Source organism: Cobetia sp. UCD-24C (assembly GCF_001306765.1).
GTDB lineage: Bacteria > Pseudomonadota > Gammaproteobacteria > Pseudomonadales > Halomonadaceae > Cobetia > Cobetia amphilecti.
On sequence record NZ_LJTD01000004.1, the window covers coordinates 460,109 to 517,779 of the forward strand.

The 57,671-nt window shown below is 62.6% G+C and carries 47 protein-coding genes (2 of these 47 running past the window's edge); 17 read left to right on the forward strand and 30 right to left on the reverse strand.

What is annotated here, in order from left to right; translation table 11 throughout:
* The 10 genes from AOG28_RS08380 to gloB all read right to left on the reverse strand — a co-directional run.
* A protein-coding gene (locus tag AOG28_RS08380) for a DUF1513 domain-containing protein (protein ID WP_160317860.1) crosses the window boundary here: on the reverse strand, nt 1-388 show its start. 779 nt of this gene lie to the left of the window's left edge; 388 of the gene's 1,167 nt are visible here — the first part of the coding sequence; the start codon lies at nt 386-388; its stop codon lies beyond the left edge, outside the window.
* A gap of 56 nt (nt 389-444) precedes the next feature.
* Entirely contained in the window at nt 445-1,620 is a 1,176-nt protein-coding gene (locus AOG28_RS08385) for an imelysin family protein (RefSeq protein ID WP_054556043.1), read from the reverse strand.
* A gap of 16 nt (nt 1,621-1,636) precedes the next feature.
* The gene (locus AOG28_RS08390; protein WP_235506996.1) at nt 1,637-3,139 is read right to left on the reverse strand and encodes a di-heme oxidoreductase family protein; all 1,503 of its coding nucleotides are present in this window, start codon (nt 3,137-3,139) and stop codon (nt 1,637-1,639) included.
* Nucleotides 3,140-3,341: 202 nt separating this feature from the next.
* Nucleotides 3,342-4,652 carry an imelysin family protein gene (locus AOG28_RS08395; RefSeq protein WP_054556044.1) on the reverse strand — a complete coding sequence of 437 codons (1,311 nt, stop codon included), beginning with the start codon at nt 4,650-4,652 and terminating at the stop codon, nt 3,342-3,344.
* Nucleotides 4,653-4,951: 299 nt separating this feature from the next.
* Nucleotides 4,952-6,589, reverse strand: coding sequence for an ABC transporter ATP-binding protein (locus tag AOG28_RS08400; protein WP_054556045.1), 1,638 nt, complete (start codon nt 6,587-6,589; stop codon nt 4,952-4,954).
* Nucleotides 6,586-7,725 carry an ABC transporter permease gene (locus AOG28_RS08405; protein ID WP_082388525.1) on the reverse strand — a complete coding sequence of 380 codons (1,140 nt, stop codon included), beginning with the start codon at nt 7,723-7,725 and terminating at the stop codon, nt 6,586-6,588. Before AOG28_RS08405 ends, AOG28_RS08400 begins: the two co-directional genes overlap by 4 nt.
* Nucleotide 7,726: 1 nt before the next feature.
* Nucleotides 7,727-8,815 carry a microcin C ABC transporter permease YejB gene (locus AOG28_RS08410; protein ID WP_082388527.1) on the reverse strand — a complete coding sequence of 363 codons (1,089 nt, stop codon included), beginning with the start codon at nt 8,813-8,815 and terminating at the stop codon, nt 7,727-7,729.
* Between the two features lie 198 nt (nt 8,816-9,013).
* Nucleotides 9,014-10,999, reverse strand: a complete 1,986-nt coding sequence (locus AOG28_RS08415; protein WP_235506997.1) for an extracellular solute-binding protein — start codon at nt 10,997-10,999, stop codon at nt 9,014-9,016.
* A 401-nt stretch (nt 11,000-11,400) separates the two neighbouring features.
* Nucleotides 11,401-12,807, reverse strand: a complete 1,407-nt coding sequence (locus AOG28_RS08420) for a LysM peptidoglycan-binding domain-containing protein (protein ID WP_235506998.1) — start codon at nt 12,805-12,807, stop codon at nt 11,401-11,403.
* A 208-nt stretch (nt 12,808-13,015) separates the two neighbouring features.
* The gene (gloB, locus tag AOG28_RS08425; protein ID WP_054556046.1) at nt 13,016-13,804 is read right to left on the reverse strand and encodes a hydroxyacylglutathione hydrolase; all 789 of its coding nucleotides are present in this window, start codon (nt 13,802-13,804) and stop codon (nt 13,016-13,018) included.
* A 748-nt stretch (nt 13,805-14,552) separates the two neighbouring features.
* Between gloB and AOG28_RS08430 the strand changes: the two genes are divergently transcribed.
* The 4 genes from AOG28_RS08430 to nudC all read left to right on the forward strand — a co-directional run bounded on the left by AOG28_RS08430 (nt 14,553) and on the right by nudC (nt 17,943).
* Nucleotides 14,553-15,419: a class I SAM-dependent methyltransferase gene (locus AOG28_RS08430; protein ID WP_160317861.1), complete on the forward strand. Its 867-nt coding sequence runs from the start codon at nt 14,553-14,555 to the stop codon at nt 15,417-15,419.
* 359 nt (nt 15,420-15,778) lie between these two features.
* Nucleotides 15,779-16,213: a ribonuclease HI gene (rnhA, locus tag AOG28_RS08435; protein ID WP_054556047.1), complete on the forward strand. Its 435-nt coding sequence runs from the start codon at nt 15,779-15,781 to the stop codon at nt 16,211-16,213.
* A gap of 150 nt (nt 16,214-16,363) precedes the next feature.
* Nucleotides 16,364-17,170: a DNA polymerase III subunit epsilon gene (dnaQ, locus tag AOG28_RS08440; protein ID WP_082388531.1), complete on the forward strand. Its 807-nt coding sequence runs from the start codon at nt 16,364-16,366 to the stop codon at nt 17,168-17,170.
* On the forward strand, nt 17,170-17,943 hold the full coding sequence (nudC, locus tag AOG28_RS08445; RefSeq protein WP_054556048.1) for an NAD(+) diphosphatase: 774 nt from the start codon (nt 17,170-17,172) through the stop codon (nt 17,941-17,943). Before dnaQ ends, nudC begins: the two co-directional genes overlap by 1 nt.
* Nucleotides 17,944-18,066: 123 nt before the next feature.
* Here the strand turns inward: nudC and AOG28_RS08450 are convergent, their stop codons facing one another.
* Nucleotides 18,067-18,384 carry an SCP2 sterol-binding domain-containing protein gene (locus AOG28_RS08450; RefSeq protein WP_043332726.1) on the reverse strand — a complete coding sequence of 106 codons (318 nt, stop codon included), beginning with the start codon at nt 18,382-18,384 and terminating at the stop codon, nt 18,067-18,069.
* 533 nt (nt 18,385-18,917) lie between these two features.
* Between AOG28_RS08450 and sohB the strand changes: the two genes are divergently transcribed.
* Nucleotides 18,918-20,021, forward strand: a complete 1,104-nt coding sequence (gene sohB, locus AOG28_RS08455; protein WP_054556049.1) for a protease SohB — start codon at nt 18,918-18,920, stop codon at nt 20,019-20,021.
* A 167-nt stretch (nt 20,022-20,188) separates the two neighbouring features.
* On the opposite strand, the gene AOG28_RS08460 is transcribed toward sohB, so the two are convergent.
* Complete coding sequence (locus tag AOG28_RS08460) at nt 20,189-20,503, reverse strand: ArsR/SmtB family transcription factor (RefSeq protein ID WP_054556050.1); 315 nt, start codon at nt 20,501-20,503, stop codon at nt 20,189-20,191.
* 567 nt (nt 20,504-21,070) lie between these two features.
* Between AOG28_RS08460 and AOG28_RS08465 the strand changes: the two genes are divergently transcribed.
* Entirely contained in the window at nt 21,071-23,041 is a 1,971-nt protein-coding gene (locus tag AOG28_RS08465; RefSeq protein WP_054556051.1) for an AMP-binding protein, read from the forward strand.
* Between the two features lie 128 nt (nt 23,042-23,169).
* On the opposite strand, the gene AOG28_RS08470 is transcribed toward AOG28_RS08465, so the two are convergent.
* Nucleotides 23,170-24,771, reverse strand: a complete 1,602-nt coding sequence (locus tag AOG28_RS08470; RefSeq protein WP_054556052.1) for a Na+/H+ antiporter NhaC family protein — start codon at nt 24,769-24,771, stop codon at nt 23,170-23,172.
* Between the two features lie 507 nt (nt 24,772-25,278).
* On the opposite strand from AOG28_RS08470, the gene AOG28_RS08475 reads away from it, so the two are divergent.
* The 3 genes from AOG28_RS08475 (at nt 25,279) to AOG28_RS08485 (ending at nt 28,878) form a co-directional block, all read left to right on the forward strand.
* Nucleotides 25,279-26,730, forward strand: a complete 1,452-nt coding sequence (locus AOG28_RS08475; RefSeq protein WP_054556053.1) for an alanine/glycine:cation symporter family protein — start codon at nt 25,279-25,281, stop codon at nt 26,728-26,730.
* A 365-nt stretch (nt 26,731-27,095) separates the two neighbouring features.
* The gene (locus AOG28_RS08480; RefSeq protein WP_043332715.1) at nt 27,096-27,761 is read left to right on the forward strand and encodes a 7-cyano-7-deazaguanine/7-aminomethyl-7-deazaguanine transporter; all 666 of its coding nucleotides are present in this window, start codon (nt 27,096-27,098) and stop codon (nt 27,759-27,761) included.
* Between the two features lie 103 nt (nt 27,762-27,864).
* Nucleotides 27,865-28,878 (forward strand): ParA family protein, encoded by a 1,014-nt coding sequence (locus AOG28_RS08485; protein ID WP_082388532.1) that lies wholly within the window; start codon nt 27,865-27,867, stop codon nt 28,876-28,878.
* A 133-nt stretch (nt 28,879-29,011) separates the two neighbouring features.
* On the opposite strand, the gene AOG28_RS08490 is transcribed toward AOG28_RS08485, so the two are convergent.
* Complete coding sequence (locus tag AOG28_RS08490; protein WP_054556054.1) at nt 29,012-29,836, reverse strand: inositol monophosphatase family protein; 825 nt, start codon at nt 29,834-29,836, stop codon at nt 29,012-29,014.
* Between the two features lie 471 nt (nt 29,837-30,307).
* On the opposite strand from AOG28_RS08490, the gene AOG28_RS08495 reads away from it, so the two are divergent.
* Both AOG28_RS08495 and AOG28_RS08500 read left to right on the forward strand, forming a co-directional pair.
* Nucleotides 30,308-31,591 carry a pyridoxal-phosphate-dependent aminotransferase family protein gene (locus tag AOG28_RS08495; RefSeq protein WP_235506999.1) on the forward strand — a complete coding sequence of 428 codons (1,284 nt, stop codon included), beginning with the start codon at nt 30,308-30,310 and terminating at the stop codon, nt 31,589-31,591.
* Nucleotides 31,588-32,925: an allantoate amidohydrolase gene (locus AOG28_RS08500; RefSeq protein WP_054556055.1), complete on the forward strand. Its 1,338-nt coding sequence runs from the start codon at nt 31,588-31,590 to the stop codon at nt 32,923-32,925. Before AOG28_RS08495 ends, AOG28_RS08500 begins: the two co-directional genes overlap by 4 nt.
* 64 nt (nt 32,926-32,989) lie before the next feature.
* Here AOG28_RS08500 and uraD read toward each other — a convergent pair whose 3' ends face one another.
* Entirely contained in the window at nt 32,990-33,523 is a 534-nt protein-coding gene (gene uraD / locus AOG28_RS08505; RefSeq protein ID WP_054556056.1) for a 2-oxo-4-hydroxy-4-carboxy-5-ureidoimidazoline decarboxylase, read from the reverse strand.
* 412 nt (nt 33,524-33,935) lie between these two features.
* On the opposite strand from uraD, the gene uraH reads away from it, so the two are divergent.
* From uraH to AOG28_RS08520, 3 genes are all read left to right on the forward strand, one after another.
* Nucleotides 33,936-34,289 carry a hydroxyisourate hydrolase gene (gene uraH / locus AOG28_RS08510; protein ID WP_054556057.1) on the forward strand — a complete coding sequence of 118 codons (354 nt, stop codon included), beginning with the start codon at nt 33,936-33,938 and terminating at the stop codon, nt 34,287-34,289.
* Between the two features lie 9 nt (nt 34,290-34,298).
* The gene (locus AOG28_RS08515) at nt 34,299-35,546 is read left to right on the forward strand and encodes a urate hydroxylase PuuD (protein ID WP_054556058.1); all 1,248 of its coding nucleotides are present in this window, start codon (nt 34,299-34,301) and stop codon (nt 35,544-35,546) included.
* Between the two features lie 213 nt (nt 35,547-35,759).
* Nucleotides 35,760-37,874: a methyl-accepting chemotaxis protein gene (locus AOG28_RS08520; RefSeq protein WP_054556059.1), complete on the forward strand. Its 2,115-nt coding sequence runs from the start codon at nt 35,760-35,762 to the stop codon at nt 37,872-37,874.
* Nucleotides 37,875-38,011: 137 nt separating this feature from the next.
* Here AOG28_RS08520 and AOG28_RS08525 read toward each other — a convergent pair whose 3' ends face one another.
* On the reverse strand, nt 38,012-38,656 hold the full coding sequence (locus AOG28_RS08525) for a TetR/AcrR family transcriptional regulator (RefSeq protein ID WP_054556060.1): 645 nt from the start codon (nt 38,654-38,656) through the stop codon (nt 38,012-38,014).
* Between the two features lie 230 nt (nt 38,657-38,886).
* On the opposite strand from AOG28_RS08525, the gene AOG28_RS08530 reads away from it, so the two are divergent.
* Entirely contained in the window at nt 38,887-40,983 is a 2,097-nt protein-coding gene (locus AOG28_RS08530) for an NADH:flavin oxidoreductase (RefSeq protein WP_054556061.1), read from the forward strand.
* A 77-nt stretch (nt 40,984-41,060) separates the two neighbouring features.
* Here the strand turns inward: AOG28_RS08530 and sodX are convergent, their stop codons facing one another.
* The 5 genes from sodX to AOG28_RS08555 form a co-directional block, all read right to left on the reverse strand.
* Nucleotides 41,061-41,357, reverse strand: a complete 297-nt coding sequence (sodX, locus tag AOG28_RS08535; RefSeq protein ID WP_054556062.1) for a nickel-type superoxide dismutase maturation protease — start codon at nt 41,355-41,357, stop codon at nt 41,061-41,063.
* Between the two features lie 58 nt (nt 41,358-41,415).
* Nucleotides 41,416-41,916, reverse strand: coding sequence for a superoxide dismutase, Ni (gene sodN / locus AOG28_RS08540; protein WP_054556063.1), 501 nt, complete (start codon nt 41,914-41,916; stop codon nt 41,416-41,418).
* A gap of 2 nt (nt 41,917-41,918) precedes the next feature.
* Nucleotides 41,919-42,128 carry a hypothetical protein gene (locus AOG28_RS08545; RefSeq protein ID WP_054556064.1) on the reverse strand — a complete coding sequence of 70 codons (210 nt, stop codon included), beginning with the start codon at nt 42,126-42,128 and terminating at the stop codon, nt 41,919-41,921.
* Between the two features lie 25 nt (nt 42,129-42,153).
* Complete coding sequence (locus AOG28_RS08550; RefSeq protein WP_054556065.1) at nt 42,154-42,573, reverse strand: tetratricopeptide repeat protein; 420 nt, start codon at nt 42,571-42,573, stop codon at nt 42,154-42,156.
* A gap of 217 nt (nt 42,574-42,790) precedes the next feature.
* Nucleotides 42,791-43,489 carry a hypothetical protein gene (locus AOG28_RS08555; protein WP_054556066.1) on the reverse strand — a complete coding sequence of 233 codons (699 nt, stop codon included), beginning with the start codon at nt 43,487-43,489 and terminating at the stop codon, nt 42,791-42,793.
* Between the two features lie 729 nt (nt 43,490-44,218).
* On the opposite strand from AOG28_RS08555, the gene AOG28_RS08565 reads away from it, so the two are divergent.
* On the forward strand, nt 44,219-44,878 hold the full coding sequence (locus tag AOG28_RS08565) for an NADPH-dependent FMN reductase (protein ID WP_200906759.1): 660 nt from the start codon (nt 44,219-44,221) through the stop codon (nt 44,876-44,878).
* Nucleotides 44,879-44,995: 117 nt separating this feature from the next.
* On the opposite strand, the gene AOG28_RS08570 is transcribed toward AOG28_RS08565, so the two are convergent.
* From AOG28_RS08570 to AOG28_RS08595, 6 genes are all read right to left on the reverse strand, one after another.
* On the reverse strand, nt 44,996-46,036 hold the full coding sequence (locus AOG28_RS08570; RefSeq protein WP_082388535.1) for a type II asparaginase: 1,041 nt from the start codon (nt 46,034-46,036) through the stop codon (nt 44,996-44,998).
* Between the two features lie 249 nt (nt 46,037-46,285).
* Nucleotides 46,286-48,001 (reverse strand): gamma-glutamyltransferase family protein, encoded by a 1,716-nt coding sequence (locus tag AOG28_RS08575; protein ID WP_054556069.1) that lies wholly within the window; start codon nt 47,999-48,001, stop codon nt 46,286-46,288.
* A gap of 51 nt (nt 48,002-48,052) precedes the next feature.
* Complete coding sequence (locus AOG28_RS08580) at nt 48,053-48,892, reverse strand: sulfite exporter TauE/SafE family protein (RefSeq protein ID WP_054556070.1); 840 nt, start codon at nt 48,890-48,892, stop codon at nt 48,053-48,055.
* A 239-nt stretch (nt 48,893-49,131) separates the two neighbouring features.
* Complete coding sequence (locus AOG28_RS08585; protein ID WP_054556071.1) at nt 49,132-50,460, reverse strand: TRAP transporter large permease; 1,329 nt, start codon at nt 50,458-50,460, stop codon at nt 49,132-49,134.
* Nucleotides 50,457-50,987, reverse strand: a complete 531-nt coding sequence (locus tag AOG28_RS08590) for a TRAP transporter small permease subunit (RefSeq protein WP_054556072.1) — start codon at nt 50,985-50,987, stop codon at nt 50,457-50,459. The genes AOG28_RS08585 and AOG28_RS08590 overlap by 4 nt, the downstream gene beginning before the upstream one ends.
* A 202-nt stretch (nt 50,988-51,189) precedes the next feature.
* Nucleotides 51,190-52,281, reverse strand: a complete 1,092-nt coding sequence (locus AOG28_RS08595) for a TRAP transporter substrate-binding protein (RefSeq protein ID WP_043332696.1) — start codon at nt 52,279-52,281, stop codon at nt 51,190-51,192.
* 672 nt (nt 52,282-52,953) lie between these two features.
* On the opposite strand from AOG28_RS08595, the gene AOG28_RS08600 reads away from it, so the two are divergent.
* Nucleotides 52,954-53,901 (forward strand): hypothetical protein, encoded by a 948-nt coding sequence (locus tag AOG28_RS08600; protein WP_054556073.1) that lies wholly within the window; start codon nt 52,954-52,956, stop codon nt 53,899-53,901.
* Between the two features lie 110 nt (nt 53,902-54,011).
* Here AOG28_RS08600 and AOG28_RS08605 read toward each other — a convergent pair whose 3' ends face one another.
* The 3 genes from AOG28_RS08605 to AOG28_RS08615 all read right to left on the reverse strand — a co-directional run.
* Nucleotides 54,012-54,464 carry an Lrp/AsnC family transcriptional regulator gene (locus AOG28_RS08605; protein ID WP_043332694.1) on the reverse strand — a complete coding sequence of 151 codons (453 nt, stop codon included), beginning with the start codon at nt 54,462-54,464 and terminating at the stop codon, nt 54,012-54,014.
* Between the two features lie 178 nt (nt 54,465-54,642).
* Entirely contained in the window at nt 54,643-56,358 is a 1,716-nt protein-coding gene (gene ushA, locus AOG28_RS08610; protein WP_326998957.1) for a bifunctional UDP-sugar hydrolase/5'-nucleotidase UshA, read from the reverse strand.
* 278 nt (nt 56,359-56,636) lie between these two features.
* Nucleotides 56,637-57,671, reverse strand: partial view of a uracil-xanthine permease family protein gene (locus AOG28_RS08615; protein WP_063124266.1) — the 3' portion only. 396 nt of this gene lie beyond the right edge of the window; only the last 1,035 of its 1,431 coding nucleotides appear in the window; its start codon lies beyond the right edge, outside the window — the gene reads right to left on this strand; its stop codon occupies nt 56,637-56,639.

The window sequence follows — 57,671 nt, forward strand, 5'->3', positions numbered from 1 at the left end:
CATAGAAGTGACGGTCCGGTGCGGCTTCGATGCGTGCGATCCGCTCGCCACTGTCGAGGTCGAAGACATTGATTTCCGTCCCCGGACGCCGTGAGAAGATCAGCGCCCACGGCTTGTGAGGATGTCGGGTGGCGCCGTGGGCGCGCTGGCGTATCGGCTGGCGCCAGCGCTCCACTCCCTGATAACTGGTGCAGCTGGCAAAGTGCTGCCCCGTGTCATCATCACATGCCGAGATGGCCACCCCGAGTGGCTCGCGCCCCTGGGCGCTGGCGGCGTTGTTGCCGCCCGCCACGGCCATGCCGCCGGGCAGCCCCATCAGTGGCGTGCAGGCCAACGCCTTGAGCAGCCGACGTCGCTGGCGGGCGTCGGCTGCGTGTGTGTCTGTCAAGCCGTGAGGCATCTCGCCTGGCCTCTTGTCAGTTGTCATTCGCCGCTCTCAATTCCTCAGTCGCCATCGGTGCTGTTGAAGCCCAGTGACAGGCCCAGTGCCGGGTTGAGCGTGTCGGCAAAGCCGGCCTGCAGGGTCTCGACATGGATCATGGCCTGCTGCAGCTCGCCATTGCGCGGGTCATCGCGCAGTATGCCGGCGAGGTCATCCGGCAGGGCGGCGAAGGCCTGGCGCGCATCGACGAAATCGCTTGTGGTAGAGGCCACCATGCGCGGGTCGACCTGGCCATTCAGGTAGCCTTGAATGCCTGCGACCTCGTCATTGCCAAGCCAGAGGCGTTCCATCATCGCGAGAGTCGCCGCGATGTTGGCAAGCCCCATGCCGCCGCGCCAGGACTCAGCCGCATAGGGGTTGGCGGTGCCGCCGTTGTCGAGGCCGATCGGCCGGCGCAGTTTGCGGTCCTTGATGGCTTCCAGCTGCACGGTCAGCGCGCGAACCAGAGACAGCACGGCGTCACGCGAATCGCTGAAGGCGCCAGTGCCTTCGGCCAGTTGCGGCGCGAACTGCTGCCACTCATCACGCAGCGTCTTGCCGGTATTGGCGGCGTAGGCGGTGTTGGCCGTCATCAACTCGCAGCGGCGCGAGTCGGCCGTCAGGGGCGAGTCGGCATAGCGGGCATCGAACAGCTGATACTCCACGCTGCCCAGCCCCTGCATGACGATGGATTGCTCCGCCAGACTCTCGACCGTGATCGGGGCATCACCGGCGAGCAGGGCGCGGGTCTTGCGCGCGACCAGGTCCTTCTTGTCCGGCCAGAAATACAGCTGCCATTGACGCGAGTTCTGCAGTATCGGGCCCATTTCCAACCAGTTGACCTGATTCAGCCCCAGCATGGCGCTGCGCCAGTCCTGCTTGAGGGTGTCGAGGGTCACGTCACCCTCGGCGGAGCAGAACGCTTGAGTATGCTGCGCGAGCTGTTGCAGGCGGCTGGCAAGTTGCTGGTGCGCCTCGCTCAGCGTGTCAGCGGCAAACTGGCTGACGGCCGCTGCGCTGTTGGTGTCTGTGGCGGCGTCTGTGTTGGCGGCAGAAGAGTCCGTCGCCGCCAGTGTGCTCGTAGGCAATAGCGCGGCGCCCATCAGTGTCATGCCACAGGCCATCAGGGCCAGGGGCGAGGTCTTGCGCTGGGCAGGTTTCATCGGGGTGGCGGCAGGGGTGAAGGTGTCGCGGGGCATGAACGGGTATTCCTTGTCAGAGGGTCTCGAGGAAGCGCAACAGGGCTTCACGCTGGTCAGTCGGCAGGGCCACGACGGCATCGCGGCTGGGCTGGGCTTCGCCGCCATGCCAGAGCACGGCCTCGAGCAGGGTGCGTGCACGGCCATCATGCAAGAAGCCCGTGGCAGGGTTGACCGTCTGGGCCAGGCCGATGCCCCATAGGGGCGGCGTGCGCCATTCCTGGCCGCTGGCGTCGAATTCGCGGCGATCATCTGCCAGTCCTTCGCCCATGTCATGCAGCAGCATGTCGCTGTAGGGCCAGATCGTCTGCTCGGCCAGTTGTTCCGCCACGCCGCCGGACTGGGTGGTCAGGCGAGGGCGGTGGCAGCTGGCGCATTCAAGCTCGCGGAACAGTTGCTCGCCCTGGCGCACCGTCGGGTCATCGATGGCACGCCGGGTGGGCACGGCCAGATTTCGCGAGTAGAAGGCCACGTTGTCCATCACGTTGTCGTCGACCTCAATCTCTCCCCCATTGGGCAATGCCTCGCACTTCTGGAGCGGGGTGCAGTCGGTGGAGCTGACCAGATTGGAAGTCAGCCCCATGTCACCGGCGAAGGCCTTGGCGCTCTGCTGTCGCACATCGGGCTGGCCGGCCTTCCAGCCGAAACGCCCCATGACCTCGCGTTGCTCGGCGAGTGACCAGACAGTATTGGCGCGCCCGCTGATGCCGTCGCCATCCGCATCCTGTGGGTCGGCCCACTCGAGCAAGGTCTCGTCGCTGACCGCCTCGAGCAGCCCCAGCCCCACCATGCCGGGGGCGAGACGCGGGGAAAGCGCGATGGCGCCCGGGTCACCGAAGCCGGGTTCGACGATGGAATAGTGCGGCTTGCGCAACGCGATCACTTCCCCGTCCGCCAGGGTCACCGTCACTTGCTCGTAATCCACCTGCATGCGGCCCTCGCGCTCGATGCCGGGCACGGCGGCATTCTGCAGCTGGGTGCCGTAGACAGGATGCGGCATCACCCCGGCGATACGCCGGAATTCACGCTCCTCATCGCTCCAGCTGTCCTCGTGACTGTCCGGCAGGCCCAGGCGCAGGAAAAGGCCTACCGAGGGATCGCCCTCAGCCGGCAGGCTGCCGCGGCCATCCTTGACGTGGCAGTTCTGGCAGGCGTTGGTGTTGAACAGCGGGCCGAGGCCATCGCGCGCAGTGGTGCTGGCGGGCGCGATCACCCAGGGGCTCTTGAAGAAGCTGTTGCCGACACTGAAGGACAGGCGCTGATCGAAGCTCAGGTTCTTGGCCGGCAGTGAATAGGCATTGGTGTCGTGCTTGGGCACGCTGCCGTCGCCACCGCTTCTGTCGGTGTCCTGCAATGGCAGGGAAGACAGATAGCTCATCACTGTCATCGCGGAATCTGCCGTGGACTTGGGATGATCTGCCGATGCCGACTGAGCAGGCAGGCACGCCAGGGCGATAGCAAGTGGCAGGGAGCGGGTCAGGGAGGGACGCAGCATCATGTCGTGGTGCAATATTGGCATACAGGGTTTTCCCGGCTTGCGCGGTCAGGCTGCTCGAAGAGTCGCCTCTCAGGACTCTATCGGCAGACGCGCATGAAAAGCTGGCGCAAGAACCATCAACGCCCGAACCTGTCGTGAGAGAGGTTCGGGCGAGGATATCAGCGCGACGCGAGGCAGCTTGGGGTCTTCAGCCAACTCACGCTTGGCAATGTAGAGCAGTTGATCAGAATTCGTGATCTGCCGTGTCGGCTTCCAGGCCATCGATACCGACGGTGCCGGCAATCTCTTCGATCAGACGGGTCTGGGCGACCAGATCCTGAATGCTGGCATTGATGATCTCGGCGCCTTCGGCATTGCCCGGGGCGATCATCTGGTCAAACTTCATGCCGCCGTCGGCTTCTGCCGTGTCGACCATCACCTGCAGCTGGCCCATGGTGGTGTCCAGTGCCTCGTGCATCTTCTCGGCCAGTTCCGGGTCATTCTGGGCGACGAGTGCATGCAGTGACGGGCCTTCGAAGGTGCGGCCGTCCAGGGTCACGTACTTGCCTTCGTAGACGTTCTGGATGCCCTTGGCATTGTAGAAGTGCGAGTAGTGGGTGTTGTCGGAGAAGCAGTCGTGCTCGTCTTCATAGGAGTTGGCTTCCAGCGCGACCTTCATGCGCTCACCGGCCAGCTCACCCAGTGACAGGGAGCCCATGCCGAACAGCATCTTCTCGAGGCCTTCCCCGGCCGGCAATGAAGTCAGTTCCGCGCGGTAGTTGTCCTTCTCGCCCTGTGCCCACTGGCCGACCATGTATTCCAGGTCGCTGATCAGCAGGTCGTTGGCGGCCAGCAGGTAGGCGCCACGACGGTCACAGTTGTCGGCGGTACAGGCATCGCCCTTGGCGAAGTCGGACGCCGGGCGCTCGCCGGCACCGGCCTCAAAGCCGTGCATGTCCTGACCCCAGAGCAGGAATTCGATGGCATGGTAGCCGCTGGCCACGTTGGCCTCGAAACCGCCCAGCTCGTTGAGGGACGCCAGCAGCTCCGGTGTGATCTCGGTGGTGTCGATCTTGTCGGCACCGATCTGCACGCTGTCGCTGGCGATGATGTTGGCGCTGGCACCCGGGTTGCCCAGCTCTGCCTGATAGCCGTTGCCTTCGACGTAATCGATCAGCCCTTCATCCAGCGGCCAGGCGTTGAGCTGACCTTCCCAGTCATCGACGATGGCATTGCCGAAGCGGAACACTTCACTCTGCTGATACGCCACGCGCGCCTGCTTCCAGGCGGCACGTGCCGCGGCCAGCGTCTCTTCGGACGGCGACTCGATCAGTGCGGCATTGGCGGCGCGCAGGGCATTGGCACTGGCCAGGGCATCGCTATAGGTGGCATGCGCGACGTTGGCGTACTGGGCGACGACAGCGTCGGCCGTCAGCGCCTTGTCATGCGCGTCGCCATGATGCTCTGCCAGAGCGGCACCGGTGAACATGGAGGCTGACAATGCGATGGCAGCTGCCAGCGGCTTGCGTAAGGCAAAACGGAAAGAGGCAGTCATGTGGATCCCTTGATCGGTCTGTTGTTATGCAGTGCGCGCAGAACGGCAGTGCGTGGGGCCGCTCGAGAGAGGGCGGGAAGTCATTACACGATCTCTCGATGGTCGGCCCGCATCTCACTGGATCATATTGAGAACCTTTATTATTTGCAATCGACAAAACGTGCGTCCTGCAACGCAGGGGTGCACTGACTGCAATGCGCCAACGCCCTGCTCATCATCTGTGGCTGCCCGAGCAGGGCGATCGGCATGCTATGGCAGAGCAGAGCAGAGCAGAGCAGAGCAGAGCAGAGCAGAGCCTGTCAGGCCAGACCCGCGGCCTGTATCAGGGCGCGCGTATAGTCTTCGCGGGGATTGCCGAGCACTTCTGCCGTCGTGCCCGTCTCCACCAGGCGTCCTTCACGCAACACCATCACTCGATGGGATAGCGCGCGCACCACCGCCAGGTCATGACTGATGAACAGATAGCTCAGGCCTCGGCGTGTCTGGAGTTCACGCAGCAGGGCAATCAGCTGTTTCTGCACACTGCGATCCAGTGCCGAGGTGGGCTCATCCAGCACCAGCAGTCTGGGCTCGAGGATCAGGGCGCGTGCCAGGGCAATCCGCTGACGTTGGCCGCCGGAGAACTCGTGGGGATAACGATCGGCACACGCCGAGGGCAGTTCGACTTCCTCCAGCACCTGCGCCACACGCAGGCGAACCTCGTCTTCGCTGAGCGTTGGATGATGAAAGCGCAGCCCTTCACTGATGATGTCCGCCACCGGCATGCGTGGCGACAGTGAGCCGTAGGGGTCCTGGAAGACGATCTGCATCTGACGGCGACGCAGGCGCAGCGTATTGCGATCCAGCGTATCGATGCGTTCGTTCTCGAGGTGGATCTCGCCCTTGGCGGCCTGCAGCTTCAAGAGCGCCAGGGCGAGTGTCGTCTTGCCGGACCCCGATTCCCCGACCACGCCGAGCGTCTCGCCGCGCGCCAGTGTCAGATCCAGCGGATGAACGGCGACGAAGTCCGCGGGGCGCTTCTGGAACAGCTTCTTGCTGCGAGCGAAGCGCACCTCCAGCTTGCGCGCGGCGAGAACCGGTGTCGCGGCGTCCTCGGCACTCAAGTCGCTGGCGAGGCCTTCGGGTTCGGCAGCCAGCAGCTCGCGGGTGTAATCGGCCTGCGGCGCATCGAATACCTCGTCGACGCGTCCTTGCTCGATGCATTCCCCGTCGCGCATCACGATCACGCGGTCGGCGTGACGGCGCACCAGATTGAGGTCATGGCTGATCAGGACCATCGCCATGCCCTGGTCGCGGCGCAGGCGATCCAGCAGCTGGAGTATCTCCTGCTGCACGGTGACATCCAGCGCCGTGGTCGGCTCATCGGCGATCAACAGCGGTGGCTGATTGGCCATCGCCATGGCGATCATCACGCGCTGGCGTTGGCCGCCGGAGAGCTGGTGTGGCCAGGCATCGATCAATTCCTCGGGACGCGGCAGCTGCACCTGGCAGAGCAGTTCCAGCACGCGCTGGCGGGCGGCATTGCCGCGCAGCCCCTGCTGGAGGCGCAGGCTTTCACTGATCTGTTCGCCGACACGCGTCAGCGGATTGAGCGAGGTCATCGGCTCCTGGAACACGAAGCCGATCTGGCCGCCGCGCACCCGCTGCCACTGGCGTGGCGTCAGGGCAGCGAGATCCAGCGTCTTGCCGTCAGGCCGCGTGAATTCGCGCTGCCCGGTGACATGGGCATGCCCCGGCAGCAGGCCGAGACTCGCCAACAGGCTGACGGACTTGCCCGACCCGGACTCGCCGACGATGGCCAGACATTCCCCCCGTCGGACCTCAAGGGAGAGATGCCTGACGACGGGTGTCTGACCGAATCGGATGCAGAGGTCGTCGAGTCTCAGCACGCTGGCAGCGGTGCCGGTGTTGTCCGCAGGTGAAGTGGGATGACTCATGCGTTCTGCTCCCGGGCACTGATATGACGTGGGTCGAAGGCATCGCGCAGCCCTTCGCCGATGAAGACCAACAGCGTCAGCATGATGCCGAGGCTCAGGAAGGCGGTCATGCCCAGCCACGGTGCCTGCAGGTTGTTCTTGCCCTGGGCGACCAGCTCGCCCAGTGAGGGTGAGCCGGCCGGCAGGCCGAAGCCGAGGAAATCCAGCGCGGTCAGGGTGGTGATGGCGCCGGTGAACAGGAAGGGGATGAAGGTCAGGGTGGCGACCATCGCGTTGGGCAGCACATGACGCCACATGATCAGGCGCGAGGGCAGACCCATGGCCCGGGCGGCGCGCACGTATTCCAGATTGCGCGCGCGCAGGAATTCGGCGCGCACGATATCGACGATGCCCAGCCACGAGAACAGCAACATGATGCCAGTCAGCCACCACAGGTTCGGCTCGACGATGCTGGCGAGAATGATCAGCAGGAACAGCACCGGCAGGCCGGACCATACCTCGATCAGACGCTGGCCGATCAGGTCGACCTTGCCGCCGAAGTAGCCCTGCACGCCACCGATCACCACCCCCAGCACCAGCGAGCCGGCTGTCAGTACCAGCGCGAAGATCACCGACAGCCGGAAGCCATAGATGACGCGCGCCAGCACGTCACGGCCCTGATCATCGGTGCCCAGCCAATGGCGGCCATTTGGGGCCGACGGCGCCGGAGAGCCCAGATTCAGATCCAGGGTGTCGTAGGAGTAGGGAATCAAGGTGTTGAGCATGAAGCCCTGCGCCTCGATGGCCTCGATCACATAGGGGTCGCGATAGTCGGTGGCGGTGGGCAGGAAGCCGCCGAAGGTGGTCTCCGGATACTCGTGCAGCATCGGCAGGTAGGTCTCGCCCTGATACTCGACCAGCAGCGGACGGTCATTGGCGATCAGCTCGGCCCCCAGCGAGAGCACGAACAGCACGCCGAAGATCAGCAGCGACCACCAGGCGCGACGGTTGTCACGAAAGGCCGCCATGCGCCGTCGGGTGATGGGCGACAGGCGTGAGGTGCGCGGGCGTTGCTTCGCTTGCTGGCTTTCGTCGCTCACGTCGTGAGCGGGTGTTTCGTGATTTGATGTTCTGTGAACCGTTGTCTCGTGGCGCATGTCAGGCCTCCCGTGTCGCGAAGTCGATGCGCGGGTCGATCCACACATACATCAGATCAGAGACCAGCTTCAGGATCAGACCGATCAGGGTATAGAGATACAGGGTGCCGAAGATCAGCGGGTAGTCGCGTTGCAGGACAGCCTCGAAGCCGAGCAGTCCCAGGCCGTCGAGGGAGAAGATCACCTCGATCAGCAGCGAGCCGGTGAAGAAGATGCCGACCAGCGCCGCGGGCAGTCCGGCGATGATGATCAGCATGGCGTTGCGGAAGACATGCCCGTAGAGGATGCGGTTCTCGCTGGCGCCCTTGGCGCGCGCCGTCAGGACGTATTGCTTGTGGATCTCGTCCAGGAAACTGTTCTTGGTCAGCATCGTCAGGGTCGCGAAGCTGCCGATGGCGGAGGCCAGCACGGGCAGGGCGATGTGATGGAAGTAGTCCAGAATCTTGCCGGCGGTGGACAGCTCCTCGAAGTCCGGCGAGGTCAGCCCCCTGAGCGGGAACCAGTCCAGATAACTGCCGCCGGCGAATACCACGATCAACAGGATCGCGAACAGGAAGCCCGGGATGGCGTAGCCGACGATGACGACGCCGGAGGTCCAGATATCGAAGCGCGAGCCATGCACCAGTGCCTTGCGGATACCCAGCGGGATCGAGACCAGATAGACCAGCAGCGTGGTCCATAGCCCCAGCGAAATGGAGACCGGCAGCCGCTCCAGCATCAGGTCGATCACCGGGCGATCACGGAAGAAGCTGTCGCCGAAATCGAACTGCGCGTAGTCGATGACCATGTCGGTGAAGCGCTCCCAGACCGGCTTGTCGAAGCCGAACTGCTGCTCCAGCTCCTCGATCAAGGCCGGGTCGACCCCTGAGGCGCCGCGATAGGTCGAGGAGCCCCCGCCACCGCTGGTGACGCCATCACCGCCGCCACTGTTGAGACGGGTGCTGGCACCGGCACTCATGCCGTCCAGACGTGACATCAGTTGTTCGATCGGGCCACCGGGGGCGGCCTGTACGATCAGAAAATTCAGCAACAGGATTCCGAGCAGCGTCGGAATCATCAACAGAATCCGGCGCAGAATATAGGCACCCAATGGCAATCTCCCTGCGTGCCCCTCATCGCCGGCATCTGATGTGCGGTGCAAGGGGCATCGGTTATTGGTGTCGTGAACGCATCAGCAAGGCGACAGTCGCGCCAGGCGTCTATGCCTGGCATATGCGCCGAGCGTGTTCTTCAGGCTTGTTGACCCGGCTTATTCGCTCGGCTCATTCACCTGGCCCATTCTCCCGGCTTATTCACCTAGCTCCAGCGAGGCATCCTTGTCGGGCTCGATCCACCAGCTGTCCAGGCTCAGCTGGTATTCCGGGAAGGGCTGCGGATAGCCGAACTTGTTCCAGAGCGCGATGCGCGTCGCCGCCAGGTGCCACTGGGGCACGACATGGAAGCCCCAGCGCAGTACGCGGTCGAGCGCCCGTGTCGCGCTTAGCAGGTCTTCGCGGGTCTGCGCCTGAATCAGGGCATCGGTGAGCGCGTCCACCACCGGGCTCTTCAGCCCGATCAGATTGCGTGAGCCGGCCACGTCGGCATAGTCGCTGGTCCAGTATTCACGCTGCTCGCTGCCGGGGCTGTTGGACTGCGGATAACTGCCGACCACCACGTCGAAGTCGAAGCTGCGACGGCGGTTGATGTACTGATTGACGTCGACGGTGCGAATCCGTGCCTTGATGCCGATGCGCGCCAGATTGCGAATCCACGGCTGGATGATGCGCTCGAACTGGGTGTCGTAGTTGAGCACCTCAAGCGTCAGCGGCTTGCCGCTGCTGCGGCTGACCAGCTGGCCCTTGACCACTTCATAACCCGCTTCGCGCAGCAGCCCCAACGCCTTGCGCAGGCGAGGGCGCAATTCCTGTGGCTCATCGATCGGCAGGGGCTTGTCGAAGACCGCGCTGGGCAGCTCATCCTTGAAGGGCTCAAGCAGCGCGAGTTCCTTGCCGGTGGGCATGCCATCCGCGGCCATGTCCGAATTCTCGAAATAGCTGTGGGTCTGCTGGTAGGCGCCGTAGAAAAGGTTGCGGTTGATCCAGTCGAAGTCGAAGACCAGCGCCAGTGCCTCACGGACTCTCGGGTCCTGGAAGCGCTCGCGGCGCTCGTTGAGCACGAAGCCCTGCATGCCCGCCGGGTTGCTGTCCGGGACTTCCAGCTTCTTCAGGCGGCCCTCGTGCAGCGCGGGAGTGTCGTAGGCGGTCGCCCAGTTCTTGGCGCTGCTTTCGACGTGCAGATCGATGCTGCCGGCCTTGAAGGCTTCCAGCGACACGGTCTGGTCCCGGTAGTAGTCGTAGACCAGTGTCTGGATGTTGTGGCGGCCCTTGTTGACCGGCAGGTCCTTGCCCCAGTAATCGTCGACACGCTCATAGCGAACCTGGCGGCCGGCATCCAGAGACGCCATGCGATAGGGGCCGGAACCCAGCGGGAGTTCCAGGGTGGCGCGCGTGAAGTCGCGGCTCTTCCAGTAGTGCTCCGGCAACACCGGCAGCTGGCCGATGATCAGCGGCAATTCGCGCGCGGCGCCTGGCGCCATCTCGAAGCGCACGGTGTCGGCATCGATCACGCTGACGCCGGTGACATCGTGGTAGTAGCTCTTGAAGAACGGCAGGCCTTCATCCTTGAGCAGGCGATAGGTGAAGACGACATCTTCGGCAGTCACCGCCACGCCATCGTGAAAGCGCGCCCGAGGGTCGATATCGAATTCGATGGCGCTGCGGTCCTCGGCCAGGCGGACGCCACTGGCCAGCAATCCGTATTCGGTGAAGGGCTCATCGGCGGAGGGGATCATCAGGGTGTCGTAGATCAGTCCGCCGAAGTAGTTGAGTCCCGCCACCGAATTGCCCTTGAGGATGAAGGGATTGGTGGAGTCGAAACTGCCGATGGCGGCGCGCGTCATGCGCCCGCCGACCGGCGCCTCTGGATTGACGTAAGGGAAGTGCGTGAAGCCGGGCTTGTGGGCGGGCTCGCCGTAGATGGCCAGGCCATGTACGGTCGGGACGTCCAGCGGCGTCTGCACGTTCGAGGTGGGGATACTGGTTGCCTGCGTGCCCGACGCCATGTCGGCGCTGGGGCGTGAATCGGCAGATTGCTCGCTATTCGCATTGGGCCCGGCTGCATTGGGCTCAGCCGTGTTGGCCGTGGCTGTGAACGAGCCGCTCACCATCAGCGCCCCCAGGCATAGCGCACGCAGCGCGGCCCAGCGACGGTGGGTGAGTGAAGAAACACGCTGCATCGAAGACTTCCTTGACTGAATGACCCGGGCCTCGCGGCCGTGATGAAATGACCGGCATCTGGGCAGCGGCTGGTTTGCGCCTGACTCGCCCTCAACTTCGCTGCCTTGGGTCTCCTCAGCGGTTGTCGACAAGAGTGTCGACACCGCTGTCGACACACTATCGTGAGCTGCCGTGAGCTGAAGAAGAACCGCAGGAGAACTGCAGAAGCGGTGCAGAAGGTCTACGCCACGCGCCGGGCTGCGGCCGGTCTCCTTGCATCGACCCCGCCAAGAGTAACGAAGTTCCCTGTCAGCGGCCATGCTGCGGCGTTTGAATCGCAAACGCCCCCACCATCACGGATGGCAGGGGCGTTGAGGAATCGCCTATCAAGCGTCGTGCAACGACGCGTGAATCGACTGACTCAGTTGGCGCTGTAAAGGGTCAGCATCTGACCGGGGCGCAGGTAGTCCGCAGATGACAGCTTGTTCCAGCGCGCGAGCTGGCGAGTGCTGACATTGTGGCGTGCGGCGATCAATGACAGGGAATCGCCACTCTTCACACGCACCTTCTTCTCGCCGTTGGCCGAGGCCAGCTGGGTGGCCACCGAGGCGCCGCGGTCTGGCACCATCAGTGCCTGGCCGATGCGGATGGTGTTGCCCGAGAGGCGGTTCTTCTGCTTCAGCTCGGAGAGCGTCAGGCCATTGCGGCGCGCGATGACGGACAGGGTGTCGCCGCGCTTGACGCGATAGCTGGCCCAGCTCTGGCGCGCTTTTTCAGGCAGCGTGGCCAGCTGGCTGAGGAAGGTGTCGCGGGCGGTGGCGGGAATCACCAGCGAGCTGTCACCGGGCGTGGTGGCCCAGCGCTTGTAGGCCGGGTTCAGGGCGCGCAGCTCATCTTCACTGATGCCGGCCAGCTTGGCGGCGGTGGACAGGTCCAGTTGTCCGCCCGTCTCGACGGCCGCGATTTCCGGCTTGTCGTCAATCTTCGGCAACGACAGCCCATATTCCTCAGGGTCGCGAATCACCGCGGCCAGTGCCAGAAGCTTCGGCACGTATTCCATGGTCTCGTTGGGCAGCTTGATGTTCCAGTAATCCTCATCGCCACCGGCGCGGCGGCGTGCACGGTTCACGGTGCCGGCACCGGCATTGTAGGCGGCCAGCGCCAGCTCCCAATCGCCGTCATACCAGCGCTCGCCCTGAGTCTCCAGGTAATCCAGCGCGGCGTCCGTGGACAGCAACACGTCCTTGCGACCGTCATACCAGCGGTTGCGCGTCAGCCCCATGGCGTCACCGGTGCGCGGCATGAACTGCCACATGCCGGTCGCACCGCCCGGATGCGCGGCATCCGGATCGTAGGCGCTCTCGATGAAGGGCAGCAGTGCCAGCTCTGCCGGCAGGCCGCGTGCTTCGGTGCGCAGTGTCACGTAGCGAATCCAGGGGCGGGCCTGTTCCGCGATACGCTCCACGTGGTGGGGGTGCTCCTGATACCAGCTGATCCATTTGCGCACGCGAGGGCGACCGGTGTCCTGCTGCAGCTGATAGCCGGCGCGCAGGCGCTCCCAGACGTCGTCGTAGTGCGCGGGAATGGCGTCGACGGCCTCCATGAAGTTCAGCGGGGCGCGCTGATATTCACTGGTGGGCGAGACCCCGGACACCATCGCTGAATTGGCGCTGGCGGTCAGCGGCATCAGGCACAGGGTGGCACCCAGAGAGGCGAGGCGAATCAGGTGACGCAGTCGAGCCGGACGGAAGGGGGCCTGGGTCGGAGTGAGACGACACGGCGTGTCGGCGGCCATCTGGCCGTCGGTACGGAGGTCTTGCTGATGCATTGACGAAATACTCTCTGGCGAGCCGCGGCTGGATGGGGCAGCAGCGGCTCGGCTGGCCGGTCATGCCGGCACGAATCAGTGACTGCGGGGGCTGATCGAGATCAGGAATGTTCTCGACCCGCTGTCACGCGAAATGCCATTCACGCCGCGCTCCAACCGCTCACCTGAGTGGCGTCAAAACGGGGGCAATGGCACGCGGGCAGCAGGGCTAGAAGTTGTCCTTCCACTGACGCAGTGCCGTGAAGGCCGCCAGTGGAGAATCTTCCTGACCCGAAGGTGCCGAGAGGCGTCCTTCCTGCTCGAGGTGGCGTTGCAGCGCGACCTCATCACTGCGCAGGAACGGATTGATCTGCTTTTCTCGGCCGATGAGGGTGGGCAGCGTGGGGCGGCCCAGTGAACGCAGCTGTTCACATTCTGCGTTGAGGGTGTCCCGCGCCGGGTTGTTCGGCTCGGCGGTACTGGCGAAGGCTAGGTTGGCCAGCGTGTATTCGTGTGCCGGGAAGACGAGCGTCTCCTCCGGCAGGGCGGCCAGGCACGACAAGGAGTGATGCATCTGTTCTGGCGTGCCCTCAAACAGGCGACCGCAACCGCCACTGAACAGGGTGTCGCCGCAGAACAGCAGTCCCGGCATGCCGGAGCTGACAAAGGCGATGTGATCCAGCGTATGGCCCGGCACTTCCATCACTTCAAAGAGGCGGCCCTGCAGGCGGAAGCTGTCGCCATCGCCGACACGCTCGTCGATACCGTGGATGGCCGGATTGTGCGGGCCAACCACGCGAGGTTGATAGCGTTCGATCAGCTCTGGCAGGCCGCCGGTGTGATCCTGGTGGTGATGGGTGATGAGGATGGTATCGAGGGTCAGGCCTCTGGACTCCAGGGCCTCCATCACCGGGCGTGCATCACCGGGGTCGACGACCGCCACGCGGGGGTTGGCGTCGCTCTGTATCAACCAGATGTAGTTGTCCTGAAAGGCCGCTATGGGCGTTACGCTCATCATGGTGGTCAGGTGCTCTTGATGTCTTGCAGTCGTCGATCGAAACAATGACAGGCCAGTGACGCGAAAAGGGGCTTCATACGTCCTCGCCGAGGGTTCGGCCAGGCTGAAGCAGATGAACATGGCATGTCATCATCGCCTGCAATGCTGATGGGCAGGCGGTTCCATCGACTCCTTACTGAGAGTTAGTTGTCGAAAGCGGCATAAGATCATGCTCAGAGACGGCTCAGGACGGTCGTGCTCCTAGCCGCTCCCCTGGCCGCGTATGTGGGCGGGAGGGGCAATCCATATGCTCTATCATCGACAACGCATATTTATGGGTCATTCGCAGGATGTTGGGCAACACCCTGCTTCACTCTATCCTGAGTGTCGGGCCGAGCGTGTCGAGACGCTCGATGCCCGCAGTCCTGTTCAAGACTCGCTTGTTGGGATTTCGTTCCCGGTCAGACTCGCCGTGTGCAATCAGGCGCCGAGTGGCTGACGCAGAGCCCATCAAGAAGAGTCCCGCTTGAAAAGTCACGACTGGCCGCCGGTGCCAAAGTCCATGAGCGCCATCAATCGCAAGGCCAATAGCCAGCACGATGATGCCCAGTGGATTGATTCGTGGCGGGAATCTGAATTTTCCGGATAACAAGCCTGACGAGCCAGCAGGTAAGTGTCAAACCTCTTATGGTGTGAGAATGTAGACAAGTGTCAAAGCCTGTCTATGCCGTGGGGAGTGTCTCCCCGCCTGAAGCCCGGGAGATGCAAGATGTGGAAAGGCCCCTTTGGTGTGAATGACTCCGGTGCGGACAAGGCCAGCGCGACCCTGACCGCCGAGGAGCGCCAGCGCCAGCATGCGCGCCAATTGAGTGCCCATGTGCGCGCCATGCGTGCCTTTTTCGAGGGCCCGGATGGGCAGGACATCCTGACGGCGGAGCGCGAGATGCTGTCGCCGCTGTTCGAGCGTTGCTTCGGTTTTCACAGCCTGAACCTGGGCCCGGGCGGCAATGACCTCCTGTCGCTCTCCGCCATCCGCCATGCCATCCAATGGAGCCCCGAGGCGGCGCTTGCCGAGTCGCCTTCCACCTTGATCTGCCCGCTGACCCAGCTGGCATTGCCGGACGAGAGTATGGATCTGGTGATGCTTCACCATCTGCTGGAGGTCGCGCCGGAGCCACACCGTCTGCTGCGCGAGGCGGCCCGAGTCCTGCGCTCCAGTGGCTGTCTGGTCATCGTCGCCTGGCAGCCGTTATCTGGCGAGGGGCTGCTGCGTCTGGACCCGCGCCGTCGCCGCATCACTCCCTGGGAGGGAAGCTGGCGAACGCCGGCGGCCCTGCGCGATTGGCTGGCCTTCGTGGATTTCGAGATCGAGCGTATCGACTATGCCGGCTTCCACCTGCCGGGGTTACGCCTGCGACACGGTTGGCTTGAACGCATGGGGCGCCGCTACAACCTGCCGCTGGGCAGCCTGATGTTGATACGGGCGCGGCGCAATGTCGGGTACGTGCAACCCTTGAATGCCAAGCGACCGCGTGTCGCCATCCCCGGTGTCTCCATCGGCCAGGCCACGCGGGTGCATTCCCGGGAGGGGCATGTGAAGCGTGAGTCGCACAGAGACCTGTCCGAGCGCGGCTAGCTCGGCGGCTCGCTGCAGGGCTCCCTTTTCTTCAAGGCTTCAGTTCAGCCTGGCGGAAAGCTGTAAAAAAACACAGGGACTTTGGCCATGCTGCATGCGAGTGGGTAGAATGACACTCATTGTGGCGAGGCCTGCTGTTGCCGCGGGAGGGCTATCGGAGAGTGATTGTCAGGGGGCGGTTTCCAAGCCCCGCCTCTGCGAGCCAGGCTTGCCCCTGTCGTGACAGCCAGAGCCGTCGCACTTGCCCGTCTTCGTTTCCTTTGTCGAGAGTGCCGTTTGTGAGCCAGAGTGCATCCACGTCCGAACCCCAGAATCCCTCCGCCGCTGCGACGTCCGAATCCAAGGCTGCGCCGACTCGCGTGGTCATCCACACCGATGGTGCCTGTCGTGGCAACCCGGGCCCGGGTGGCTGGGGCGCGATTCTGGTCAGTGGCAAGCATCGCAAGGAACTCAATGGCAGCGAGGCCCAGACGACCAACAATCGGATGGAGATGATGGCGGCGGTCGAGGCGCTCACGGCGCTCACCAAGCGCTGTCAGGTGGTGCTGTGGACCGACTCCGAATACGTCAAGAACGGCATCACCAAGTGGGTGCACGGCTGGGTCAAGCGCGGCTGGAAGACGGCAGCCAAGCAGCCGGTCAAGAATGAAGATCTGTGGAAGGCACTGCTGGCCCAGAGTGAGCGTCATGATATCGAGTGGCGCTGGGTCAAGGGTCATAGCGGCGATGAGGGCAACGAGCGCGCCGATGCGCTGGCCAACGAGGCCATCGACGAGATGCAGCGCCGCCGCTGAGTGCCTCGTTGGCAGGCACGCCGAGCGCGATGGCCAGCCGTGTTTGAGCACGGACATGCAGGATCCGATATTGAGGCACCCTGATGCGCGGCCCGAAGGTGAGGGCAGATGCCGATCAGGGAGCTGTCACTGTTTACCAAGAGGTCTGAGATGCGTCAGATTATTCTCGATACCGAAACGACAGGTATCGATCCGAAGGAAGGCCATCGCCTGATCGAGATCGGCGCGGTGGAGATGATCAACCGCCGCCTGACCGGACGCACCTACCATCAGTACGTCAATCCTGAGCGCTTGATCGATGCAGAGGCGATCGGGGTACACGGCATCACCGATGAGCGAGTCGCCAACGAGCCGGTCTTCGCCGAGATTGCCGATGCCTTCTGGGACTTCATCAAGGGTGCCCAGCTGGTCATCCACAATGCGCCCTTCGATGTGGGCTTCATCGATCACGAATTCGGGCTGATCAATCCCGGGCGTGCCAACCCGTTGGGCCCGGTCGCCGATCACTGCGCCATTCTCGATACGCTGAAGCTGGCCCGAGAGAAGCACCCCGGACAGCGCAACAACCTGGATGCGCTGTGCAAGCGCTACGATATCGACAACGGGCATCGTGTGCTGCACGGCGCCTTGCTGGATGCTGAGATTCTCGGCGACGTCTATCTGGCGATGACCGGTGGCCAGACGGCGCTGGGCCTGGACGTGATAGAGGAAGGCGATGGCGAGGAGGGCGGTATCGTCGGAGTTCGTCGCCTGCGTGCCGATCGCCCACGTCTGGCCACACCCGGGCTTTCCGCGCTGGAGCTTGAGCGTCACTCGGCCTGGTGTGAAGAGATTCGTGGCAAGGCCGATGAGTGCCTGTTCGATCGCCTCTCGATCAATGCACTGGGCAGTATTGATAGTGCCAGTCTTGATGGCGCCAGTCTGGACAGCCGAGGCAACCGCGGAGACGACGCCTGATGTTGATTCGTGATCTCTCGCGTGTGACCCAGCGCCATGGTTATCTGATTCGCGTGGGGCGTGATGGCGTGGCGCCTGCGCCGGATGGCGGCATCATCCAGCCCATCGCGGACTGGCCCAGCGGCGCCGTGGCCCTCGGGGAATGGCAGGGCGCGCCGATTGCGGTGTTCGGTGAGAATGGCAGTGCCGATTGGCCCGCCGCGCGTCAGTGGCTGCATACGCTGCCACGTGATCAGTTTCCGCTGCTTTCCAGTGCGTTGCAGGTGCTCAAATGGCTGCGAGACCATCGATTCTGTGGCCGTTGTGGCAAGCGCATGAAGCGTCTGGAGCATGAATTCGCCATGCACTGCACCGGCTGTCAGCATCGCAGCTACCCGCGTATCTCGCCGTGCATCATCACGCTGATCACCCGGGGCCGCGAGATGTTGCTGGCGCGCAGTCCGCGCTTCGGGCCGGGCATGTATTCGACCTTGGCGGGCTTCATCGAAGCCGGTGAAAGTGCAGAGGAAGCCGTGCGGCGTGAGGTGCACGAGGAAGTCGGTGTCGAGGTCGGGCCAGTCAGCTATTTCCAGAGTCAGTCGTGGCCGTTCCCGCACTCGTTCATGCTGGGCTACTACGCGGAATATGCCGGTGGCGACATCATCATCGATGGTATCGAGATTGAGGATGCCCAGTGGTTCACGCCGGAAGACTTGCCGGGGCTGCCCCCAAAGTTCTCGATCTCGCATGCCTTGATCGACAACTTCCTGCGCTCGGTCGCGACGGGCCGCTGATATTGCAAGCCTCTTCTCAAAGAAAACGCCCCGGCCATCGGCCGGGGCGTTTTCTTTGGCTGGTGCATCGCGTGACCCTTCCATCGGGCTTGTTCGCAGCGATGCACCTGCTCAAGCAGACGTTTACTTGTTCGGGAACAGAGACGTCAGCTTGGTGGCCAGCATGATGTTGCCGGTGGCTTTCAGGCGGCCTGTCATGAAGGCCTGCATGCCGTCGACTTCGCCCTTCATCACGCCCTTGAGGGTGTCGCTGTCGGTGCTCAGGGTCACGGACGGATCATCGTGCTCACCTTCGCCGACGTCCAGAGTGCCGTCCTTGACGACCATGTAGTAGTCATCGCTGTCGGTGATGTTGAATTGAAAGACCTCATCCATGCCCTTGGCGGCTTCGGGGTTGAAACGGCTCTTGAGCATGTCGATGACGGCGTTGGCGTCGGCCATGGTGATATTCCTTGTCAGTGCTAGCGGTGGAGAAAGGCCAATGATCACGGGGAAAGATGACGTGCATGGCGAGGGGTGGGGTGTCGTTCATCACCTTGCTCACCATGAAGTGATCACGCTGCTGACCTTCAAGACTGACATCAGACTATTTCAAACGAGCGTTCCAATCAAGTCGTGTGATCGATCTGCCGTTTTCCGCGCTCCAGCGCCCAGTTTTGAACGTACAGAGATAACGTACGGATGGCGTCCAGGCCACCTGGAGAACTCGCACAGGCGGTACGCCAGTCCCATGACAATGCGAGTAGTGTGAAATCTGACCAGGCGCCAGCCAGCCTTGCAGGTGGGCAAGTTTGCCCCCATATCGAGTACCATCCCGCACCGGCCCTTTAGCCGGTGATTTCGTTATGGGGTCCTGGTCGTGTGGCAGATGCCTTGACCTTCTGCCCGGCAGCCATGCACTTGAGAGCGAGCGTTTGTCGCTCATGTGCTGGCGAGAGATCAGACACCTTCTTCAATGTTTCAGGAGCAAGTGCATGCAATGGATTTCACAGTACGGCCTCTTTCTGGCCCAGGCGATCACCGTAGTGGTCGCGATCGCGGCCATCGTGCTCATCATTGCACGTGCACGACAGGGGGAAGCGGGAGAGCGCCAGGCCAAGCTGAAGATTCGCCCCTGGCATGAGCGCATCAAGGGCTATCAACGCGAATTGAGCCACGCCGGCCTGGAAGAGGCCGAGTACGCCGCCAAGGAGAAGGCGCGGGCCAAGAAGCACAAGCAGGAAGCCAAGGCGCTCAAGAAATCGCTCAAGGCCAAGGCGAAAGCCAACAAGGGCGGCAATGCGGACAAGGACGATGCGCCGGCCAGTACGCGTGGGCGCCGGGTCTTCGTGCTCGACTTCGTCGGCGACATCAAGGCCAGCGGTGTGGAAAGCCTGGCGGAGCAGATCACGGCGCTGGAAGGCGTGCTGGGTGAGCAGGATGAGGTCGTGCTGCGACTGGAGTCCGGTGGTGGCCTGGTGCATGCCTATGGCCTGGCCGCGGCACAGCTGGACCGCCTGCGTGCCAGTGGCGCGCGCCTGACGATCACGGTCGACAAGGTCGCGGCCAGTGGCGGCTACATGATGGCCTGTGCGGCGGACCACGTGGTGGCAGCGCCCTTTGCGGTCATCGGCTCGATCGGTGTCGTGGCTCAGGTGCCTAATGTGCACCGTCTGCTCAAGAAGCATGATGTGGATGTCGAGATTCTGACGGCGGGGCGTTACAAGCGCACCTTGACCATGCTCGGCGAGAACAGTGAAGAAGGGCGTGAGAAGTTCCTGTCGGACCTGGCGCGCACCCATGAGCTGTTCAAGCAGCATGTCGGCAGCCGTCGTCCGCAATTGGACGTCGAGGCAGTGTCCCAGGGCGATATCTGGTATGGCAGTGAAGCCATCGATATCGGTCTGATCGACGAGGTCGGTACCAGTCAGGCGTTGCTGGCACGCTATCTGAAGGAAGAGGTCAAGATCTTCGAGGTGAGTCTCGAGAAGCCGCGTCGCGTGATGGACCGTTTCGGCAAGGGCGTGACATCGAGTCTGGATCGTGTGCTGGACCGCGTGCTGGAGCGCAATGCGGAGTCGCGCTGGCATCAGCAATAAGCGACAGATTGCCGTCGCGGGCGAAGAGAAGAGGCTTGGAAGGCCATTCCGTGGCCTGCCCGATCTTGTTGGAGTCGGCGAGTGATACAGATGTCTAGCGGGTCACAATCAGCGTGACTCAGCGACATTCCCCTCAAAGGGCGTCAGTCACCGGCTGGCGCCCTTTTTCAGTTATAGAGGTCCTGCAGGGCACGAATGACACCTGCGGCGTTGGGGCCTTGCAGCGAATAGTAGATGGTCTGCGAAGCGCGGCGCGTCCGCACCATGCCTTCACGACGCAGAATCGCCAGATGCTGCGACAGGGCGGATTGTGACAGTTCCAGGCGCGAGTTGAGCTCGCTCACCGACATTTCGCTGTCGCTGAGCAGGCACAGGATGCGCAGACGATTCTCGTTGCCCATCGCCTTGAGCAGGGCAGTGGCTTCTTCGATGACGCGGTCACCGGCCTGGTGCAGGGTGATGGCATCGCTGGACACTGGCATGGGGTTATTCCTTGCAGCTGTAGAAAGTGTTGCGTTCATGCGGTCTCTCCCGGTCGGTCTATCTTGGTGCATCCCGAGGGACGCAATGGGCCATTGGCATGTTGTTATGACCTAACCTTGTTTTAGTGAATGATCAATAACTCCGCGTGCTACGTCCAAGACAATCTTAAACGATAAATCATCGACTTTGTCACTCTCAGGCTTTGACTTTTTGTCGCATCTGCTGTGAGACCGCGTTCAAGCGTATGTTTTATTGCGCGAATGACGCCTTTCACGCTGTCAGGTCGTCTGCGACCAAGGACTGAGTATAAGACCATCAGACGCTGAAAACGGTGAGCCGAGCACGTTTGAAGGGCGATTTTTGGCCTAAGGTTTCAACGTAACTATCGGTTCAGGCATCTCTGTCCTGCCTGTCCTTCCTCCATCGTCGTCTGTCGCATCGCCGTTGGCGAGCGACGTCAATGAGGACATGAAAAGAGGTCCGGTCAACGGGCCCCGGTGACAAGGCCTTGCGTCAGGACAGGCAAGAGATGCCCATAACGACATTCGTGGATCACGAGGTACGCCATGCCCGACGCCAATCACTCCTGTGCACGCGAGCGTTATCTAGCCCTGACGGCGAGAGCCAACGAGACGCCAGAAGACTTCTGGGCTGAGCAGGCGCAACGCATCGCCTGGTTTCGCCCGCCGCAGACCATTCTGGCCTGGGATGAGCAACAACATGCGCGCTGGTTCATCGATGGCGAGATGAACATCTGCCATGCCGCGCTGGATCATCACGTCGCCAATGGGCGCGCGGATCAGGTCGCGTTGTATTGGGATTCGCCGGTCACCCAGAGCAAGCGGCAGTACACGTTTCGTGAGCTGCGTGATGAGGTGGCCCTGCTGGCGGGAGCGCTGCGCAATCTCGGGGTGGAGAAGGGCGACCGTGTCGTGCTCTACATGCCGATGGTCGCCGAGGCCATGATGGCGATGCTGGCCTGTGCACGCCTCGGGGCGGTGCATTCGGTGGTCTTCGGCGGCTTTTCCCCCAAGGAGCTGGCGGTACGTATCGATGACGCCGCGCCCAAGGTGATCATGGCGGCGTCCTGTGGGGTGGAAGTTGATCGCATCATTCCCTACAAGCCCTGGCTGGATGAAGCCATCGAGCTTGCCGAACATAACCCGCAAGCCTGTCTGATCCTGCAGCGTGAACAGCAGCGGGCGACACTCGGGCCGCGTGATCATGACTGGCATGAATGTCTGGCCAGCGCCCAGGCCACCGAAGCGGTCAGCATGCTTGGCAGCGAACCTCTCTATGTCCTCTATACCTCCGGCACCACCGGCAAGCCCAAGGGTGTGGTGCGTGATCACGCCGGTTACGCCGTGGCGCTGCATTATTCAATGGAGCTTCTCTATGCGACCCGCCCCGGGGATACCTTCATGGCGGCCTCGGACATCGGCTGGGTCGTCGGTCACTCCTATATCGTCTATGGCCCGCTGCTGATGGGGGCCAGTACCGTCATGTATGAAGGCAAGCCGGTCAAGACACCGGATGCCGGAGCCTTCTGGCGCTTGATCGAGGAATACCGCATCAACTGCTTCTTCACTGCGCCGACGGCGTTTCGTGCCATGAAGAAGGAAGACCCGGAAGCCAGTCATATGGCCAATTACGACCTTTCCAGCCTGTGCAGTCTGTTCCTGGCTGGAGAGCGACTGGATCCGCCGACCTATCACTGGCTCGCCGATCTCCTGCCGGTGCCGGTCGTCGATCACTGGTGGCAGACCGAAACCGGCTGGCCCATCGCCGGCAACCTGCTGGGCCTCGACATGTTCACCGAAGGTAGCCGCGAGGTGAAGGCACCGGTCGAGGCGCGTGCCGGTAGCGCCACCTGGCCGTTGCCGGGCTTCAATGTACAGATTCTCGATGGCATGGGGGATGAGGTGCCCACGGGAGAGCAGGGCAATGTCGTGTTGCGCCAACCGCTGCCGCCGGGCTGCCTGACCGGACTCTATCAGGACCCCGGGCGCTTCCATTCTGCCTATCTTGCCGCCTACCCCGGCTATTACCTGTCCGGTGATGGCGGCTACTTCGATGAGCAGGGCTATCTGTTCGTGATGGGACGCATTGACGATGTCATCAACGTGGCGGGGCACCGCCTGTCGACGGGCGAGATGGAGCAGGTGCTCGGTGCACACGCCGCGATCGCGGAATGTGCGGTGATCGGCATCGAGGATTCGCTCAAGGGCGAGATGCCGTTGGGACTGGTGATTCTCAAGGATGGCTGGCAGGGGGATGAAGCCAGCCTGTGCGCCGAGCTTGCCCAGCGGATACGCCAGGAAATCGGGGCCTTTGCCTCGCTCAAGGAGGTGCTGATCGTCGAGCGTCTACCCAAGACGCGCTCCGGCAAGATACTGCGCAAGATGATCCGTCAGATCGCCGCCGGTGAGCAATACCAGGTGCCCTCGACGATAGATGACCCCTCAAGCCTGGAAGATGTGCGTGAGGCGCTGAGCGAGGCCGGCGTCGGTCAGGCGAGTGAGGCACGCAGCGCATGAACCGAAGCGCGTGAGTCGAAGACGTGACATTGCGGACGCATGACGCGGCTCGCGCTGCTCCAATAATGAAAAAGCCCCCGCCATGAGACATGGCGGGGGCTTTTTTTAGCAAGGCAGCATTTATTGCATCACGCGCGTGCCACGACCGGATTGGCCATCTCGCGGCGTGCAAGCCAGGCAATGCTGATGACCAGCAGACCCGCCAGGCTCAACCAGCCGAACAGGGTACTGTCGGTCAGGCCCATCACCAGGTAGGCGATCAGCGAGATCGCAGCACCCAGCAGGGCGTAGGGCAGCTGGGTCATGACGTGATCGATGTGATGGCAGCTGGCACCCGTCGAGGACAGGATGGTGGTGTCGGAAATCGGCGAGCAGTGATCCCCGAACACGGAGCCGGCCAGCACCGCGCCCATCATCGGCAACATCATGGCGAGCTCGGTGGCGGCCGCCATGTCACCGGCAATGGGCAGCATGATGCCGAAGGTGCCCCAGCTGGTGCCGGTGGCAAAGGCCATCAGGCCGGAGAGCACGAACAGCAGCATCGGCAGCCAGGTCGGAGACACGACGCCCTCGACCAGCGTGGCCAGGTACTGTCCGGTCCCCAGAGAGCCGATGATGCCGGTCAGCAACCAGGCGAAGACGAGGATATAGACGGCCGGCAGCATGGAGCTGGCGCCCTGGGCGATGGCGCTCAGGCTGCGCCCAGCGCCCATGCGATGACGCAGCAGCATCACTACCGCGGCCAGCAGGCCGATGGCGCCGCCGATGATCAGCGACTTGGCGACATCCGTCAGCTCGAAGGCGCGAATCAGGCCGAAGGCCTCACCCTCGGCGGCCAGTGCGCTGGCGCCGGTCTGCACGATCATGAAGAAGGTCGCGATGACCAGCACGATGATCGGGATCAGCAGGTCCATGGGGCGGCCACGCTCGGACTCTTCCACGTGGGTGTTGCCCGGCGGATTGCCGCGCTTGGCATCGAAAAGCTCACCGTCGCGCGCCGCGATGGCATGACGGCGCATGGCACCGAAGTTGATGTCGAACCAGGCCGAGGCGATCACCAGTACCAGCGCCGCAATCGCGTAGTAGTTGAGGGCGGAGAGCTCGAGGAAGGCACCGAACGGACTCACATCCGTGATCTGGTGGGTCGCCAAGATACCGGCGATCAGGCTGATGATGTAGGCACCCCAGCTGGAGATCGGCGTCAGCACGCAGACGGGCGCGGCAGTGGAGTCGATCAGATAGGCCAGGCGCGCGCGCGACAGCCCCTGACGGTCGGTCAGCGGACGACAGATGTTGCCCACGGCCAGGCTATTGAAATAATCATCGATGAAGATGAATACCCCCAGCAGCACGGTCATCAGCTGCGAGCCACGGCGGGTCGTGACACGAGCCCGCGCCCAGTTGCCGAAGGCACGGGTGCCGCCTGCCAGCGTGATCACGCCGACCATGGCACCCAGTGCCAGCAGGAACAGCAGGATATAGACATTCCAGCTGTTGAGGCTGGCATCGGCAAGCTGACCGCTGTCCGGCATCTCGATGAAGACGGCAACCAGCTGCTGCCAGAGATAGTGCAGCGTGACGAGCGGCGAGAAATCATTCAGCAGCAGGGCGCCTGACACGATACCCAGCCCGAGGGAGAGCATGACACGACGTGTCAGTATTGCGAGACCGATGGCTATGATCGGGGCGAGCAGCGAAAGCGGGGACGCCGCGTAGCTGGTCAGTTCCATGTATCACCTGTAATCAAAGGCAGGCGCCGGGACAAAGCGCGCTACCGGGTGCCGTTATGGCGGTTATGGTGCGTGGGTGTCAGGGAGTTGCACCGCCTGATCGCAGCGCACACTCGCGGGATCGCCGTTGCGCAACGGCAATCGATGAGTCGCGAGCCTGCGCCCGACAAGTCCTGGGCCGCCACTGGCAGGCGGCGACTTCCGGAAGGGGGCGCATTATGCCCGAGCCAAACAAGACGTGAAACATTACCGTGTTCACCTAAAGTCTAGGTCGCAGTGAAAAACACCGCCATTGCGCTATTTTTCCCCTAGAATTCGGGCGTAGAAGACCGCTTTACAGTGGGCTCTTCTTGCTTATCCCCGTGGGATATGAAGAATGGCGCTCACCAAAGCATGTCGAGCAACCCCATCGTAGTGGTTGCTCGCTGTCAGTCGCAGGAAAGTCATGGGCTTTCCGTTGCCCTGGCAGCGTCGACAAGACCAAAAACCCGCCAAAGCGAGACCGACATGTCGGAAACAACGTCCATCATTCCAGCGCCGATTCTGGCGCTGATCGATGCAGGCAATGGCCTGCTGTGGGGCAGTGTATTGATTTACCTGCTCATCGGAGCGGGTCTCTTCTTCACGGTCATGACCAAGGGTATCCAGTTCCGCTATTTCGGACACATGTGGAAGCTGCTGGCCACGTCTCGTCAGGGCAGCGAAGGCGGCATCTCTTCCTTCCAGGCACTGGCCACCTCTCTGGCGGCGCGCGTCGGTACCGGTAACCTCGCCGGTGTCGCCGTGGCGATTTCCCTGGGTGGCCCGGGCGCCATCTTCTGGATGTGGATGACGGCGCTGGTCGGCATGTCCACCAGCTTCATCGAGTCCACCCTGGCGCAGGCCTACAAGGTCTCCCACGATGACAACACCTTCCGTGGTGGTCCGGCCTACTACATCGAGAAGGGCCTCGGTCAGCGCTGGATGGCGATCCTGTTCTCCGTGTGTCTGATCATCGCCTTCGGCCTGGCCTTCAACTCCGTGCAGTCCAATTCCATCGCACTGGCCATGGAGCAGGCCTTCAGCGTGCCTCCGTGGATCATGGGCGTTGTGCTGGTCGTGGTCATGGTGCCGATCATCTTCGGCGGCATGAAGCGCATCACGCGTACCGCCGAGCTGATCGTGCCGATCATGGCGCTGCTCTATCTGCTGCTGGCCATCTTCGTCGTGGCCATCAACATCACCGAGCTGCCGGCGGCGCTGGGCACCATCTTCCGCAGTGCCTTCGGCCTTGAGCAGGCCGCAGGTGGCGCGCTGGGTTACACCATCGCCCAGGCAATGATGAACGGCATCAAGCGGGGTCTGTTCTCCAACGAAGCGGGTATGGGTTCCGCCCCGAACGCCGCCGCGATGGCGACCACCAAGCACCCGGCGTCCCAGGGCTTCGTCCAGATGCTGGGCGTGTTCATCGACACCCTGGTCATCTGCACCGCGACCGCGGCCATCATCATCATGAGCGGCACCCTGGGCAACGATGGCGGCAATGACGGCATCCAGATCACCCAGGCGGCGCTGTCCTCACAGGTCGGCAGCTGGGGTGGCGGCTTCGTGGCCATCGCCATTCTGCTGTTCGCCTTCACCTCGCTGGTGGCGAACTACTCCTATGGCGAGTCCAACATCGAGTACATCGCCGGCAAGAAGAACGCCAAGGCCGTCATCATGGTCTATCGCTTCGCCGTGCTCGGCATGGTCATGCTCGGTGCTGTCGCCAGCCTGAAGAACATCTGGAACTTCGCTGATCTGTCGATGGGCGCGATGGCCTTGATCAACCTGATCGCCATCCTGCTGCTGTCGCCGTTGGCCTTCCGTATCTTCAAGGATTACGACCGTCAGCATAAGGCCGGCAAGGAGCCGACCTTTGATCCGGAGCAGTTCCCGGAGCTCAAGGGCAAGGTCGATGCCAGCATCTGGAAGAAATGACTCTGTCACTCGCTTTCATTGCATGGATTTCATTGCATCGCTTTCTTTGCAACGTAAGGGGCGCCGGGGGAGACTGACGGCCTGACCATCTGGCCAGATTTTCCCCGCAGGCACCTGTCAATGGCCGCGCATCGTGATACGATGCGCGGCCATTTTGCGTTCTGACGACGTGCAAGCCTCGCGGCGGTTGTCAGTGAAGCATGTCGGCTGACGCATGCCTGCAGCGCTCAATCGCTGCGACAAGGCGTCAAGGCCGATGTCAGGCCATGGCAGCTGATGTCAGAATCGACGACGCAAACCTCAACACGCTCGTGACAGGGTTCCCTCACCCCTGGACGACGGCTTGGATTCAAAAAGGACCTGCAATGCTACTCCTCTCGTCTGCTCAGACGCAGCGCGCACTCGTCGCTCTGGCCCTGTTTCACATCCTCATCATCACCGCCAGCAATTATCTGGTGCAGTTGCCGATGACTCTGTTCGGCTTCCATACCACCTGGGGCGCCTTTAGTTTCCCGTTCATCTTCCTGGCAACGGATCTGACGGTGCGTCTGTTCGGCAAGCATCAGGCGCGACGCATCATTGCGCTGGTCATGCTGCCGGCGCTGTTGGTCAGCTACATGGTGTCGGTGATGTTTCAGGCGGGCAGTTTTGCCGGGGTAGAGGCACTGGCTGACTTCAACCTGTTCGTGGCCCGTATCGCGCTGGCAAGCTTCATTGCCTACGTGATCGGTCAGTTGCTCGACATTCAGGTGTTCGATCGTCTGCGTCGCAATGCCCACTGGTGGATCGCGCCGCTGGCGTCGACCTTATTCGGCAATCTTGCTGACACCTTTGCCTTCTTCTCGGTAGCGTTCCGCAATGGGCCCGATGCTTTCATGGCGGCTCACTGGATCGAGATTGCCTGGGTGGATTACGCGATCAAGCTTGCCATCTCGATATTGCTGTTCCTGCCGATGTACGGATTGTTGCTCAATCGCCTCACTAACCAGTTGCTCAAGCGCGGCCTGGTCGATGAGCGAGAGCCTGTCTGACATAAAAATGTCATATCATTTTCTCCTCTTTCACCGTTGTCAGTCAGGGACATGGCACCGGATTGTGCTAACGTTGCACAAACTGGAATGACGGGAGGGAGCCATGAAAATTGCTGCGGTGTACAGCATCAAAGGGGGCGTGGGCAAGACCGCTTCTGCCATCAATCTGGCGCACTGTGCCGCCAACAGTGGCCTGCGTGTATTGCTGTGGGATCTTGATCCGCAGGCCGCTGCGACCTTTTATGTGCGTACCAAGCCCAAGCTCAAGGGGGGGGTCGAGAAACTGATCAGCGGTAAGCAGGACATGTCCCGCGTCATCCGTTCCACGGATTATCAGAACCTGGATGTCCTGCCGGCGGAATTCTCCTACCGCAACCTCGACCACATTCTTGAGGAAGAGAAGCGTACCCGACTGCGCAAGGTCCTCAAGCCGGTTCGCGATGACTATGATCTCGTCATCCTCGATTGCCCGCCGAGCATTTCCAGTCTTTCCGAGCAGGTCTTCGCCTCTGCCGATACCCTGCTGGTGCCGATCATTCCCACGGTTCTGTCGCTGCGTACCCTGGAGCAATTGAACGCCTATCTGGCCGAGATCGATCTCGATGTACCCGTCTGGCCGTTCTTCACTCTGGTGGATCGACGCAAGACATTGCACAAGAATGTGATGGAATCACTCAAGCAGGATTATCCGCTGCAGCTCAGTGGCTATATCCCGTATTCCAGCGTGGTAGAGCGCATGGGAATCGAGCGCAAACCCATCGGGACTTTCTCGCGCAACAGCTCACCGGCTGTCAGCTATCGCAGCCTGTGGCAGGAAATCGGTCAACGCCTGAGCCTGCTCAAGGAGCCGACGGTGGCGTCGGCGCAAGTCGCCGCCAAGGCCGCTGAGACTGGATCAACCGACATTTCCACTGCCGCCCCTCAAGGTGCTGCCACCGGCAAGGCCAGTGCCAAAGGGAAAGCGGCCAGCAAGCCATCAGCCAAGTCTGCCAGCAAGAAAGCGGCCGGCGCTGACAAGAAGGCGGCGAGCAAGGACTCAGCCAGCAAGAATTCCAGCAAAGACACCAGCAAGTCGGCCGCCAAGGGCAAGAAGAAGGGCGGCAATCTGGGCGATTGATGCCGAGAGCATGCCAGCCAGAAACACAAGAACCCCGCCAATTGGCGGGGTTCTTGTGTATCGAAGCGGTAGTCTGTCATTAAAGTCAGGTCATCACAGCCGCGTCACTACAGTCCTGTATTTGAGTTCTTCACTACAGCCCCGGCAGCCCTGAACTGGCATCGGCCTCTTCCAGCAGGCGCTTGAGCGGAGCATGCAAGGCCGGTGAGGCCACCACGATATTCTCGCCATAAAGCTCATCGGGAATGCCGTCCGGACAGCGATACAGGTGACCCGTGCGTGCGCCGGCTTCACGCGCGATCAGAAGACCCGCCGCAAAGTCCCAGGGGGAGACGCTTTCGTAATAGGCATCCAGACGTCCGCACGCCACATCACAGAGATCCAGCGCGGCACTGCCGTTGCGGCGCACATCCTGACAGACCAGCAGCATGGCCGAAAGGCGCTTGAGCAGCGGCGGACGGCTGTCACGGTTGTAGGGGAAGCCGGTCGCGACCAGTGCGCGGCTCATCTCATCGGTCTCGCTGACCGAGATGCTCTCGCCGTTGAGCCAGGCCCCCTTGCCGCGGATGGCGGTGAAGGTCTCGCGGAGGAAGGGCGCATGCACGACCCCCATCTGGATCTTGCCGCGCTCGCACCAGGCGATGGACACGGCGACATGGCGCAGGCCATGTGCAAAATTGACGGTACCATCAATGGGGTCGATCACCCACAGGCCGCCCTTGGTACCGATCACGTCCCGCTCAGGCGACAGCTCTTCGGTAAGGCGCGCATCCTCGGGAAATTCGGCTTCGAGCGCTTCCGCCAGGAAGGTATCGATCGCCACGTCGATGTCGGTGACCAGCTCATCGCCTTTCTTGTAATGGTGCGCGAAACCCTGTTCCTCGCGCGCTTGCACCATGCGTTCACCAGCCTGTCTGGCCAGTTCCGTTGCTCGTTCCAGGCGTTGTTCCAGCGTCATGTGGCTCTCCGGCAGCGATGATCAGGTCGGATGAGGCAACCCTCACTCATCCGATGCCTCCTTGTATAACAGACTCATGTGGCGAGTTCAGCCTCGGGCACTGAGCGCCGGCGCATGAAACAGGTAATGAAAGCGTCGATTCAGCTCATTCATGCCCCGTCATGGTGCCTGGCAGGCAAGGCATGCACTGTCAGAGCGACACCGGTCAGTGTGGTCAGCAAAATTATAGCGTTATCTTGCAGCCATGCCGTCTTTTACCGGGCTGCCTTTCTGTCACTCGGTTATCAGAGAGCCTTTTGCCCCTCGATGCGCACGCCATGACAGGGCGGTGGCGCCCGTCGAATACATCCGCAATTCAACATTTGTTTCATTTCTTAAATTCTGGCGCACTTGTTGCAGTAGTGTGGTCATGAGGCTCGGCGAGTTGGCGAGTCTTTCCGCATTCCATGCCCTGCTGCACGAGGAGCGACCGTGAGCCCGACCTTTGACCAGATTCATCCTCCCCAGCGCCTGCTGATGGGCCCCGGTCCGATCAATGCGGATCCGCGTGTATTGCGAGCGCTTTCCGCTCCCTTGATCGGCCAGTACGACCCGGCGATGACGCACTACATGAACGAGACGATGCAGCTCTATCGCGGCGTCTTCGAGACCACCAATGATGCCACCCTGTTGATCGATGGCACCTCGCGTGCCGGTATCGAGGCGGTGCTGGTCTCGCTGATCCAGCCGGGGGAGCGGGTGCTGGTGCCGATCTTCGGCCGTTTCGGTCATCTGCTGCGCGAGATCGCCGAGCGCTGTGGTGCCGAAGTCCATACGCTGGAATGCGAGTGGGGCCAGGTGTTCCGCCCGGAGCAGATCGAAGCCGCCATTCGCGAGGTCAAGCCCAGCGTGCTGGCACTGGTGCAGGGCGATACCTCGACCACCATGTGCCAGCCGCTGGAAGACATCGGTGCCATCTGTCGCCGCGAAGGCGTGCTGTTCTACAGCGATGCCACGGCGTCATTGGCGGGCAATCCGCTCAAGACCGATGAGTGGGGGCTGGACGCCGTCACCGCAGGCTTGCAGAAGTGTCTGGCGGGGCCGTCAGGCAGCTCGCCGTTGACGCTGTCGCCGCGTGCGGTGGAGGTGGTGCATGCCCGGCGGCATGTCGAGGCGGGCATCAGCAGCGGCAGTGATCGTCTGGCGGAGCCGGGCGCGCGCATCCGCTCCAACTATTTCGATCTCTCCATGGTGCTCGATTACTGGGGAGAGCTTCGCCTCAATCACCACACCGAAGCTACCAGCATGCTGTATGGCGCACGTGAGTGTGCGCGCCTGCTGGTCAATGAGGGCATGGACAACGCCATCGCGCGCCATGCGCTGCATGGTCAAGCGATGGTCGAAGGCTTGAAGGGGCTGGGGCTCGCGCTGTTCGGCGATCAGGCCCACCGCATGAACAACGTCAGCGCGGTGATGATTCCCGACGGCCTGGATGGCGATGGTCTGCGCCGCAGCATGCTGGAGGACTTCGGAATCGAGATCGGCACCAGTTTCGGCCCGCTGCACGGCAAGGTCTGGCGTCTCGGCGTGATGGGCTACAACGCGCGTCGCGATACCGTGCTGACCACGCTGGCGGCGCTGGAGCAGACCCTGCGCCGGGGTGGCGTCAAGACTGTGGCCGGCGGTGGCGTCGGCGCCGCGCTGGACTTCTATCAGGAGCATCAGGGTCAGGCGGCCAATGGCCGTGCCAATCCCGGCACGGGAGGCCAGTCATGAGCGATGCCGGATCCATACCCCCGGACGCCATCGCGCCGCTGGAAACGGCCGCCGATGTGCTGGCCGCCTGCGACACCCTGGCGGCGATCTCACGCAGCGACAGCGGGATCGACCGTCGCTATCTGACGCCGGAACACGCCGCCGCCAACGCCACCACGGCTGGCTGGCTCAAGGCTGCCGGTCTGCGCAGCTGGCAGGATGGCGCCGGTAATCTCTGGGGCCGCTGGTGTCCACCCGCTCTCACCGCTGCCGCTGACAGCGAAGCCGGCGTGCCGCGACTGGTGATCGGCTCGCATCTGGACAGTGTGCCGGACGCCGGCCGTTATGACGGCATTCTTGGTGTCCTGCTCGGGGTGGCCGCCTTGACACATTTCAGGCAGCGCGCCGATGCCGGCGAGCTGAGCTTGCCCTTCGCGCTGGAAGTGGTCGGTTTCGGTGATGAAGAGGGCACCCGCTTCGGTGCGACCCTGCTCGGCAGCCATGCCATCGCCGGACGCTGGCAGTCGGACTGGGAGCGGGTAGAGGATGAGGACGGCATCCCGCTTGGCGACGCGCTCGAACGTTTCGGGCTTTCCGGGCAGACGGCTGCCGGGGCCAGCCTGCAGGCGAATCCGCCGCTGGGTTATCTGGAAGTACACATCGAGCAGGGCCCGGTGCTGGAAGCCGAGAATCTGGCGCTGGGCACCGTGACCGGCATCGCCGGCGCGCGACGCTTCGCGGTCAACTTCGTCGGCCAGGCGGGGCATGCCGGCACCACGCCGATGGCGCTGCGTCAGGATGCGCTGTGTGCGGCGGCGGAGTGGACACTGGCGGTGGAATCGCTGGCGTGTGATGTCCAGGCGGGCAAGCGCGCTGACATGGCGGACCACTCGCTGGTCGCGACCGTGGGTTGTTGCGAGCTGCGTCCCGGGGCGGTGAATGTCATCCCCGGGGGGGCGGCACTGAGTCTGGATATCCGCGCGCTGGACGATGCGCAGCGGGATCGTGCGCTGGATGAACTCTTGAACGAGGCACATCGAATCGCGGCGCGACGGGGCCTCACCTTCCACTGTGAGCAGACGCATGCGGCCGATGCCGTGGCCTGTGACGAGGGATTGATGCAGGCCGTCGATGCCGGTATTGCCGCCATCGGTCAGGCGCCATTCCGGCTACCGAGTGGTGCCGGGCATGACGCCATGGCGGTCAGTCATCTGTGCCCGGTGGGCATGCTGTTCCTGCGCTGTGAGCGCGGTATCAGCCACCACCCGCTGGAGGCGGTGACCGAAGACGATGTCGCCAAGGCCCTGGCGGCACTGATCGCCAGTATCGAGGCCGTGGCCGCCAGGCACGTGTAGGACAGCACGCATGAGACAGAACGCGGTAGACAGAACCTATTAGCGGCCGCAGGGGCGCTGGTCACTAACTGGCCTCGAGCAGCCCCGGCAGGCGCACTGCGGCGATCGCATTTATCTGGGCCAGAGCCTCCTGGTATTCCGCCTCGGTGGATTGCGGCAGGCGGCGCTCCAGTTCCTCGAGAATGCTGGTGGCGCTGTGGCCCTTGACGCAGATGATGAACGGAATGCCGTGGCGGGCCTGGTAGTCGGCATTGGCCGTCAGGAAGCGTTCACGGGTGGCGTCATCGAGCTGATCCAGCCCTGCGCCACGCTGCTCGCCCTGCGAGGCGGGCGTCAGGGTCTCCAGCTTGCCGGCAGCCAGCTCAGGATGGGCCAGAATCAATTGGTGGCGCTCGACATCATTGGCCTGGCGTACCGCATTGGCACACGCCGTCAGCAGGACTTCCATGCTCGCGAACGGACGCTCTGCCGCGGCGCGTTCCACCACCCAGTCCGAGTGCTCATAGAGACCACTCAAGCGTCGTGCCAGCGCCTCGGGTGGCAGGGCGTTGAGCGTGTCCAGCATTACCAGATAGTGCATCGGGGTCTCGATTGGCATGCGCCTTGCTCCAGAGAGGGGGATAGGTTTGAAAAGCTCAAGGAATCATCAGCTTGCAAGGCGCATGCCGTCGCTGGCAACGCGTCTGACCAACGCTGTGTCACACGTTGCATCGCCATGCCAGTGGTTGACGACAAGGCTGTATCGCCACCGGCTTGCCTGACGGCACCGAGCGGCGTCTGTCATGGGGCGATACGGCCTGCACCTTGACCGATCGGTCAGAATGCAGCAATGCACTCATCGGGTGCAATACCACCAACCGCTGACGGCAGGCCAGAGCAGGACAGGCCAGAAAACCGAAACACCGTCTTCATTCGTACAGCTTGCATTGCTACGGGGTCGATACGTACAGGCCCTCGTCGTACAGAGCCCAGCCGTACCCGCCACATCCACACAAGAACAGGAAATCGCCATGCCCAGACTGACGACGCATGTGCTCAATCAGGCCGAAGGCATCGCTGCCAGCGGTGTGCATATCACCCTGGAGCGCCAGGATGCGCAGGGTCACTTTCACGAGTTAGCGCAGGTCACGACCAATGCCGATGGGCGTCTCGATGCGCCGCTGCTTGAGGAAACCGACGCTTCCGCTGATCTCTCCGGCGTCTATCGTCTGACGTTTCAGGTCGGGGATTACTTTGCCAGCCGCGCGGTGGGCCAGGGCATGCTCGGCCGCGTGCCGGTCGAGTTCACCCTCGAGGCCAGCGGCCATTATCACATTCCGCTGCTGGTCACCCCGTGGGCCTACAGTGTCTACCGCGGCAGCTAAGGAGCCGGCATGAGCGCATATCTTCTCGATTGGGCGATGCTGCTGACCCGCTGGCTGCATGTCATGGCGGGGATCGCCTGGATCGGCGCATCGTTCTTCTTCATCTGGCTCGACAATCGGCGAAAGCCGGCCACTCATGCGGTGGATGGCCGCCCCGGCGGCGAGCTGTGGGCGGTGCATGGTGGCGGTCTCTATCATCTGTTTCGTCATGATGGGGTCAGCGAAACGCTGCCCAGCGAGATCCACTGGTTCAAGTGGGAGGCCTATGTCACCTGGTTGTCCGGGATGGGGCTGTTCACGCTGATCTACCTGCTGCAGCCGCATGCCTACCTGATCGACCCGCGCGTGTTCGAGATGAGCGGCACCCTGGCCGTGTGCAGCGCTCTGGGCGTGCTCGTCGGTGGCTGGCTGGGCTACGAGGCGCTGTGTCGCAGCCCCTTCAAGCGCCATGCCGGGGCGCTGTTCGTCGCGGTCGGTGTGTGGCTGACGCTGGCGGCGTGGGCCGCGACCGAACTGTTCTCGGGGCGTGCCGCCTTCCTGCTGATGGGCGCGCTGATGGGCAGCATTATGGCGGGCAACGTCTTCAATGTGATCATCCCGGGTCAGAAGGCCCTGCTGGCTGCTGCCAAGCGTGGGGAAACGCCGGACCCGATCCACGGCCAGCGCGCAAAGCAGCGCTCGGTGCACAACACCTTCATCACGCTGCCTGCGGTGCTGATGATGATCAGCAACCACTACCCGCTGCTGTATGCCAATGACTATCGCCTGGGCGTCATTCTGCTGTTGCTGGTGACGGGCGGTCTTATCCGTATCGCCACGGTGGATCACCACAAGGGCGTCAAGCGTCTGTGGGTACCCGTGGGGGCAGTGTTGGCGTTGATCGGCGTGATCCTGCTCTGCGCGCCGCGCTCACAGACGGCGCCCGCGACTGTCGAGACAAGCGCGCCTTCAGCATCTGTCGCGGCCAGCAGCGCAGCTGGCAATGAGGCCCCGGGGGAGAATCAGGCCTTGCGAGACAAGGTCAGTCATATCGTCGAGCAACGCTGCGCCGGCTGTCACAGTGATACGCCGAACTTGATCGGTTTGACGGCTCCGGCAGCCGGCGTGGCCTTCAATGGCTGGGATGACATCCAGCGTCAGGCCATGCGCATCCACCAGCGCACGGTGGTCGACAAGAGCATGCCGCTGGCCAACATGACCCAGATGACCGATGCCGAACGCCAGCTGCTGGATGACTGGTGGCAGGCGACACGCTGAGGGGGGAAGGATGAGAGGGCAATGGATTAGGGGGCGATGGCTGAGAGAGTCATGAATGGGGGCGTACTGACCAGCGGCGCTCCAAGTCGCCGCTGGTCAGAATCAACTCGCAAGAACTCGTCAGCACCCACTCGTCAGCAGCAACGCTACAGTTCTGAGTCCGGTGGCCGATAGACGTGATACTTCTCTCATGGATCGGGGTATCGCGTAGTGATGACAATAAAAAAGCGTCTGGCCCGCGCCAGTGTCGGCAGCAAGCTTGCCTTGCTGGTATTGCTGTTGATGATGGCGGCCTTCACGGCGCTGGGCCTGGTGTTCTCGACGGCCAGCATGCATCAGGTGGAAGGCGAGACAGAACGCGCTCTCGCTCAGCAGCAGCAACAGATCACCAACACCATCGAACTGTTCGATACCACCATGCAGTCCAGCGTGACGCGCATGCTCAATGCCTTCCTGGCGACCATTCCTGACAACTTCACGCTGATCGAGGACCGACGTCTACCGATCGGCGAGCGCGATGCACCGGCGCTGCTCAATGCCGGCTTCATGCTCAACAATCAATCCGGTTATCTGGCCGACTTCGCCAATCGCACCGGTGCGCCGGTCAGCTTCTTCGTGCGCGATGGTGAGGACTTCGTGCGCATTGCCACCACCCTCAAGACCGAAGATGGCTCAAGCCTGCTCGGGCTGACGCTGAGTGGTGGGGTCAAGGATGCGCTGAATGCCGGACAGCCCTATACCGGCATGCTCTATCTGGCGGGCCGTCACTACATGACGCGCTATCGTCCGATCACCGACTTCAATGACAACCTCATCGGTGCCTCGTTCATCGGGGTGGATGTCGGCGAGCAGATCGATGAGCTGTATGCCACCATCACCAATATCCAGTTGCATGAGAAGGACTTCAGTCTGGTGGCGAGCACGGCGCCGGGCCAGCAGGGCAAGGTGCTGACGACGGGGCAGTGGCAGGGCCGCTCGCTGATGGACTTCAATAATGCGCAGGGCGAGCCGGCCTTCGCGCCGCTCTTCGCCGCCGACAGCGGTCAGATCGATTACCGACTGGCGGGCGAAGACAGTGACCGTATCACCAGCTTCCAGCACTATCCGGCGTGGGACTGGGTGGTGGCGACCACGATCGACAAGCAGGAAGTGACGGCGGGCATCACGCAGGTCCGCAATCAGGTCTTCGGGCTGGCACTGCTGTTGGCGCTGGCCGTGGCCGGCATTCTCTACTTCCTCGAGCGGCGTCTGATCAGCCGTCCGCTGGATGCGCTGGTATCACTGGCGCAGGCACTGGCGCGGGGCGATCTGTCCCAGCGCATTACCAGTCAGCGTCAGGATGAGATCGGCAAGCTGACCGCGGCCATGAACAGTGTCGGCGAGGACCTGAGTCGAGTGGTGGGTCAGGTGCGGGGCACCACGGGCGCCGTCAATCAGGCTGCCGGCGAGATTGCCCAGGGCAACGAGGAGCTTTCGGCACGCACCGAGCAGTCCGCCTCCAGCCTGCAGGAAACCTCGGCCTCGATGGAGGAAATCACCACCACCGTGCAGCACAGTGCCGATTCCGCCCAGCAGGCCAGTCAGCTGGTCAATTCGACCTCCGAGCAGGCGCGCCGCGGCAATGACGACATGCGCAAGGCGCAGGCGAGCATGGAAGACATCAACCGCTCTGCCGAGCGCATCAGCGAGATCATCAGCCTGATCGACGGCATCGCCTTCCAGACCAACATCCTGGCGCTGAATGCCTCGGTGGAAGCGGCGCGGGCCGGTGAGCATGGGCGTGGCTTTGCGGTGGTCGCGCAGGAAGTGCGCACCCTGGCGACGCGCTCGAGTGATGCATCCCGCGAGATTCGCGGCCTGATCGACGAGTCGATCTCGCACACGCAGCAGGGCGTGGCGCAGGTGAAGGACGCCAGTCAGGCGATGGCCGAGATTCTCTCCAGTGTCGAGCGCGTCAACGACATGATCGCCGAGATCAGTGCCGGGGCGCGTGAACAGAGTGCCGGCGTCGGCCAGGTGAATACGGCGGTGAGCGAGCTGGATGCGATGACGCAGCAGAACACCACCCTGGTCAATCAGGTCAGTGACGCGGCGCGCAGCATGAGCGCCCAGGCCCAGGCACTGGAGCAGATGATGGCAGGCTTCAAGGTGGCAGGCGCTCAAGACATGGCAACATCGTCAATGTCGCGCCAATCCGTGTCGCATCAGTCCATGTCTCACATGAACACTCAGCCGATGGCGGATGGCGAGCAGTCTGCCTTTACGCCGCCGGCAAGCGCCGCGCGCGGATCCCGGCGTCGCGAAGAAGAGGAGTGGGAAGCCTTCTGAGCCGCGCTCTGCTCCAAGCTGACCCCTGAGCTCGATCCTGCGCCAAGAGCTTGATCGAGCGCCATTGAATGTGACAGCTAGCCGTTGATGTTTCTGCCAAGCCCTTGCCGACTGCCGTCGGTGAGGGCTTTGTCCTTTCAGGCCGGGTGTCGGGCCGCGAAGCGTGCCAGCTCCTGAGGCTCGCAGCGCTCGCCGACGAAGACCTCGACATACTCAGCGACGCGGCTGATGCGCTCGCTGACGCTTTCCTGAGTGCGCATCGACAGATAGCCGATCTGGGTCAGGTAGGTGGTGCGTGCCCGCACGTTGGCGAGTTGCTCGGGCTGGCCGTAGCACATCAGCATGCTGGTCAGCGCCTGAATGCGTGCCTGATCGGCGCGGGCGACGGCAGCGGCGACCTCCGCGTTCTGAGAGGCCCAGTTGCGGATCGCCAGCTCGAAGCGTGCATCGAACAGTGATGCATCCAGCCAGCAGTCGAAGACATTGAGCATGGCTTCCACCACCGTGGCGGCGTATTGCTCGCAGCGCCCGATCAGGCCGGCGGTATTGTGAGCATCCCAGCGCGCGAGCAGCGCGGTGAGCAGGGCGTCGCGGTCCTTGAAGCTCCAGTAGAAGCTGGTGCGTGACAGGCCCAGCGTCTTGGCCAGTGTCAGGACGCGCACCGAATCCACGCCGCCCAGCAACAGCTGCTGATAGGCGGCTTCCAGCCAGTCCTCGGCCTTGCCGCGCCCGGCAGCCTGGGCGCCGTCACTTGCCGGGGGGACGCATGGGGACTCTGGCATGGGCGGTCTCCTGAAAGGCGGGGGATGGTGGGGGCTCATGTAAGGTCGATCGTGCGATGACAGCATGAGCATGCTGTTTGCGACAGCGACGAGTCTGGCTGCGTCAGGCGGGCGAGAACGGCGTGTCCGGCGACGCATGGCCTGAAGCCTAGGACTATAGTCAGCGTATGTACACAGGTGTACTCAATAAAGACACCCCTGTTCTCGCTGTCTGCTCATCAGGAGGCCACATGGCTCAGGACCCGCTGCTCACGCCGTTCACGCTCAAGCATCTGACCCTCAAGAATCGCTTGATGATGACCTCCCACGAGCCTGCCTATCCGGAAGATGGCATGCCCAAGGCGCGTTATCGCGCCTATCACGAGGAGCGGGCGCGCGCCGGTATCGCCCTGACCATGACGGCGGGTTCTGCCTCGATCGCCAAGGACAGCCCGCCGGTGTTCAACAACATCCTGGCGTATCGCGATGAGGTGGTGCCGTGGCTCAGCGAGCTGACGGATGCCTGTCACGAGCACGGCACCGCGGTGATGATCCAGCTCACTCACCTAGGACGCCGCACACGTTGGGACAAGGCCGACTGGCTGCCGGCGGTTTCGGCGTCCCATCGTCGTGAGGCGGCGCACCGCGCCTTTCCCAAGCGGGTCGAGGACTGGGATATCGCACGGCTGATCCAGGACTACGCCGACGCCGCCGAGCGCATGCAGGCAGCCGGCCTAGACGGTATCGAGTTGCAGGCCTATGGCCATCTGATGGACCAGTTCTGGTCGCCGCTCACCAATACCCTGGAGGGCCCCTACGGCGGCAGTCTCGAGAGTCGACTGCGCTTCACCATGGAAGTGTTGAGCGCCATTCGCGCACGGGTGGGCAACGAGTTCATCGTCGGCGTCCGCTACACCGGAGATGAGTGTCTGAGTGGCGGGCTTGATGCCAGCGATGGCCTGGAAGTCTCGCGCCTGCTGCGCGATAGCGGTCAGGTCGATTTTCTCAATGTGGTGCGCGGCCATATCGATACCGATGCGGGCCTCACCGATGTCATCCCGATCCAGGGCATGGCCAGTGCGCCGCATCTCGACTTTGCCGGACAGATTCGCGAAGCAATGGATTTCCCGACCTTCCACGGCGCCAAGATTCAGGACATCGCCACCGCGCGCCACGCCATCGCCACTGGCAAGGTCGACATGGTCGGCATGACGCGCGCCCACATGGCGGACCCGCACATCGTGCGCAAGCTGATGGCCAAGCAGGAGGAGACCATCCGCCCCTGTGTCGGAGCCAACTATTGTCTCGATCGCATCTATCAGGGCGGCTCCGCCTACTGCATTCATAACGCTGCGACCGGGCGGGAGCTGGAGCAACCGCATGATATCGCGCCTGCCGAGGTCACCCGGAAGGTCGTGATCATCGGCGCGGGCCCGGCAGGGCTCGAGGCCGCACGCGTCGCCGGTGAGCGTGGGCATCAGGTGGTGGTGCTGGAAGCGGCCGACCAGCCGGGTGGCCAGATTCGCCTCACCGCTCAGAGCGAGCGGCGACGCGAGATGATCGGCATCATCGATTGGCGCATCAGTCGCTGTGAGGCGCTCGGCGTCGAGATGCGCTACAACGTCTTCGCCGAGGCCGAGGATGTGCTGGCGGAGCAACCCGATGTCGTCATCGTCGCCACCGGTGGCTATCCCGAGGAAGACATGCCGCAGGTCGGCAGCGAGCTGGTCGTCTCCAGTTGGGACATTCTCTCAGGCCATGTCACGCCTGGCCGCAACGTGCTGCTGTTCGATGATGCGGGAGACCACGCTGCGCTACAGGCCGCCGAGATGATCGCCAACTCCGGTGCCAGGCTCGAGATGATGACGCCAGATCGCACCTTCGCGCCGGAAATCATGGCCATGAACCTGGTGCCTTACATGCGCAGCCTGCAACGTCTCGCCGTCACCTTCACGCCGACCTATCGCCTCGGCAGTGTCACGCGTAGTGAAGATGGCCAGCTGATCGCCCATATCGGCAGTGATTATCTGGATGACGCCGTGGCGCAGGGCAAGGGCACCGGTGCCTACGCGGATCAGCGCCTTGTCGATCAGGTAGTGGTCAACTACGGCGCCCGCCCGATGGAAGATCTCTACTTCGAACTCAAGCCTCACTCACGTAATGGCGGGGCAGTGGACTACGACGCCCTGATCGCAGGCCTCGCCCAACCGGTGGACGGCCCGAGCCCGGAACACACCGAGCGCGCAGCAGAGGGCAGCTTTCAGCTCTATCGCATAGGTGACGCTGTTGCGACCCGCAATACCCATGCGGCGATCTATGACGCGCTGAGGCTGATGAAGGTGGTGTGAGGGGGTGACAGAGAAGGGACACTACTGCAGAGACATGACACGGGCTGGGCAAGTCTCACAGGGTGGCGTGAAAAGTCTTACATAGTGCTTTGAGAAATGGATCGAATTACCCGCCCCTGGATCCGCTCGCGCCTCATCAACCCCATCTTGTCAGTAGAGGTACTGTCAGGATGGGTGCCTTCCAGCCAGAGCATGCCGTCTGGCTGTATCCTGCGGATGCGCTTGATGATTCGGCCGAAGTGGGGGTGCTGTGCCACCACGATATCGCCTATGCGATAGCGCGATTTCCAGCGTTTCAGCGTCACGACATAGTCTCCCGGCGCAAGGCCGGGAGACATGCTGAGTCCATTGACGCGATAGAGTCCGATGGGCATCCGTTCACTCTTGATTAATTCACTCTTCATCAGTTCTTTGGCGCGTCATGTCTTTGCCTCAATCCAGCTTCGGATAGACGACAGTTTCAGACGGCGGATACGGGCAGGTCGCGGTAAAGGTCGTGACACCCTTGGTATCCCAGAACGCCGCGGTGAATTCATTGATGAGGGTCAGCAGCTTTTCCCCCTTGTCCCGCTCGATGCCTTGTTTGCAGGCAGAGCCGGCCAGCATGATGCTGTGCACCAGCGCATCGATGTTGGGATAGGCATCACGCTGCGGTTGCTTGATGTAATCGCCCCAGATTATGCGGATCTCATGCTTGGCTTTCTCAGCGTGGCTTTCCTTCTGCTCCACCAGACGTGCCAACAAGGCCTGGTCTGCCAGCGTCGGGCTGTCCTTCTGGCCCAGCTCATTGATGAGGTCCATGAAGCGAATCACGCTGAGTGCGGCGATCTGTGCAGCAGACGGGTCGTAGATCTTGCAGGGGATATCACAGTGCGCGGAAGCCGCAGGGACTGATACCAGGCGGTCAATGCCGCGAAGCAGGGCGTGAATCATGCTCAATCCTCCTTTTGCTGAGTGTTCTGGCGCTTGCGACGCGACTGACGAATGACGAAGTACGCGGTACCGATGACGGCTGCGATGGCGCCATAGAACAGGGTGTGAACGAGCGGGCTGCTCCAGTCACTGTGGTCATGTCCCGGGTGGGCCAGGGCCGTATTGGCGGCGGTCAGCAACAGCAGTCCGCTCGCGGTGAAGATTTTCTTCATGCCGTATCTCCTGTGAGGGTGAGAGTCAGTGATGGATCCGCGTCGTGGAGTGTCCCGCGGGGTTCGCTTGGTGGGTCCGTCGCGTGGTAACGCCGAGCCATTGCACGGTGTTCATGATTTCCATGCGTACCTGGCCGCTGCCGCGCAGTAAGGCCTGTTGATGGGCATGGCACAGACCCGGGGCGGAGAGCGCATGGGAGAGGCGCGCATGGGCAGCCTGCAGGGCGCGCATCGCTTGCGGGTGTTGGCCCTGGGCGCGATAGAGCTCCGCCAGATTCTGGTAGCTCACGACCAGTGCCGCGACGCCGCCATCCGGGTCTGCACAGGGCATCAGAAAGATGTCGGAAAAATGGCAGGCGCTGAGATAGTGCTGCTCTGCCATGGCGTAGTCGCCCTGTTCGAACAACGCATTGCCTGCCTGTGTTTCATGCTTCCATTCGTCCATGAGGCCCTCCCGTGACCGAATATTATCGTCTTAAGCAAATCTGCATGATTATGATAATCATTATCATTAAATAATGGTGCAAAGCCTCAGCGACTGCAATAGGGGGATGGCAAATCAGGGGGATGGCGGCTTGGCCCCGGGTATTGCGCGCAAGATCAGACGCGAGCTGGCAGCGCACAGAATGGCGGACGACGGGGGGCTGGTGAGCGTTCTACGTTCAGAGCGGTTGGCTTGCGAGGCCCGGGCCCGGGCCCGGCGAGAGCGAGGTGGCGTCTGGTGAGAGTTCCGCTGGCTGTGGCGCTTGCTCGGGCGAGGAATAGCGCTTTTTCGCTGTGTGCATGATGGTCTCCATGCTGGCATACACCATGTAGAGATCTCCCAGGTTCTTGTCAGTCCTGAGCGTGGCATCATGCAGTGGCGCCAGGCCGAAACGCTTGAAGATCTTCATGTTGGCGCGTTTGCACAAGGCCAGAATGCCATCGCCTTTTCGGGATCTGACATGACGTGCCGCAGCAGCCATCAGTAGATTGCCATGGGCAAATCGCTTTGCCTCCGGGGCCATCACCAGCCGGCTGAACTCATAGATGGCGCCCTCCGGGATGGACACCGCATCGCTGTCATCGAAGAGCGTGCGCGACTCGAGACTACCGGGGGTGACGCGAATGCTGCCCAGTAGGGTGTCGTGCTGGGTGTCCATCAGGCAGATATGCTGGCTGTTGCTGTCGATCACATCATCGTGATCACTATGCTTCTTGAGGTAAGCCTTCGAGGCGCTGTGGTGGTCTTCACGTAGCGTGCGCACATGGCGGAAGAGCGGGTGATTGCGACCAAAGAAAGACACTGTCTCTCGATGGGTCTGATGCGTGAAAGAAGCGGTGAACTGCTGGATGACGGCAACGTCTTGAGTGTCTTGCATTCCCTTTCTGTCTCCTCGTGTCATGAGGTTGGTTAGTTTTCTCATGCTTTTGGGATGGCAAATCTAACACTTAATTAGTTTTAGTGCATGTTTGTTGCAGCATCATGACGCGGAGTTGGCTGTGGCGAAGATGGCCCAGACAGCATGATTGTCAGCGTACCGACGAAATGAAACCGACGTGATGGATGATGTCCACACGTCACGATAATCTCGATATTTGCGGCTAACATGAGGCAAAAAGAGATGAAGCTGTGCTTTACCTCATTGCCTGAGACGGGCTTGTGGATGGCCTTGAGGCCTTGGCCCCATGAGATACGAGATCGGTATTGTCATGAGAAATGGAGGGTCTGCTGACGCAACGCCAAAGACTCCACCACGCTACCTTCGCAGAGGGGGATCAGTCGCCAATTGCAGATGCTGAGGGCGATATGGTTCATGCCGGCAGGTCATGCCCCTGCGGGGGTTGGAAGGGTGCTGGCGCAGCAATCAAGGAAAGAATGGGGAAGGCGGTAAAGCCGCCAGGCAAGAAATTCATGGCGGGGAATGCATGGCTGGGAATGCACATTCATGATCTGTGTCAGACGCAGCATGAAGATTGATGCAGTGTCTTGCGATGCAGTGTCTTGCGATGCAGTGCATCGGTGTTCAGAGTCCGGAGTATGATGCAATGCAAGAGCGAATATCGAGCACAGAAATCCACTTCATGGGGCTCGCAACAAGGAGAGAACAATGGCACTGAAGATTCTGGTCTTTCTGGGGTCGGTACGGACCAGCACACCCCCCGCACCTGCACGTCTTGGGGAAAGGGTTGCCAGGTGCTGCGTCACACAGCTCGAGGAAAGTGGCCATGAGGCGGTATTGATCGATCCACTCGATTACGATCTGGCAGACCCCTTCAAGCCGCTGTTCTCCTATGCGCAGCGCAATGCCCCCCAGGACTTGCTCAACCTCGCCCAGCAGATCGAAGCGGCGGATGGTTACGTGATGGTCAGCCCCGAGTACAACCATTCCATGAGTCCGGCGCTGGCCAATCTCCTAAATCACTTCGGCAGCTCGCTTTACTCCTACAAGCCCTCGGTGATTGCGACTTATTCCGCAGGACAGTGGGGCGGGGTACGCGCAGCGGTCAACATGCGCACCTTCCTCTCGGAGTTGGGCTGCTTGCCGGTCTCGGCGATGATTCACGTGCCTCGGGCGCAGGAAGTGCTCAATGAAGATGGCGGCTACGCCGAGAGTCAGGATGCCCGGGAATGGGGCGGCTATCTCGACCGCGCCTTCGAACAACTTGCCTGGTGGGCGAATGCCGCCAGGCGTTATCTCGAGAGCGAAGACGGTGAGAAGCGCCCCGGCGCCTTCACGCGCAGCCCCTCGCAGCGCAACGCGCCTTGAAGGAGTGATAGCGTTCTTTGCCTCGATAAATGGGTGACGCAGCAAAAAGGGACTGCCTGAGCAGTCCCTTTTTGCATTGATAGTCAGTCACGTTTCGTCACGTCATTGACTGCCGGCTCACTCGAAGTAGCCACGCACCTTGTCCATGTCATCAGTCTCCGTCAGCGCCAGCGAGAGCAGAATGCGCGCCTTCTGAGGATTGAGGGCGCCACTGCCGATGCCTTCTTCCTTGGCACTGACGATACCATTGCCGGTACGGGTGCTGCGCACGACCGGGATGCCATCCGCCATGGCCTGCTTGACCAGCGGCTTGACGGTCTCCGGAATCGAGCCATTGCCGCTGCCGGCGATCACGATGCCCTTGGCGCCGTTGTCGAGGGCGGCGGTGAACAGCGCCGGGTCCATGTCCTGGTGGGCGTAGATGATATCGACCTTCGGCAGGCCATCGAGGGACGTCACGTCAAAGTGAGGCTTGTCGGTCGGTGTCGCCGGTGTGTAATAGAAGTGCGGCTTGCCGCTGATGAAGGCACCGAGGTAACCCTGCTCGGTCGCCTTGAAGGTGTCCATCATGATGGCATTGGTCTTGGTAGTGTAATACGCCGAGCCGATGCGGTCGTTGAGCACGATCATCGCCCCACGTCCCTCCGCACCTTCATCGGCTGCCAGGGTGACCGCCTCCAGCAGGTTGAAGGGGCCATCGGCACTGATGGCAGTCGCCGGACGCATGGCGCCGACCATTACCACCGGCTTGTCACTGTCGACGGTGAGATCCAGGAAGAAGCCGGTCTCCTCCAGCGTGTCGGTACCGTGGGTGATGACTACGCCGTGGGTGGCGTCCGTCGCGAGCTCTTCATTGATCGCCTTCGACAGCTTGAGCAGGATTTTCTGATCGATATTGCTGCTGCCGGTGTTGGCGATCTGTTCACCGGTCACCTCGGCGACATCGGCCAGTTCTGGTACGGCGTCCAGCAGCGCTTGCACCCCCAGGCTGCCGGATTCGTAGTTGGTGGTGTCCGTGGAGGAGGCAGAGTTACCCGCAATCGTGCCGCCGGTGGCATAGATCTTCACCCCCGGGTGTTCCGCGGCGTTGGCCTGAATGCCATAGGCCAGGGAACAGGCGGCGATCGAGATGGCAGCTACAAGGCGGCGGGGAGTCATGAAGTCAGCTGTTGTCATTATGGTGAGTCGCTCTGTCGTTGTTATGAGGGCAAATGAAGGTCGTGTCTCAATATTTCATTATTCATGAATAAGGAATATCTAAATTTAAGAGGTCAGTTCTCCTTGTCATCTTGTGTGGCGATTGATGCTCAGCATGGGGTGGAGGCGGGAGTCAGGCGGAAGGCTTCATCCCCCATCGAGTCAAGCAAGAAGCCGGCCAGTTCGTGACATGACACTGGCCGGTTTTCATCACGTCAGCGCCGCACCACCATCACTGCGCGGGTCGTGGGCCGCCTCGACCTGCCCATCCGGGTGGCGCATCACGGCGCCGGCGTGCCCCAGGGTGTCGCTGAAGGCCTCATCGAGGACTTCCACTTCGTGGCCCATGGCCGAGAGTGTCTGAGCCATTTCGCCCGCGAGGCGCGATTCGAGCTTGAGGCTGGTGCTGACATCGCCCCAGGTGCGGCCGAGCAGCCAGCGAGGCGCGCTGATCGCGGCCTGCAATGACATGCCGTGACGGGCGATGCGCGTGAAGACAGCCGCCTGAGTCTGCGGCTGGCCTTCACCGCCCATGGTGCCGAAGGCCATCACACGGCCATCATCGAAGCAGGCCAGTGACGGGTTGAGGGTATGGAAGGGCTTGCGGCCCGGTGCCAGGCTGCGCAGTCTGTCCGGCGACAGGTCGAACGCCAGCCCACGGTTCTGCCACATCACGCCGCTGCTGGGCAGCACCATGCCACTGCCGAATTCCCAATAGACGCTCTGGATGAAGCTGACGGTGGTGCCGTCACTGTCCGTCGCGCCCATCCAGATGGTGTCGCCTTCGGCGGGCTCGTGCGGCCAGCCCAGCGCGGACTGCATGTCGATCATCTCGGCCTGGCGGGCGAGGGCCTCCGGGGAGAGCTGTGCCTGTTGCGTGGCGATGCTGCCTTCGAGGCTATCCTCGAGCGCCCCCTCGATGCATTCCGGCGAGGTAATCAGGCTGTCGCGTACCAGGAAGGCGCGCTTGGTGGCTTCGATCAGCGCATGCAGGTGACGCGGTGTGTTGCCGTCCGCCTCGCTGATGCCATGCGTCGCGCTCAATGCATCGTAGAGCCCCAGAATCATCAGCGTCGCGAGGCCCTGGGTCGGTGCGGGCAGGTTGTATACCTCACTGTCACGCAAGCGGACCTTGAGCGGCGTGACGCGCTGGGCGCGATAGCCGTTGAGGTCTGCCAGGCGCAGCGGGCTACCGGCGGCTTCCAGTTCCTGTGCCATGCGCGTGGCAAGTTCACCACGATAGAAGTCATCGAGTCCGGCATCTGCCAGACGCGAGAGCGTCGCGGCCAGCGCCGGCTGACGCAGTCGTGCGCCTTCTTCCAGCGCGATCGGCTCACCTGACTCGCTCTGACCCAGATAGCGCTCAGCGAAGCCGGGCTGCTGCGAGAGCATGGCCAGGTGTTTTTCGCTGAGTGCCTTCTGACTGGCGCTGACGGCCACGCCATCATTGGCATGCCGGATGGCGTGGCCCAACAGTGTCGAAAGCGGCAGGGGCGAGCGCTCATCCGCTGAGGTCTCGGCAGAGAAGGCCAGCGCCTCCTGCCAACCGCCGATGGTGCCGGCCACCGTCAAGGCCGACAGCGGTCCGCGGGTCGGGATGCTGCTGCCGTTGGCCAGGGGAGCAGCATCCTCACTGTCAGCCGCATAGCCATGGCCGTGCTCGGCATAGAACTCTCGGCTGGCAAGCCCTGCCGCCGGGCCACAGGCATCGATCGCCAGCGGCGCCAGCCCCGGACGCTTGATCAGCCAGAAGCCGTCACCGCCGATGCCGTTCATGTGGGGGTAGACCACTGCGATGGTCGCTGCCATCGCGACCATCGCCTCGATGGCGTTGCCACCATCGCGCAGGATATCGCGGCCCGCTTGCGCCGCCAGATGATGGGGCGCGGCGCAGGCGCCGCCAAAACCACGTCGGGTATGAATCATGGCGTCTTGCTCCTGAGGATTCCGTTGTTGTTATTGAGCGTCCAGTGCGTCTCAGCTACCGGTGAACAGGTCGTAGAACATGCGCAGTGCCGTGAACATCAGGAAGATGGCGAAGACCTTCTTGAGCTTGGCGGCGTCCATCGCGTGGGCCAGCTTCGCACCGATCGGAGCACACAGCATGGTCGCCGGTACGATGGCGGCGAAGCCGAGCAGATTGACGTAGCCGATGGAGCCCGGCAGCAGGTTCGGTTCGCCGATGCCATTGAGCAGGAAGCTGGCGGTGCCCGGCAGGCTGATGACCAGACCCAGCGCCGCGCCCGTGCCGACGGCCAGGTGCATCGGGGTGCCCAGGGTGCTCAGGGTCGGCACGCTCAGAGTGCCGCCGCCGATGCCCATCAGCGTCGAGACGCCACCGATGAAGGTGCCCAGTGCGCCGCTGCCCAGCGGGCCCGGCAGGCCAGTGCCCAGCACGGTGGACTGACGGCGGAACATGTTGAGCGCGACCAGGAAGGCCACGGTGGCAAACAGCCCCATCAGTACCGCACCGCTGAACAGATTGGACAGCAGGCCGCCGATGATGACGCCGATGATCACGCCCGGCAGCAGGCGCTTGAGAATCGCCGGGTCCAGATTGCCCTTGGCGTAATGCGCCCTGGCCGACATGATCGAGGTGGGAATGATGGTTGCCAGTGAAGTGCCGACGGCCTGGTGCATGCGCACCGCTTCATCGACGCCCAGCAGGCTGAAGAGGTGAAAGAGCACGGGCACGATGACGATGCCGCCGCCGACCCCCAGCAGGCCGGCCATCACGCCGGCAATCATGCCGGTGACGATCAGTGCGGCGATCAGGCCGAGAATCCAGTGCAGTGGATAGGCTGAGAACAGTTCCATGGTGTTTCCTTGTCGTCCCCGTATGGCGCGGGGTGGTTCATTGCTGATGAAGGTTGCCGATGAACGCCATCGGCAGTCGATGCATGTCCCCGGAGCGTTGGCGGGGGTGCTGTCTCCAGGGAGGCGAGCCGGTGGGCAGGCCACAAGACATTACGCGTTGCTGAATTACCTTGCCAATGGCCTTTGCGCTGAATCACCACTCAAGTGTCTCGAGCGGCGCCGGTAGATGGCTGGCCGGCTTACCAACCGATCGCTTCCGGCAGCCAGGTAGCGAGCCCCGGGAAGCAGAACAGCAGCACGACTGCCGCAGCCTGCAGGCCCACGAAGGGCAGCACACCGAGATACAGATGGCGGGTGGTGACCTCGGGGGGAGCGACGCCCTTGAGGAAGAACAACGCCCAGCCAAAGGGCGGCGTCAGGAAGGACATCTGCAGATTCATCGCCACCAGCACGCCCAGCCACACCATGTCGGTGCCATAGCCGATGAAGACCGGCAGAAACATCGGCAGCGCGATATAGCTGATCTCGATCCACTCGAGGAAAAAGCCGAGCACGAACAGTATCACCATCAGGAAGATCAGCGCGCCCAGCTCGCCGCCCGGCAGCAGGTTGAACAGATCATGCACCATGTTCTCGCCGCCAAGGCCGCGGAAGGCCAGCGAGAAGGGCTGCGCGCACAGCAGGATGAAATAGACCATGGCGGTGATGGTCAGGGTCGAATGCAGACAGGCCTTGAGCATGGTGAAGTTGAGACGCCGCGCCAGCAGCGCGATCAGCATGCTGCCCAGCGCCCCCATCGAGGCCGCTTCGGTGGGAGCGGCCACGCCACCCAGAATCGAACCTAGCACCGCGAACACCAGCATCAGTGGCGGGATCACGCTACGCGCCAGATCACGCAGCAATTCCTTCATGCCACCGGCAGCGGCGCGCTCCTCTTCCGGGATGGCCGGGACGAGGTCCGGCTTCCACCAGCCCAGCACCAGCAGATAGACGATATAGATGACGGCGATGGCCAGCCCCGGCACGAAGGCGGCGGCAAACAGGGTGCCGACGGATTCGCCGAGAATTTCCGACAGCAGGATCAGCACCAGGCTCGGCGGAATGATCTGCCCCAGGGTGCCGGAGGCGCAGATGGTGGCCGAGGCCACGCCCGGGTGGTAGCCGCGGCGCAACAGGGTCGGCAGCGTCAGCATGCCGACGGTGACCACCGTCGCGCCGACGATGCCGGTGGAGGCGCCCATCAGCACGCCGACCAGGATGATCGCGATGCCCATGCCGCCATTGACGCCGCCCATGGCGCGCCCGATGGTCTCGAGCATGCCCTCGGCGACCCGCGATTTCTCGAGCATGACCCCCATGAAGACGAACAAGAGGATCGCCAGCAGGGTGTAGTTGGTGACCACGCCATAGAGACGGGCCGGCATCAGGCTGAACAGCAGCGGGCCAAAGCCCGCAAGCCCCGCCACGAAACCGGCCACGGCCAGGGAAATCGCGACCGGAATGCCGATCAGCATCAGGACCAGAAAACCGCCGATCATGGCCAGCGCGATCCACTCGTTCGGGCTCATGGCGTCACCTCGCGTTCCAGGTCACCGTCGACGGGCTTGCCGGACAGTACCAGCAGCGCGCGCAGGCAATCTGCCACGCCCTGCAGCGCAAGCGCGGCGAACCCGAGGGGAATGAAGGCCTTGAGCAGATAGCGATAGGGCAGGCCGCCGGGGTCGGGCGAGCCTTCCATCAGCTGCCAGGACTGCTCGGTGTAGCTCAGGCCCAGCCAGGCGATGGCGGCGCCGATGGCGATGGTCATCAGCGCACCGATCAGATCCACCAGCGCGCGGCCCTTGAGGGAGAAGCGGTCGTAGAAGACATCGACGCGAACGTCGGCGCGATGCTTGAGGGCGTAGGAGATGCCCAGCAGCGCGATGGGAGAAATCAGGTGCCACTCGAATTCCTGGAGTGGCACGGGGCTGATGCTGAAGAAGTAACGCAGCAGCACGTTACTGGCGACCAGCAACACGAGCGCCAACAGCGAGTAACGGGCAATGACGCCCAGTCGCTCGATGATGCCCTCGAGAAAATGGATGACGTACAGCATGGCATGGCCTCATGAACGCCACGACGGGACAGGTCGTGGCGTTGGACAGGGAAGCAGGAAGACGGAGAAAGGCGTTTGCGCTCAGGGCTTGTACCTTGAGTTCGCCCCCGCAGCGCAGCGAAGGGCGAGTTCATCGGGCGACGGGTCTGAACGCGAGACCCGAGTCGACAGGTGCGAGCCGCGAGACCCGAGACACCAGGCGTCAGAGCGCCAGGAAGGTCTTCTCGCTGACGGCGGCCCATTCCTTGTGCTGGTCGCGGAAGGCCATGAAGGACTCGTGGACGCGCGCGGTATCCGGATCGGCCGCCGCCATGTCGGTCAGCGTCTTCTCGGTGACTTCCTTCAGGCGCGCTACCACCGCGTCCGGCAGCGGCTGGGCGGTGACGCCTTCGTTGTCGACCAGGTCATTGAGCGCCTCGGCATTCACCGACTCGCACCAGGCCTGGCTCTCGACGTTGCACGCCTGGGCGGCGGCCTTGACGATGGCCTGCAGGTCTTCGGGCAGGCCCTCCCAGGCCGCCTTGTTGATCATCAGCTCGGTGACGTTGGTCGGCTCGTGCCAGCCGGTGGTGTAGTAATACTTGGCGGCCTTCTGCAGCCCCAGGCGGCGATCCTGATAGGGGCCGACGAACTCGGCGGCATCGATGACGCCACGTTCCAGCGCCGGGAAGATCTCTCCGCCGGGCAGCAGACGCACGGCCACGCCCAGTTCGGCGTAGACCTTGCCGGCCAGCCCCGGGATACGCATCTTCAGGCCCTTCAAATCCTCGACCGTATTGATCGGCTTGCGGAACCAGCCGGTCATCTGCACGCCGGTGTTGCCCATCGGGAAGGCGATCAGCCCCTTGGGAGCGTAGAGCTCATGCCACAGCTCCAGGCCGCCACCGTGATACAGCCAGGCATTCATGCCCTGGGTATTCATGCCGAAGGGCACGGTAGTGAAGTACTGGGCGGCGGGAATCTTGCCGGCCCAGAAGTAGGCATTGCCGGCGTTCATCTCCACCACGCCACTGGCGACGGCATTGAAGCCCTCCAGGGCCGGAATCAGCTCACCGGCCGCGAAGTGCTGGATCTTCATGCGCCCACCCGACATGGCCTCCACCTTGCGGCAGAAGTCGGTCGGACTGCCCGGGCCCTCGACATAGAAGGGCGAGCCCGGGCCGTAGGCATTGGTCATCTTCCATTGATAGGTCTTGTTGGATTCCGCGCGCACGATGGCGGGCGCACCCATCACGAGTCCAGCGGTAGAGGTTGCCAGTGCGGCACCCAGGAACTTGCGACGATCGAATGTCATGGGAGGATCTCCTGCGGACGGATGACCAGTAATGCCCTTGTGACAGACTGCTTTGAATGCTCTGTGTGAAAGAGTCTTCTGTCTCAAGGGGTGCCTGTACGGCATGCCGACATCGAGGCCGGCGATCTTGTTGTGTAGGTGTTTCTGCATGTTCTTGAGTAGCGTTGCCTGTCATTTGTCAGCCAGGAGGCTGCCATTTGTCAGTGGGCTACACGGATGACTCTGCAAGGCGTGTGCCATTTGGCGCGCAGGGAGATTTGTTCTTTATTTTCAATCGATTGTATGGAGATTCTGGACGCTGTGTTCCGCTGATGGAGCGTGAGTGCGCCCCTGGCGTTGCCCAAGTGAAACCGTGGCAGCGCTGATTGGCAAAGTTCAGGGCCTGACAAATGTCAGAAGATGACGCCTGTCGCGGCATTTGTTCACCGATAGCGACGGGGAGGGTGACATCTGGCTCACGAATGTGGGGTGGGGATGATCAATTGTCATGCTCGCGACCTGATGGTGCGCGCGATCGATCATGGTGCGCCTGGATAGGGGCGCTCAGAGTCGGTCAATCAGCGTCGGTCAATCAGAGCCGGTTCGCCCACCTCTAGTCTTCATGCGAGGCGCCACAGACGACAGTCTGACGGGTCGGTGGCATCATGCGGCTTTGTCCTGATGGAGCGTTAGATGTCACCTCATGAGCCTGAAGAGCCTACCGCCCGCTCGGAGTCTTCGCCTGCCGCCGTACCCACCTCCGTGACGAAGACTGCCGGGCCGCGCCTGCCCGTCAAGCCCGGGACGCCGGAAGGGGCACAGGTACCGCGCATCCTGCTGGTCGCCATCCTGGTGGTGATGGCGGTGCTTGCCTGGTGGGAAATGCCGCAGCAGTGGGCGCTGGATTTCCTCGACGCCACTCTGGGTCAGGCATTCAGTGCCTTCGCCATCGCCAAGGGCCTGAATGCGACCATCTCGGTACTGCAGTCCTCGACCATCGACCTGCAGGTGTTTCAGGTCTCGCCCGGGGAAGCGCTGGACCCCGCCAATGACATGATCGAGCGCTTCTCGTGGGTGATGTTCGCGGCGACCGGCTCGCTGGCGCTGCAGAAACTGCTGCTGGGCATTTCCGGCTCGCTGATCATCAAGGTATTCGCCAGCGGTGCCTGCCTGCTGGCAGCGCTGGGGCTGCTCACGGGGAGTCGCCAATCGGCCGATGGCGTGCATCCCCGTCAGCGCTGGTGGCAGGTGGCCATTCTGCGCGTGGCCCTGTGGGGCATCGCACTGCGCTTCGCGGTGCTGAGTGTCGCGCTGGCCAGCGGCGCTGCGGGTCAGGCCTTTCTCGATGACAGCCGCGATACCCAGATGGCGCAGCTGAGCGTGACGCAGCAGCAGCTGGCGGAAGTCGCCGACAAGCAGGTAGGTGGCGCGCACGAGGAGCGCAGCTGGTGGCAGCAGTTCAAGGGCAGCATGGAAGGTTGGGTCGGTGGGCCGATCACCAGTGTCACCCAGGGTTTTGATGCGATGACCGACAAGGTGATCGACCTCACCATGCTGTTCATCACCCAGACGGTGCTGTTCCCACTGGGCTTTCTGTGGGTCGTGCTACGGCTGCTGCGCGGGCTGGCAAGGTTGAAGTGACGCTTGCAGTGACGCTTACAGTGATATGTGAGGTGACGAGTGAAATGACGGCTCCGGCGCCGTCCGGGGCTGCGGCGTCAGAGACAGAGGCAGTGACAGAGACAGAGACGTCATAGCCGCGCGCCGCCACGCCGGTGCTTCACGCGGGTCATCAGCGACTTGCAGTCGACGGAGAGAATCTCGTCGCGATTGAAGATATGCGCGCGCACGAAGGCATCGAAGGCCTCGTAGCTGTCGGTGAGGGTGTGGATGTGCAGGCTTTTCAGGTCGCTCATGATATAGAGGCTGACCACCTCGACGCAGGCGGAAAGCTCCTCGGCGATGCGTTCGATGGCACTGGGGGCGACGGTCAGGTCCACGAAGGTGGAGATGCCCTTGCCGAGCTTGTCGGGGTTGATGACGGCGGTGAACTGTTCGATCACGCCGCTCTCGACCAGCGCCTGGACACGGCTGCGCGCATGGGCACGCGAAATGCCGAGCTTGCGGGCGATATCGGCGTAGGACATGCGACCGTCCTTGATCAGCAGGTTGAGCAGCTCACTGTCGGTGCGGTTGAGGTTCATGGGCCTGGGTCTCGACGGTCTTTGTTGTAGTGGTGCGCATGCCTTATCAAACCTGTGCGATCCGCACTTGTATAGTCCGACTTCCACCTCTGGCGAGGAGATACCGGCTCTGGAAACCACAACGGGACGCCAAGGCGTCCCGTTGTCATGTGCATGTTTAGAGCAGAAGCCTCAAGCGTCACTGATAGACGATCTCGCCCTGGGGCGCGTATGCCGCGACGTCGATCGGGCTCTGCTCGGCAAGGTAGGCCTTGAGCACATCGGCATCGACGAAGCCGGTATCCAGGTAACCCGGCAGCTCAGTGACCTTCGGATAGCCATCCCCTCCGGCGGCATTGAAGCTCGGGATGGTGAAGCGATACTGCGCGTCCATGGCCAATGGCTGGCCCTGAATCATCACGTCGGAGACGCTGCCTTCTGCGCGATTGACGCGCAGGCTGACGCCGGCGAACTGGGCATAGGCGCCGGAGTCCACCGGTTGGGTGGCCACCGCCTCGAGATACTCGAGTACCTCGTTGCCTGACATGGTCACGACCCCCACGGTGTTGCCGAAGGGCAGTACGGTCAGCACATCCTTGTAGGTGATCTCGCCCGCGGGCAGCGAGGCCCGCACGCCACCTGCGTTCATCACGCCGAAGTCGGCCTTGCCGGCCTGCATGGCGGCGGTGGCGATCAGGCGTCCCAGATTGGTCTGGGCAAAGCGCACCACGTCGCGCTCACCCTCCAGCCTGCCGTTGCTCTGCGCGACTGTGACGTTGAGCTGCGCCTGGCCCTTTTCCTGATAGGGGCGCAGGAATTCGCGCAGTTCGCTGTCCTCGGCAATTTCCTCTGCGACCAGCACCTTCCTGCGCTCGCCATTCTCTTCGACGGTCTTCTTGAGATTCACCGGAATCAGCTGATAGTTGACCATGGTCAGCTCGCCATTGCGGAACTCGTAATCGGCGCGTCCCACGTACTTGCCCCATTCATGCGCCTGCACGATGTAGGTGCCATTCTGGCGGTCCGGCTGGCAATCATCGCCGGGCGCAAAGTTCGCCATCCGGTTGGTGCCCTCCATGCAGACCGGCTCCTGGGAGTGGCCACCGACGATCATGTCCAGTTCGCCGTAGGGCAGATAGCGCGCCAGCGAGACATCGCCCGGCGCATTGATCCCATGCTCGGCATTCTGATAGTGGCCCATGTGGGTGACGGCGAAGATCAGGTCCGGCTGCTCATGCTCATTGAGCTCCTCGATGGCCTTGCGCGCCTCTTCCTTGGGGTCACGGAAGTCGAGATTGCTGAAGTATTCGGGGTTGCCGATGCGCACGGTGTCTTCGGTGGTCAGGCCGATCACCGCGATCTGGATGCCATGCTCATCGAAGATCTTCCAGGGCGCGAACAGCCGCTCGCCGCTGGTCTTGTCATAGATATTGGCGGCCAGCATCGGGAAATCGGCCCAGTCGCGTTGCTTGAGCAGCACCTCCAGCGGGTTGTCGAATTCATGGTTGCCCACCGCCATGGCGTCGTAGCCGATGCGGTTCATGCCCTTGAAGTCGGGTTCGGCCTGCTGGAGATCGGATTCCGGTACGCCGGTGTTGATGTCGCCACCCGACAGCAGCAGCACGCTGCCGCCTGCGGATTCCACCTCGGCGCGGATGCGGTCGATCAGCGTCTTGCGCGCCGACATGCCGTATTCGCCATCACTGCTCTGCCAGAAGCGACCGTGGTGGTCGTTGGTGTGCAGCACCGTCAGGTGGTAGGTGGTGTCGGCCTGCCATTCATGGCCCGCCTGGCTGGCACAGGCACTCAGCGTACTGAGCAGTGCAGCCCCCAGCAGGGCCTTCAGCGCCATGCGCGAGTGGGTAGGCGCGCGCAAGCCCGGCGCATTTGATGAGGTGAGTCGAGTGTTCAGCATGAGCGATACGTTCCTTGTGTCTGGCTCCGGTGCGCAATGGCGCGTTACAACCTGAAAGTGCTGATGGAAAGGGTACTGATTGCAAGAGTGCTGATTGTAAGAGTGTTGATGGTAAAACTGCTTGAAGGGTGGAGACGGCATGAACAACCCCATGCAGTCTGCCTCATTGCTGTGGAGATTGGATGACCGACACACGAAGTGCGAACTTTCTAGACCGACATGAAAAAACCGGCCAATGATGCGCCGGTTCTTTCATGTCTCATCGCTGCGCCTGCGGGTCAGGCGTGTTCCTGGTCCGCGCTGATGCTGTCGGTGGATTCACGCTCACTCGCCTTGGGATTGAACACCTCGGCGTCTTCCATCTTCGGCAGCAGCAGCTCGGCGATGATGGCGGTCAGCCCGCCCATGGTGATCGGCGAGCGCAGCGCATCGGCGAAGGCGCCCGGAATGGCGTTCAGCACATCCGGCACCATGCCGACGCCAAGTCCCAGCCCCAGGGCCAGCGCGATGATCATCATCTCGCGGCGCCCAATGGGCTGCGCCATCAGGATGCGGATGCCGGACACCGCGATCAGCGCGAACATCAGGGTGGTGGTGGCGCCGAGCACCGGACGCGGCATCTGGGTCAGCAGGGTGGCGATGAAGGGCGACAGGCCCAGCAGCAGCAGGAAGCCTGCCACGTAGCGGCCCACATGGCGGCTGGCGATGCCGGTCAGCTGGATCACGCCGGTGTTCTGGCTGAAGGTGGTGTTGGGGAAGGTGCCGGCCAGCGCGCCGAGCGCGGAATTCAGGCCATCGCCCAGCACGCCGCCGCGCAGACGCTTCTGGTGCAGCTCATCATCCACGGCGAGACCCGAGGCGCGTGCGCTGCCGGTGAGGTCACCGACCGTCTCGATGGCGGTGATCATGAAGATGAAGGCCACCGGCAGGAAGGCGGCCAGCGAGAAATCGAAGCCGGTATTCAGGGTCGCCGGATGCGGCAGGGCCAGCAGGGCGGCATCGGCCAGCTGCGGTGCATCATAGAGGCCACCGATGGCGGCGATGATGCAGCCGACGGCCATGCCGATGAAGATGGAGGCGATTCTCAGCCACGGGTGACGCGAGACCTGGCAGGCCAGCACCGTGATCAGCACACAACCGGCCAGTGCCAGATTGGCGGGCGCACCGAAGTCCTCGGCGCCGAAGCCGCCGCCGATGTCCGTCATGCCCACCTGGATCAGGCTCAGGCCGATCAGCATCACCACCACGCCGGTGACCACGGGCGTGATGACCCGCTTGAGCCACGGCAGCACCGTGCCCAGCGCCATCTCGAT

What these genes read in the sequence shown, in the direction of transcription:
- AOG28_RS08385 (WP_054556043.1), bottom strand. Translation starts at nt 1,620, where the DNA reads ATGCCCCGCGACACCTTCACCCCTGCCGCCACCCCGATGAAACCTGCC.
- AOG28_RS08390 (WP_235506996.1), bottom strand. Translation starts at nt 3,139, where the DNA reads ATGCCAATATTGCACCACGACATGATGCTGCGTCCCTCCCTGACCCGC.
- AOG28_RS08395 (WP_054556044.1), bottom strand. Translation starts at nt 4,652, where the DNA reads ATGACTGCCTCTTTCCGTTTTGCCTTACGCAAGCCGCTGGCAGCTGCC.
- AOG28_RS08400 (WP_054556045.1), bottom strand. Translation starts at nt 6,589, where the DNA reads ATGAGTCATCCCACTTCACCTGCGGACAACACCGGCACCGCTGCCAGC.
- AOG28_RS08405 (WP_082388525.1), bottom strand. Translation starts at nt 7,725, where the DNA reads ATGCGCCACGAGACAACGGTTCACAGAACATCAAATCACGAAACACCC.
- AOG28_RS08415 (WP_235506997.1), bottom strand. Translation starts at nt 10,999, where the DNA reads ATGCAGCGTGTTTCTTCACTCACCCACCGTCGCTGGGCCGCGCTGCGT.
- AOG28_RS08420 (WP_235506998.1), bottom strand. Translation starts at nt 12,807, where the DNA reads ATGCATCAGCAAGACCTCCGTACCGACGGCCAGATGGCCGCCGACACG.
- gloB (WP_054556046.1), bottom strand. Translation starts at nt 13,804, where the DNA reads ATGATGAGCGTAACGCCCATAGCGGCCTTTCAGGACAACTACATCTGG.
- AOG28_RS08430 (WP_160317861.1), top strand. Translation starts at nt 14,553, where the DNA reads ATGTGGAAAGGCCCCTTTGGTGTGAATGACTCCGGTGCGGACAAGGCC.
- dnaQ (WP_082388531.1), top strand. Translation starts at nt 16,364, where the DNA reads ATGCGTCAGATTATTCTCGATACCGAAACGACAGGTATCGATCCGAAG.
- nudC (WP_054556048.1), top strand. Translation starts at nt 17,170, where the DNA reads ATGTTGATTCGTGATCTCTCGCGTGTGACCCAGCGCCATGGTTATCTG.
- AOG28_RS08450 (WP_043332726.1), bottom strand. Translation starts at nt 18,384, where the DNA reads ATGGCCGACGCCAACGCCGTCATCGACATGCTCAAGAGCCGTTTCAAC.
- sohB (WP_054556049.1), top strand. Translation starts at nt 18,918, where the DNA reads ATGCAATGGATTTCACAGTACGGCCTCTTTCTGGCCCAGGCGATCACC.
- AOG28_RS08460 (WP_054556050.1), bottom strand. Translation starts at nt 20,503, where the DNA reads ATGCCAGTGTCCAGCGATGCCATCACCCTGCACCAGGCCGGTGACCGC.
- AOG28_RS08465 (WP_054556051.1), top strand. Translation starts at nt 21,071, where the DNA reads ATGCCCGACGCCAATCACTCCTGTGCACGCGAGCGTTATCTAGCCCTG.
- AOG28_RS08470 (WP_054556052.1), bottom strand. Translation starts at nt 24,771, where the DNA reads ATGGAACTGACCAGCTACGCGGCGTCCCCGCTTTCGCTGCTCGCCCCG.
- AOG28_RS08475 (WP_054556053.1), top strand. Translation starts at nt 25,279, where the DNA reads ATGTCGGAAACAACGTCCATCATTCCAGCGCCGATTCTGGCGCTGATC.
- AOG28_RS08480 (WP_043332715.1), top strand. Translation starts at nt 27,096, where the DNA reads ATGCTACTCCTCTCGTCTGCTCAGACGCAGCGCGCACTCGTCGCTCTG.
- AOG28_RS08485 (WP_082388532.1), top strand. Translation starts at nt 27,865, where the DNA reads ATGAAAATTGCTGCGGTGTACAGCATCAAAGGGGGCGTGGGCAAGACC.
- AOG28_RS08490 (WP_054556054.1), bottom strand. Translation starts at nt 29,836, where the DNA reads ATGACGCTGGAACAACGCCTGGAACGAGCAACGGAACTGGCCAGACAG.
- AOG28_RS08500 (WP_054556055.1), top strand. Translation starts at nt 31,588, where the DNA reads ATGAGCGATGCCGGATCCATACCCCCGGACGCCATCGCGCCGCTGGAA.
- uraD (WP_054556056.1), bottom strand. Translation starts at nt 33,523, where the DNA reads ATGCCAATCGAGACCCCGATGCACTATCTGGTAATGCTGGACACGCTC.
- uraH (WP_054556057.1), top strand. Translation starts at nt 33,936, where the DNA reads ATGCCCAGACTGACGACGCATGTGCTCAATCAGGCCGAAGGCATCGCT.
- AOG28_RS08515 (WP_054556058.1), top strand. Translation starts at nt 34,299, where the DNA reads ATGAGCGCATATCTTCTCGATTGGGCGATGCTGCTGACCCGCTGGCTG.
- AOG28_RS08520 (WP_054556059.1), top strand. Translation starts at nt 35,760, where the DNA reads ATGACAATAAAAAAGCGTCTGGCCCGCGCCAGTGTCGGCAGCAAGCTT.
- AOG28_RS08525 (WP_054556060.1), bottom strand. Translation starts at nt 38,656, where the DNA reads ATGCCAGAGTCCCCATGCGTCCCCCCGGCAAGTGACGGCGCCCAGGCT.
- AOG28_RS08530 (WP_054556061.1), top strand. Translation starts at nt 38,887, where the DNA reads ATGGCTCAGGACCCGCTGCTCACGCCGTTCACGCTCAAGCATCTGACC.
- sodX (WP_054556062.1), bottom strand. Translation starts at nt 41,357, where the DNA reads ATGCCCATCGGACTCTATCGCGTCAATGGACTCAGCATGTCTCCCGGC.
- sodN (WP_054556063.1), bottom strand. Translation starts at nt 41,916, where the DNA reads ATGATTCACGCCCTGCTTCGCGGCATTGACCGCCTGGTATCAGTCCCT.
- AOG28_RS08545 (WP_054556064.1), bottom strand. Translation starts at nt 42,128, where the DNA reads ATGAAGAAAATCTTCACCGCGAGCGGACTGCTGTTGCTGACCGCCGCC.
- AOG28_RS08550 (WP_054556065.1), bottom strand. Translation starts at nt 42,573, where the DNA reads ATGGACGAATGGAAGCATGAAACACAGGCAGGCAATGCGTTGTTCGAA.
- AOG28_RS08555 (WP_054556066.1), bottom strand. Translation starts at nt 43,489, where the DNA reads ATGCAAGACACTCAAGACGTTGCCGTCATCCAGCAGTTCACCGCTTCT.
- AOG28_RS08565 (WP_200906759.1), top strand. Translation starts at nt 44,219, where the DNA reads ATGGCACTGAAGATTCTGGTCTTTCTGGGGTCGGTACGGACCAGCACA.
- AOG28_RS08570 (WP_082388535.1), bottom strand. Translation starts at nt 46,036, where the DNA reads ATGACTCCCCGCCGCCTTGTAGCTGCCATCTCGATCGCCGCCTGTTCC.
- AOG28_RS08575 (WP_054556069.1), bottom strand. Translation starts at nt 48,001, where the DNA reads ATGATTCATACCCGACGTGGTTTTGGCGGCGCCTGCGCCGCGCCCCAT.
- AOG28_RS08580 (WP_054556070.1), bottom strand. Translation starts at nt 48,892, where the DNA reads ATGGAACTGTTCTCAGCCTATCCACTGCACTGGATTCTCGGCCTGATC.
- AOG28_RS08585 (WP_054556071.1), bottom strand. Translation starts at nt 50,460, where the DNA reads ATGAGCCCGAACGAGTGGATCGCGCTGGCCATGATCGGCGGTTTTCTG.
- AOG28_RS08590 (WP_054556072.1), bottom strand. Translation starts at nt 50,987, where the DNA reads ATGCTGTACGTCATCCATTTTCTCGAGGGCATCATCGAGCGACTGGGC.
- AOG28_RS08595 (WP_043332696.1), bottom strand. Translation starts at nt 52,281, where the DNA reads ATGACATTCGATCGTCGCAAGTTCCTGGGTGCCGCACTGGCAACCTCT.
- AOG28_RS08600 (WP_054556073.1), top strand. Translation starts at nt 52,954, where the DNA reads ATGTCACCTCATGAGCCTGAAGAGCCTACCGCCCGCTCGGAGTCTTCG.
- AOG28_RS08605 (WP_043332694.1), bottom strand. Translation starts at nt 54,464, where the DNA reads ATGAACCTCAACCGCACCGACAGTGAGCTGCTCAACCTGCTGATCAAG.
- ushA (WP_326998957.1), bottom strand. Translation starts at nt 56,358, where the DNA reads ATGCTGAACACTCGACTCACCTCATCAAATGCGCCGGGCTTGCGCGCG.